Below are 57671 nucleotides of genomic sequence, written 5' to 3' on the forward strand. Positions count from 1 at the left end.
TACCAAGGAAAAGCGATGGAAATTGAAAATCGCACGCAGCAAAAGAATATGCTGCTCTTTGACAAAGAGCGTGGCAATCGCTACCCGATTTATGAAGATTTGAACGGTACGCATATCTTCTCACCGAACGATATGTGCATTATTGATGAATTAGAAGAGTTGTTGGAAGCGGATATCGATGCATTTCGCATTGAAGGGTTACTGCAGACGGAAGAGTACACGGTAGCAGTCACTAAACTTTATCGACAAGCATTAGATGCATATGCAAATTCTCCAAAAGAGTATCGTGCGATAAAACAACAACTACTTTCTGAGATAGAGAACAGGCAACAAACACATCGACCAATAGATACAGGTTTCTTTTTTAAAGAATCGGTTTATTAAGGAGAGAGAGCAGATGACTGTAGTAGCTGATTCAATCAGTCAACTTATAGATGGCAAACGCGTCATTGTAAAAAAGCCTGAGCTACTTGCACCCGCTGGAAATTTAGAAAAACTGAAAATTGCTGTGGAATACGGGGCAGATGCGGTCTTTATCGGCGGACAAGAGTACGGACTTCGGTCTAACGCTGGTAACTTTACGATTGATGAGATGCGTGAAGGTGTCGAGTTTGCAAATAAGTATGGAGCTAAAATTTATGTGACGACTAATATTTTCGCTCATAACGAAAATATCGACGGCCTGATTGATTATCTGCAAGCCGTAGAAGGTACGGGAGTCACAGGAATCATCGTCGCAGATCCTTTGATTATTGAAACGTGTAGGAAGCATGCACCAAAGCTTGAGCTTCACCTAAGTACTCAACAGTCGTTATCTAACTGGAAAGCCGTTCAGTACTGGAAAGAAGAAGGCCTTGACCGCGTCGTGCTAGCTCGTGAAACAACTGCAGACGAAATCGCTTTGATGAAAGAGAAAGTAGACATTGAAATCGAGACGTTTATTCACGGTGCTATGTGTATTGCGTACAGTGGGCGTTGCACGCTTTCAAATCACATGACGGCTCGTGACTCCAATCGGGGAGGTTGTTGTCAATCTTGTCGTTGGGATTACATACTGTTCGAAAACACAGAAGACGGTCAAGTGGCTGTTGCTGATGAGGGAACCGCAGCATTTGCAATGAGTCCCAAAGACTTAAAATTGATTGAATCCATTCCTCGCATGATTGAGATGGGTATCGACTCACTTAAAGTCGAGGGACGCATGAAATCGATTCATTACGTCGCAACGGTCGTTCAAGTGTATCGTAAAGTGATTGATGCCTATTGTGCAGACCCAGACAATTTTACAATGGATCCTGAATGGCTGATCGAGCTCGATAAATGTGCAAATCGTGAATCTGCTCCTGCCTTTTTTGAAGGAGAGCCAGGCTATGAGCAACAGATGTTCGGAGAACATAGTCGAAAAGTGTCTCACGACTTTGTTGGTCTTGTGGTAGACTATAACGAGACCACTCAGACGGTGACGCTCGAACAACGAAATTATTTTAAGCCGGGCGATGAAATCGAATTCTTCGGTCCGCAAATCGACAATGTACGGCTCGTCGTACCTGAGATTTATGACACCAAAGGCAAGACTCTCGATGCTGCGCGTCATCCGTTGCAGATCGTCCAGTTTCATTGCCCTGTCAAGCTGTACCCGAACAATATGATGCGGAAGAGGTTAGTATAGTGAAAAGACCATTAGTTATCGGAATCGCGGGCGGTTCTGGTTCTGGAAAGACAAGTGTTACCAATGCCATTTATGAAGCTTTTAAAGATCACTCAGTCGTCGTGATCCAACAAGACTTCTATTATAAAGACCAATCTCATTTAGAGATGGAAGAGCGATTGATGACAAACTACGATCATCCGCTTGCTTTTGACAACGATCTTTTGATTGATCACGTCAATCATTTGTTGCAGCGCCAAGGAATTGAAAAACCTGTTTATGATTATGCAGCGCATACTCGTTCAAACGAAACAGTCCTTATCGAGCCAAAGGATGTCATCATCTTAGAAGGTATTCTAGTACTAGAAGACGAGCGTCTTCGCGATTTAATGAACATTAAATTATACGTGGATACGGATGCCGATCTGCGAATCATTCGACGTATCCTCCGTGATATCTCTGAACGTGGTCGGACCGTGGAATCCGTTGTAGAACAGTACTTAAATGTTGTCCGACCAATGCATAACCAGTTCATTGAACCAACAAAACGCTATGCCGATGTCATCATTCCTGAAGGCGGCCAGAACGAAGTAGCCATTGATTTAATGGTTACGAAAATTAAGGCTATTCTTGAAAGTAATGGAATTGTATAATATGATGATACGAGTGGCTAAAGATTAAAGGAGTGTATGGGAGTGTCAAATGAAAAAACATATCCGATGACGCTTGCAGGTAAGCAAAAGTTAGAGGAAGAATTAGATCTTTTAAAAAATGTAAAACGTAAAGAAGTCGTTGAGCGTATCAAAGTTGCTCGTGACTTCGGAGATCTCTCTGAGAACTCGGAATACGATTCTGCTAAAGAAGACCAAGCGTTCGTAGAAGGACGTATCAGTTTACTTGAATCCATGATCCGCAATGCGGTCATCATTGAAGAAGATGCAAACGATGATACAGTTTCACTCGGGAAAACGGTTACATTTATCGAAATTCCGGATGGAGAAGAAGAGACTTATACGATTGTTGGTTCTGCAGAAGCAGATCCACTTGAAGGATTGATTTCAAACGACTCACCGATTGCAAAAGGTCTACTCGGCCGTTCTATTGGTGAAAACGTCAAAATCATGACGCCTGGTGGCGAAATGGACGTTAAAATCGTTTCGATTTCCTAATAGGTTAGAGGAAGCGTATTGCCTGACAGGTCAAACTGTCAGGCAGTTTTCATTTTCATGACAAACAATGGCGTTCAGTTGCTTGCCGCTCCGTTTCCTAGTAAGATGAAGTGAGGTTTTACGAACACTAAGGAGTGAGTACTATGCCACAAGAGACATCGCGTAGACAGCAATTGCAAAAGAAAAAACGTGCGAATCTGCTAATCAATTCGCTACTTGGAATTGTAGGATTGCTCATCATCATTACATTAGTCAATCTGCTGTCTTCAAATGACCAGGAGACGGCATCTGATACAGAAGCAGAGCAAACAGAACAGCAACAACCCGCTGAAGACGAAGGACAACAAGAAGTCGAGTCTGAAGACTTAGCAGGAGCCGATGCTGCTGAAGACCAGGCAGAAGAAACTGAAGCTGAAGATAGTGAGGCTTCCGACACAGAGGCATCTGAGGATGCCGATAAAGAACAAACGGCAGAAATCACGACACAGCCTTCCGATGATCCGAAGGTAAAAGAAACGATTGTGAACAGTGCGTGGCAGCCGATTGGCACAAGTCAGACGGGAAATCACGTATCCAGCTATGAAAAAGGCACGACAGACTGGAATGAAAAGTTACAAGCGTTACAATATGCTACAGGACTTTCACCAGACAATATGATCACCATTTTCTTAGGGAACGGTGGGTCTCCTCAAAAAGCTATTGGGACCGTCACATCAAACGATCAATCAGAGAAATACCGTGTTTATCTGGAGTGGGTGGACGGCGAAGGTTGGAAGCCAACTAAGATGGACGTATTGAACGAATTGCCATAATGGAGGAATGACGATGAAACTTGCAATTATCGGTGCAATGGAACAAGAAGTGGAGCATCTTCGTGCTGCTCTTACTGATGCAAAAACAGAAACGATTGGGAACAGTGAGTTCACTTCTGGCCAGTACGGTTCACATGAGTTGATTCTTGTGAAAAGCGGGATCGGAAAAGTAAATGCAGCAATGACGACCACAATCGTTTTAGAAAAATACAAGCCGCATTATGTAATCAACACAGGTTCAGCTGGTGGATACGATCCGAACCTAACAATGGGTGATATTGTTGTATCTACTGAAGTACGTCATCACGATGTGGACGTTCGTGCATTTGGTTACGAGATGGGCCAAGTACCTGGACTACCTGCAGCGTTCAAAGCAGATGATGTGCTGATTGAAAAAGCGCAACAAGCGATTGAAGCTATTGGTGCAAATGCAGCAACAGGTCTGATTGCAACAGGTGATTCGTTCATGCACATCCCGGAACGCATTCAAGAGACGCGTGAGCACTTCCCTACTATGGCTGCTTGTGAGATGGAAGCAGCTGCTGTAGCCCAAGTATGTCATCAATTCGAGACACCGTTTGTAGTTATTCGAGCACTTTCGGACATCGCAGGGCAAGAGTCTCCAATGAGCTTTGATGAGTTTTTACCGATTGCGGCTAAAAACTCTACTCAAGTCGTCTTGCACGTAGTAGATCATTTATAGAGGTTCGATGAGAAAAAGCTAGTATAATTACTAGTAAAGGCAGCTTCTCACTAAAGAGAAGTTGCCTTTTATGCTTGTTATCAAGTGCAAGAGAAATGTTTCGCTGACTGAGAGCGCTTGGAATAGAAACGCTTATCTGTGGGAGCGGCCATCAGAATCCTATCTTTGTGTTGCTAGTTTCACCTGTGAAGCCCCTCTCCAAGGGAAGAACCTCGAAGCCTCCTCGTCGTGACCAAAGCTTCGCTTTACTCCTGCGTACATTTGTTGAAAAAGTTGCTGCTCTTTTTCAGGGGGAAGGGGATGCTCAAATGCTTGACTACGTATATAGCCGAGCACAAGAAGAATGTGGGCTAGGGTGCTTGCAAGAATCGACAGCCACTGAATAGACGTACCTCCTTAAAAAAGTGTATGTGTACAATCAGGAGGCTATAACAAAACCCGCTCACAGTGAGCGGGTTAGATTTTGCGCAATGAAAATGTAGAGATCATCAAAAACGACAATGAGATCATGAAAAACAAGTAGAATACTGCAGGTACATACGGAACTGCAAAATAGCTGAGTGTGAGTACTACTCCAGCCGCAGTGATTGGCAGACCTGTAAAGAAGCCGTTTGATTCAGAGATGTTAAAGCGAGCCAAGCGGAAAGCTCCTGATGCGATATACATGACTGTAACGACCATAGCAAGTGTACCGAGTTCATGCGTTGCATAGGCATACATAAGTAGTGCGGGCGCAATGCCGAATGAAATGATATCACTCATGGAATCCAATTGTTTTCCTAATTCGGATTCAATTCCAAGTTTGCGAGCAGTCATGCCATCAAAGCGATCTAAAAGTCCAGCAATAAATATGAAAAGGACGGCAAGTGCAAACTTATCATTCATCGTAACCAATATGGCAGCGCCACCAAAGGCCAGGTTCATGATGGTAAGGAGGTTGGCCGCGTGAGTCTTCAAGCGCGACAGACGCTCCATTGTAGATTCTAAAAATATCAAAATGGTTTCCCCTCACGTATAGTTTATCCTATAAGTATACTCCGAAATGATGGGAAATCATAGGGTGAAAGGAACGAATTTAGTGAAAAGACATTTCTATCAACGCTTCATCGAACTAACCAATCGACCTAGCACATCCAGTCTCTTAAAAACGTTTACTAAGTCGAAGGCAAGTAAATGGATCATTCCGTCGTATATCAAAACGTTTCGCATCGATGCAACACTTGCAAAAAAATCGGTTGACGAGTTTGAATCACTGCATGACTTTTTTACACGGCAACTACAGCCTCAAGTTCGTCCAATCGAACAGACCCCGACAACTTTTGTAAGTCCGGTAGATGCCAAGATTGAATCGTTTGGTGAAATTACAACGAATGGATCGTTTTTTGTAAAAGGGCAAGACTATTCGGTTGGCCGACTCTTGGCTAGACCGGAACTAGCTGCTTCCTACATTGGTGGACAGTACATAGTCCTTTATTTAAGTCCAGCGGATTACCATCGTATTCATGCGCCCGTTTCAGGACAAGTAAAAGAACAATATAAGTCTGGTGGCTTTTCCTATCCGGTAAATCAGCTTGGTCTAAAATACGGGAAGAATCCAATCAGCGACAACTTCCGTATTGTATCGATTATTGAAACAGTAACTCATGATTTCGCTGTGATCAAAGTAGGTGCTATGTTCGTCAATTCTATCGAATTGCTATCTTCTCAAGACGAATGGAGGAAAGGGGAGGAAATAGGCTACTTTGCATTTGGCTCTACTGTAGTCGTCCTCTCACCGAAAGATGCTCTCAAATGGAGACCATCGGTGCAAGCAGGGAACAAAGTACAAGTAGGAGAGGCACTTGCGGATATGCTATAATGGCGAAAGAGTATGTAATAGAGTGGAGTGTAGCACGTGGTAAACAATTTTATACCTTCTCAATTCGTGAAGAGCGTATTTCAAATAACCCCAGAAGAGTTAACAGCTAAAGGTATCAGAGGTATTATTACCGATTTAGACAATACTCTTGTCGAGTGGGACCGTCCAGACGCAACACCGCAGCTGGTAAAGTGGTTCTCGTCCATGCAGCAAGCGGGCATTCAAGTGACGATTGTATCGAATAATAATGAAATGCGGGTGAAGGCCTTCGCAGACCCGATGCAGATTCCGTTTATTTATAAAGCGAGAAAACCGTTCCGCAAAGCGTTCTTATCAGCTCTTCGCTTGATGGGACTAAAAAGAGAACAAGTTGTTGTGATCGGTGATCAATTGTTGACGGACGTCTTAGGTGGCAACCGCTTGAAACTGCATACGATACTTGTGATTCCTGTCGCGAAATCAGACGGGTTCTTTACTCGTTTCAACCGCCTTGTAGAACGTCGTATCTTTAGTTATTTAAAACGTCAAGGTCATATCATGTGGGGAGATGAATCTTAATGGAACAACTACAATGTATCGGCTGTGGTGTGGCCATTCAAACAGAAGACCCTACAAAACTAGGGTATGCACCTGCATCGAGTCTAGAAAAAGAAGAAGTGATCTGTCAGCGCTGCTTCAGACTGAAAAACTACAATGAAATTCAGCCGGTCGAGTTAACAGATGATGACTTTTTAAAGATATTAAATGGTCTAGGAAGTCAAAAAGGGTTGATCGTTAAAATTGTCGACATCTTCGATTTTAATGGTAGCTGGTTACCAGGTCTTCACCGGTTCGTTGGCAACAACCCCGTCTTGTTGATTGCAAACAAAGCGGATCTGTTACCGAAATCAGTAAAGAAAAACAAAGTAATCAATTGGTTGAAACGTGAAGCGAAATCATTAGGCTTACAAACGACAGATATTCTGCTAGTCAGTGCTGCCAAAGGACAAGGTATGGTAGAGGCTATGGAAGCAATTGAGCACTTGCGCCGTGGTGAGAATGTTTATGTAGTAGGTTCTACAAACGTAGGGAAATCTACTTTTATCAACCGTATCATCAAGCAAGCTACTGGAGAAGACCAAGTCATCACGACTTCTCAGTTCCCAGGAACGACGCTTGATATGATTCAAATTCCAATGGATGACGGCAAATATATTTGCGACACTCCAGGAATCATCAATCATCATCAGATTGCACATTATGTGGCACCATCGGAATTGAAATTAATTTTACCTAAAAATGAAATCAAACCAAAGGTCTATCAGCTTAATCCAGAGCAAACATTATTTATCGGTGGCCTTGCTCGATTTGATTTCGTTAAAGGGGAACGATCAGCCTTTACTGCACATTTGTCTAACCAATTGACGATTCACCGTACAAAGCTATCGAACGCAGATGCTCTCTATGCGGAACATAAAGGGGACCTGTTGTCACCACCAGGCAAAGATGTAGCAGCAGAGTATCCAGAGCTCGTACGTCATGAGTTTTCGATCAAAGCTCCGAAGACGGATATCGTGTTCTCTGGACTCGGTTGGATCACATGTCAAACAGCGAATGTTGTTGTGGCCGCTCATGTTCCAAAAGGAGTTGCAGTGATGGTCCGTCCATCACTCATTTAATACTATGAAAAAGTGGTATGCCGTGCTTGGGAATCCCATCCATCATTCTATCTCACCAAAGATGCATGACCTTTGGTTTCAGCAAAATGCCATCGACGCATCTTACATTCCTATCTTTGTTGAACGAGACAAACTGCAAGAAACAGTGGTATCGTTAGCTCTTTTAGGATGCAGTGGCTTTAACGTCACGGTTCCATTTAAGGAAGAAATCATCGCATATCTGGATGAGCTAGATGCTTCAGCAGCACTTGCAGGAGCCGTGAATACAGTCGTCAGGCGAGATGGGAAATGGGTTGGCTACAATACGGATGGTTTAGGACTGCTTGCAAACATTCCAAATCTCAGTCATGATAGCCGAGTTTTACTAGTAGGTGCCGGAGGGGCAGCTAGAGGTATAGTGGCTGCACTTTCACAAAAAGGCATCAAAGATGTGACCATTACCAATCGTACTTCGGAAAAAGCTTCTCGTCTAGCACAGGAATTTGAAGTGAATGAAATGAATCTTAGTGAAGTCTCAGCTATCTTTTCTACATTTGATGTGGTCATCCAGACGACTTCTGTCGGAATGGACAGTTTGGAGACGCCGCTTTCTAATCCGAACTGGACAAGTTCTATGCTAGCAGTCGATATCATCTATTCACCACCGGAAACGGTATTTTTAAAACAAGCAAGACAGCAAGGAGCCACCACCATGAACGGATTATCCATGTTGATTGGGCAAGGAGCGCTTGCATTTGAATTATGGACGGGCATTCAGCCGGACCAACAAGAAATACGAAAGACGATATTTCGTCATGAAGGAGAACAACCATGTTAACAGGGAAACAAAAACGATTTTTACGCAGCGAAGCACACCATGTAGCACCCATCTTTCAAGTAGGTAAAGGTGGCGTCAATGAACAAATGATCAAACAAATCCAAGAAGCGCTTGAAGTGCGTGAGTTGATCAAAATCTCTATCTTGCAAAACTGTGAAGAGGATAAACACGTAGTGGCGGAAGAGTTAGCTTCAAAAACCGGTGCTGAGCTTGTTCAGTTGATCGGTCTCACAGTCGTGCTTTATAAAGAGTCTGTGAACAAGAAAAAGATTTTATTGCCACGCGCATAATTATGAAAAAGATAGGTCTTGTAGGGGGTACCTTTAATCCGCCACATTATGGGCACCTGCTGATTGCAAGTGAAGTGAAAGAAGCGTTAGGTTTGGATGAGATGCACTTCCTACCTGCTGCTCAGTCTCCGTTTAAAGAGAAAAATAGACGAGTGACAGATGCTCATCGACTAAACATGCTGACGTTAGCTCTTCAGGAGCTGCCGGACAGTTCAGTTGAAACGATTGAACTTGAACGTGGAGGTGTGTCTTATACATTTGATACGGTAACGGCACTTGTTGAGTCCAATCCAGATACTCACTATTATTTTTTAATTGGGGCGGACCAAGTAGAGAAGCTTGGAGACTGGTACAAGATTGAGGAGCTCGTGAAGCTAGTTACTATTGTGGCGGTCCCACGTCCTGGCTATTCCCTACAAACGGACTATCCGGTACAGTTTGTGACGATTCCAGAGCTTAACGTTTCTTCAACAGAGCTGCGTCGTCGTCTTCAACAAGGAATCTCGACACGCTTCTTAATGCCACGAACTGTGGCAGCTTATTGTGACAAGGAGGGTCTTTATGTGGACACGAAGTGACTTGTTACCGATTATCCGGTCTCGTATGACTGAAAAACGCTACATCCATACAATAGGAGTAGCCGATACAGCCATGGTTCTTGCTACACAAGAGGGTGTCGATCCTCAAAAAGCAGAACTTGCCGGGTTGTTGCACGATATCTGCAAGTATGCAGACATGGAATGGATGGCCCAGCAAATAAAAGAACATGACTTGAACCAACAGCTACTCGAGTTTCATCACGAGCTGTGGCATGGTCCGGTAGGCAGTATTGTGGCTAAACAAGAATTCGGGATACACGATGAAGACATCTTGAATGCAATCTATTACCACACTTCTGGGAGAGCCGGAATGTCAAAGTTAGAAAAAATTATCTATGTGGCTGATATGATTGAACCTTCGAGAAACTTCCCGAAAGTAGAGAAGCTGCGGGAGTTTGCTGCTCAAGATCTAGAGCTTGCAATGAAGTACGGCGTACGTCATACGTTACAACATTTACTCAAACAAAAACAAACGGTATATCCGGATTCACTTTTGTGTTATAACAATTGTTGGAAATAAGAAAGGGAAGATCGAATGAACTCTGAAACATTAATGAAACTCGCAGCACAAGCTGCAGATGATAAAAAAGCACAAGATATCGTAGTCCTAAACATGCAAGGGGTCTCTCCGATTGCAGATTACTTCGTGATCTGTCATGCCAATTCTGATCGCCAAGTTCAAGCGATTGCGAAAGAGATCAAAGACAAAGCGGAGGAGCAACAGATCCATGTAAAACGCATGGAAGGGTATGATGAAGGCCGTTGGGTACTAATTGACCTTGGCGATGTTGTAGCACATGTTTTCCACCGAGATGAGCGCGATTATTATAATCTAGAACGCCTTTGGGGAGACGCTCCGATCGAGTTCATCGAGCTAGCAGCAGACTAATGATGTACGAGCGTTTTGCACATGTATACGATGAATTGATGGCAGACATCCCGTACGAAAACTATTTGGCTTGGATGGTTCATGAAGTCGGTGAATTGCGCGGAAAAACTGTAGTAGATTTAGGCTGTGGAACGGGAACACTATCGATACCTTTAGCTCATATGGGGGCGGATGTCATCGGTATCGACCTTTCCCAACAAATGATCGACCAAGCGACTTCTAAAGCTTTAGAAGAAGAGGCGCAAGTTGATTTTCATTGTGCATCGATGACAGAGTTTTCGGTCGCGACTCCGGTAGATGTGGTGGTCATCGCAATCGATTCGTTGAATTATCTGGTCGATGAAACGCAAGTGAAGCAGACGTTTGAGAAGGTCTTTCAAGCCCTGAAGCCAGGCGGCAAATTGTTTTTCGATGTGCATTCGATTGACAAGATCGCAGCCTACCTAGATGGTCCTTTTATTTATGAAGATGAAGATGTGGCCTATATGTGGAGTACAGAACCAGGTGAAGTACCTCATTCTGTTTATCATGATATAACGTTTTTTGTAAAAACAGATGAAGACTTATATGAACGCTTTGAAGAGCATCATTACCAGCGAACTTTTGAGATTGATTCCTATAAAAAATGGCTCCAAGAGACTGGCTTCTCGTCTAGTTTAGAAGCTTCCGGGATCTTCGGGAACGAACACGTCAATCTGCGTCATTTTATTCTAGCAACAAAATAACACTTCCTGTTTTGGGGCAATTGCAGTATAGTGAGACTATCTCCTGCGATTCCCCCAAATTGGGAGGTTTTTCTATTTATCCAAAGCCATTCTACAAAACTACCACATTTTATGTCTCCGTAACCATCGCAACCCTCGTCATCTTAAGTGTCCTTTGGATGATGACCCGCAGCCCTCAACCTGAACTGACACCGTTAGCAGCTACTTCCATTAGTGAGCAACCACCAGCTATTGAATCAGACCCTGACTTTATTGTTGTGGAAATTAAAGGTGCTATAAGCCAGCCAGGTGTCTATGAAATGCCGTTTGGTAGTCGATTGATTGCACTGATAGACAAAGCTGGCGGGCTACTAGAATTGAGTGATAGCAACCAGATCAATCAAGCCGCTCTACTAGTCGATGAAGAATCGATCTATATCCCCACAATAGGCGAGGTCACGACTACAACTGAAAGCGAATCAGAGCTAATCGATATCAATTCTGCAGATGCGACACTGCTTCAAACACTCCCAGGAATCGGCCCCGCAAAAGCCGATGCCATCATTGCATATAGAGAAGCAACTCCATTTCAGACAGTGGACGATTTGTCACAAGTAGATGGAATAGGCGACAAGACACTTGAACAACTGCGTCCTTTGATTCGTGTAAAGTAGGTTGACGGTATCGATTTTTAATAGGTACACTTGTAAAAAAGGGGGAATCGTCGTGGAGAGAATAACGTGGGATCAATTTTTTCTTGCCCAGTGCCATTTGCTAGCACTGCGTAGCACCTGTACTCGACTGGCTGTTGGAGCTGTAATTGTTAGGGACCGCAGAATTATCGCTGGTGGTTACAATGGTTCAATTTCAGGAGGCGATCATTGTATCGATCAAGGCTGTTATGTGGTCGATAATCACTGTGTCCGTACGATTCATGCAGAGATGAATGCCTTATTGCAATGCGCCAAATATGGTGTGTCTGTTAGTGGAGCAGATTTGTATGTCACGCATTTTCCGTGCTTGCCATGCACGAAGTCCATTATACAGTCAGGTATCAAGCGCCTCTATTATGCGATGGACTATAAGAACAATACATATGCAATCGAGCTATTAGAGCAAGCGGGTATTGAAGTGTTGCACGTACCATTTGATCCTCGGAAAGTTGATTTCTTAGCTCCTGAAAAAGAAGATTTGGTCCGAGAATTGTTACATGAGCTAGCAGCAAAGACTGGAGAGCAAGACAAGATTGAGGCTTACACGGAAAAGGTGGATGCCTTATTTGGTCATAGCGAAAAAGTTACAAAATAACTGGATTTATTTAGCTGGAGCAGCCATATTCGGCTGCTTCAGTGCATGGAATTCGCTGTTTTATTTTCTTGGCGTCATTGGGATTTCGCTGTTTTGTAACTGGCGTGTTTCTAAGACAGTCGCACTTTTAACATTTGCTATCGGCGTTGGTTTTTATAGCTATTCGCTGTTTCGAGTGCCTGAGCCTTTAGAAGATGTATCGCGAATACAAGCAACGATGACGGAACATATGAAACTAGATGGCGACCGTTTGACAGCTTTTGTTTTAACCGAAACAGGTGCGCGAGCGTTCATTTCATACAAAATCGAAAGTGAGCAACAAGTTAAGGAATTTGCTGAACAGAACTGGACTGGAAGAAAACTCGAGTTAGAAGTTGCTTTACCAGAACCACGACAATCCAGCCATCCGTTTGAATTTTCTTTTAAAACGTATTTGTTTTCTAAAGGCGCAGGGGGAAGTTATGAAGTAAGTTCAGTTCGTGTCGAGGGAGAAGCAGGTGGCCCATTATGGACACTACGCAAGTGGATGTCTTCGCTTCGTCAACATATCCATGAACAAGTTGTTCAAAAAGTGCCTCTTTCACTGCAAGACGAATTCTTAGCTCTAACTATCGGAGATCGCACGCTTGCGGATGACGATTCCCAAAGACTTTATCAGAAGCTTGGCATATCACATTTGTTTGCCATCTCGGGGTTACATGTGGCCTTATTAACGGGAGTTATCTATAAAATTTTGTTGCTACTATCGTTTAGAAGACTCCATATTTATGTCTCCGTACTTGCACTTGTCCCTTTTTATATGTTTTTAGCAGGAGGAGCACCTTCGATTGTAAGAGCTTCCTTATTAATTTTCGTTGCCACTCTCCTAGTTATTTTTAAAATCAAGATTCCACCGTCTGACTTATTAGCAGGTGTTTTTCTTCTAACATTGCTTTATTTTCCTTTTTATTTACTGCAACCAGGTTATCAGTTGTCATTTTTAGCAGTAACCAGTTTTGTTTTTTCGACAAAACTTCTTCGTCACAATTCCTTTTGGCTCTCCGCTTTTTTTACTACCGTTGTCTGTCAGTTGGCAGTTCTTCCCGTTATTCTTTATCACTTCCAGCAACTTTCTATCATATCTCTTCCACTCAATGTAGTGGCCATTCCTTTATTTACATTTGTTATTATGCCCTTTAGCTTTTTTTATACAGGACTCGCCTTATTGCCTTTTGAACAACTACCACTCATCTCCAACTATGGATCGTTTCGAGGACTGATTCAATTCCTTTTCGAGCTCAGTGCAAATCTTCCTTTCGCAGTCTGGACCCCACCATCGACGCGCTCCATCTTCCTTATTACCGTTGTTTTTGTGTGCGTTATTTTTTACGTCGCAGAAAAAAGAGTCTTTCTTGCTCTTGCACTCTTTTTAGTTGGATGTGCGTTATGGCAGCTACTCCCACAACTGAATGAACAGGCAAAGATCTCGTTTCTATATGTAGGGCAAGGTGACAGCACAGTAATTGAATTTCCATATAAAGAACAAGTAGTTGTAATCGATACAGGAGGTGTCGCAACTTTTTCTAAAGAACCCTGGCAAAAAAGAAATGGCTACGAGGTGGGGAGGTCGATTGTGACACCTTATCTGCGTTCTAAGGGCATCTCTACAATAGACGTATTAATGCTCACCCATGCGGATGCAGACCATACAGAGGGGGCAGAGGAGGTTTTAGAAGAATTTGAAGTGCGTCAGCTAATCATTCCACAAGGAATACTTAAACTTGAAGAATTGCAAGATGTCATTGAAGTGGCTAAGAAAAAAGAAATCCCAGTTCATGAACTGATTGCTCCTCTAGAGCTCTCATCAACTTCCATGCGAGTTGTTCTGTTACCAGTTCCAGGTGTCTATCAGGGGAATGACAGCTCAATTGTAACGGTGGCAGAAGTCTACGGAACAAAAGTGGTGTTGTCTGGAGATTTAGAGATGGAAGGGGAAGGGAAGATGCTTCGGCAATACGGGGGCTATTTGAAAACTAGTGACGTAATCAAATTAGGACATCATGGAAGCAAGACATCGTCAACTGAACAATGGCTCGACACAATAAATCCTGAAGTAGCTATTGGGAGTGCGGGAGAAAACAATCGCTACGGTCATCCGCACACAATTATTTTAGAACGCTTAAAAGCAAAGGATATTCCGTATCTCGGCACGCATGAGTTAGGCACTATTGAACTATTAATAGATTCTTCAGGAACACGTACATTTAAGACATTGGAATAAAAAAAAGACACCCAGTTGGGTGCCCGTGTGGCGCTTCTTAAGAAGCAACATATTGAATGACTACAGCTACAAAGAACATAATTGTGAAGAATGCAAAAGAGGCCACAAAACCTATTCCTGAGTCAATAGCGTCATTACGCTTTGACTGTACATTTTGCTCAAATTCGTTCATCTAAACCCCTCCTATGTCTTTTTAAGTATAAACAATCCAATTAAAAAAATCTACACACAATGATGTGAACAATTTTTGTATAATAAGAGAGAAAGAGAGGTGTCTCTCATGATCACCAAGCAGTGGCAAGCTATCTTGAACAATCCGCTTGCACCATTTTATGTGATTGTCGGCAGTGAAGCGTATTTGCGAGATGAAACATTGAAGCGAATCCAGTCTCGAATCGATCCGGAGGAATGGTTTTCGATGGACATGGACCAGCAATCAATTGACGATGTCATGTTGGAGACAGACACAATGCCATTTTTCTCTGAAAAAAAGGCGATTGTTGTTCACAATCCCACATTCTTAAGAGCTGCAGTGAAAGACAAAGAAAAAGAAAAGAAAGATACATTCCCACAAAAGGAATTTCTTTATTGGCTCCAGCATCCTACAGATACGGCTACTGTGATATTTGTTGCTCCGTATGACAAATTGGACGACCGAAAGAAACTAGTCAAAGAATTAAAACAAGTGGCCGTTGTTATTGAAGCGAATCCTCTATCTGAGAATGATCAGAAGAGCTGGATTGTCTCTCAGTTCCGATCGCACGGCAAACAACCGACCGATGAACTTGTAGACTGGATAGCTGCGACACCATTATCACTTTCGTTCAAGCGAAATGAAATAAATAAAGCCGCTATCTTTGCAAAACAAGAGGAAGTGTCGCTTGCGGACTACCAAGAAGTGGCATCACCGATTCTCGAAGAAAATGTATTCGCATTAACAGAAGCCTATTTGTTGAACCACAGGCAAAAAGCCGTATCCATCTACAATGAGCTTCTAAAGCAAAAAGAAGAGCCGTTGAAGCTTGTTGCTCTACTAGCGGGGCAATTGCGGCTGCTTATCCAAGTAGGTTACTACAAAAAGATGGGCTACCACAATCAACAGATTGCTGGACAGATTAAAGCGCATCCCTACCGAGTCAAGCTGATGATGGAGCACCCGCTTGTTGACCGAGAAGAGTTGCTTGTAGAAAAGCTTAAAAAATTAGCCGAAGTCGACATGCAATTGAAATCTTCCTACATGAAGAAAGAACGGATATTAGAACTCTATCTGCTCGCGAATTAAATACCTTAGACAAACAGAAAGAGCTGTCCCCGAATTGGGGACAGCTCTATTTCTGTAGGTGAACAATTGATGCAAAAACTTACGCTTTTTTCATCAACTGAGATTTTTTGCGCGCAGCCGCGTTTTTGTGGATCAAGCCTTTTGAAGCAGCTTTTTCTACAGCTTTGATAGCAGCTTTGATTGAATCATTTTTGTTTTCATCATTATTAGTTACAGCAGTTTCAGCGCGCTTTACAGCAGTACGCATAGCTGATTTTGTTTGTGAGTTTTGTGCATTTGCAGCAGCATTAGTCTTCACACGTTTAATAGCTGATTTAATGTTTGGCATTCCTTTCACCTCCTACTAAGGATGAGATGATACTTGTTAATTGATTTCAGTTCAATTACAACAAGAATCATTTTAACAAACCTTTTGCGTGATTGCAATATTTAAATGCAAAGAATATTTACTTGACAGCAGTACAAACTATGTTGAGGTGAACAGGATGAGAAATAATGAACTGGAGCTTGAACGAATCGAGTCGTTTGCAGACATCGAAACAAAAGTGGAGACCTTGGATCAAGCGTTATTCAAAAGCTACATCAGAAGTATGTTTTCTTGCAGTAAGAAAAGGTCTTCCTTATTTAGCCTGGGGTACGAGTGCAATCTGGAATGGAAACTGCAGAGTTCATTGAATTTATTGTCCGCGACATGCGCCCAGCGGGGTTACTAGTAATTGATGCTCTGAGAGCCAGCAACCAAAATCGGATGTGTCGATTTCTTCAACTTTCATTAGTGACATATGCAGATGCAACGACTGTCACAGGCTTGAAGCAAAAGCCGATTCAGGTAAATGCGGATACGAAACAGGTCCCTGGTCTGTCTTGTGGTGTATTGGTGAAATAAGCACGAGGTGTGGACGGGGTCTATAATCAAGATTTGCACGCGGCCACACTTCTTATTGAACAAAGCTGAATCGAAAATTCACCCGAAGAAGTGGATTCAACGATTCATCAAATTGCCACTGCTTAAAGTGCCATCTTCTAATCGCATGCGATTTACGTATCACTTCGCGCCTGATTCTGCTATAATTTGTTGTAGCTTAATTAGGAGTGGACGAAAATGAATAACGTAGATCGTTTAAATAGACAAAAGAAAATCCGTAACTTTTCCATCATCGCTCATATTGATCATGGAAAATCAACACTTGCTGACCGTATCTTAGAAAAGACACAGACCGTAACCAGCCGGGAAATGAAAAGCCAACTCTTGGATTCAATGGATCTAGAGCGCGAGCGTGGAATTACAATCAAATTAAATGCCGTACAACTGCAGTACACTGCAAAAGACGGTGAGTCGTATATCTTCCATTTGATCGACACACCAGGGCACGTCGATTTTACCTATGAAGTATCACGAAGCCTAGCAGCATGTGAAGGTGCCATCCTTGTTGTTGATGCAGCACAAGGGATTGAAGCGCAAACACTTGCAAACGTGTATCTAGCACTTGATAACGACTTGGAAATCTTGCCAGTCATCAATAAAATCGACCTTCCTGCAGCCGATCCAGAGCGCGTTCGTGGTGAAGTAGAAGAAGTCATTGGTCTCGATGCTTCAGAAGCCGTGCTTGCGTCAGCAAAAGCGGGGATTGGAATCGAAGAAATCCTTGAACAGATCGTAGAAAAAGTGCCGGCACCAGCCGGTGACCCAGAAGCACCGCTAAAAGCGTTGATCTTCGATTCATTATTTGACCCATACCGAGGCGTTATCTGTTATATCCGTATCGTTGAAGGAACTGTAAAGCCAGGAGACCGTATTCGCATGATGTCTACAGGAAAAGAGTTTGACGTTGTAGAGACGGGTGTATTTACACCAAAAGCTGCACAGCGCGAAGAACTGACTGTCGGAGATGTTGGGTTCCTAACAGCATCTATGAAAGATGTTGGAGATTCGAATGTAGGGGACACGATCACACTCGCATCGCATCCAGCGACAGAAGCACTGCCTGGATACCGTAAAATGAATCCAATGGTGTTCTGTGGTCTTTATCCGATTGATAACTCGAAGTACAACGATCTCCGCGAAGCACTTGAAAAGCTTCAATTGAACGATGCGGCTCTTGAGTTTGAACCGGAGAGCTCCCAAGCTTTAGGGTTTGGTTACCGCTGTGGATTCCTTGGGCTGTTGCACATGGAAATCATTCAGGAACGTATTGAGCGTGAATTTAAAATTGATTTGATTACAACGGCACCATCCGTTATCTATAATGTCGTCATGACGAATGGAGAGATGCTTCGTGTCGACAATCCGTCGATGATGCCAGATCCACAAAAACTTGACAAGATGGAAGAGCCTTATGTAAAGGCTTCTATCATGGTCCCTGAAGATTATGTCGGCGCTGTTATGGAACTATGCCAGAGAAAACGCGGAAACTTCTTGACGATGGACTATCTGTCATCTGCTCGTGTCAACATTTTGTACGAGATTCCTCTATCTGAGATTGTTTACGACTTCTTCGATTCACTAAAATCAAGCACTAAAGGCTACGCATCGTTTGATTATGAATTGATTGGTTATAAAGAATCGAAGCTTCAGAAGATGGATATCCTACTAAACGGAGAAAAAGTGGATGCACTGAGCTTTATCGTGCACAAAGACTTTGCTTACGAGCGTGGGAAGCTGATCGTTGAAAAGCTGAAGAGCCTCATTCCAAGACAACAATTTGAAGTGCCTGTCCAGGCGGCAGTTGGACAAAAGATTATTGCCCGTTCTACGATCAAATCCATGGGGAAAAACGTTCTTGCGAAGTGTTACGGTGGAGATATCTCTCGTAAGCGAAAACTTCTTGAGAAACAAAAAGAGGGGAAAAAGCGCATGAAGCAGGTCGGGTCTGTAGAAGTCCCACAAGAAGCATTCATGGCGGTCCTCAAGATGGACGACGATCAAAAATAACTGAACATCAGGGGAGGAGCAGCTTGCTGTCCTCCTTTTTGTTTGATAGAAAGTTGGAAGATGATGATACAAGGAATTTATATTCATATCCCATTCTGCCACCAGATTTGTAGTTACTGCGATTTTAATAAATTTTATTTTCATAACCAACCGGTTGATGAGTACCTCACTCGTCTCGACCGTGAGATGGAGATCTGGGCTCGTAAGACAGATCTAGACGAAGTACACACCATCTTTTTAGGCGGAGGGACACCTACGTCGTTAAGCCTGCGCCAACTGAGTCGGTTGTTTGATTCAATTGCCAAACATTTTCCGATGCACCAAATCAAAGAGTTCACTTCAGAAGCGAATCCCGATGAGCTGACCAATGACAAGATGGAGCTGATGGCTGCTCGCGGAGTCAATCGCTTCAGTATTGGAGTCCAGACATTCGATGCCACTTTATTAAAAGTTCTGGGTCGAACTCATACGAACGAGCATGTGGAACGAGTCATCCGTCATGCAGACCAATTGAAGTTCCCGTCTATTAGCATGGACCTGATGTATGGCCTTCCGAACCAAACGATGGAGCAGTGGAACGAGGCGCTCACTCGTGCTTTTGAAATGCCCATTACACATATCTCGGCATACTCACTTCTTGTTGAACCGAAAACGATTTTTTACAATTTGCTCGCGAAAGGAAAACTCTCACTCCCGTCACAAGATCTAGAGGCGCAGATGTACGATGTGTTGATGACCCGTACAAAGGAACATGGGTTTGAACAATATGAGATCAGCAACTTTGCGAAAAATGGGTTGTATTCCGAACACAACTCAATCTACTGGAGAAATGAAGAGTACTTAGGTCTTGGAGCAGGGGCGCATGGGTATGTAAATGGGATGCGGTATTCAAACCATGGACCATTAAAAAAATACATGCAGTCATTAGAAGACCATCAACTGCCGATTCTCCATCAAAATCAAGTAACCTCAAAAGAGGAAATGGAAGAGCAGATGTTTTTAGGTCTTCGAATGAATCAAGGTGTATCATTTGCAACATTCCGGGAGCGATTCGGTAAAGAATTACCCGATGTATACGGGGATAAAATGGCGCCGCATATAGCGAACGGATTGTTAGAGTCAACTCCAAATGGAGTCCGTCTCACTCGAAAAGGCCGATTCGTCGGCAACGAAATTTTCCAGGACTTTTTACTCGACTAAATTCGTTGACAGGAATTTCAACCTTTGATAACTTTATAGATGAGTATTAGCACTCTCACAAGACGAGTGCTAACAGGAGTGATCAACATGTTAACGGAAAGACAATTGTTAATCTTGCAAGTTACTGTCGATGACTTTATCCAAACTGCTCAACCTGTAGGGTCAAGGCAACTCTCGAAAAAAGAAGAGATGCCCTATAGTCCGGCAACCATTCGAAATGAAATGGCCGATCTAGAAGAAATGGGGTATCTCGAAAAAACCCATACGTCTTCAGGTCGGGTACCTTCTCAAAAAGGGTACCGCTATTATGTCGATCATATGCTTTCACCGAACCAGTTGACCAAGACAGAAATCACGAAATTGAAATCTATTTTCGCTGAACGACGTGTAGAGTCTGAACAGTTGATCAGACAGTCTGCTGAAATTTTAGCTGAACTGACAAACTACACGACAATTCTTCTTGGGGAAGACGTCCAACGACACCGCGTTCGGAAGTTTTCAATGGTACCACTATCCTCTGAGAATGCAGTGGCGATTATCGTCACGGACAACGGCCATGTGCAAAATAAGCTAGTTTCCATTCCACAAGATGTGAAATTAGACGAACTTGAGCGCATGGTAGAAGAGCTGAATGCCCGTATTGTAGGTTCGTATCTATACGAACTTCCAGGCATTTTGAAACGAGTGATGACACAGTTGATCCATCAGTCGAATTCACGACTTGTTGAAGTGTTTGAAGCGTTGACTGCGGATGTCAGTAAAGGGTCAGAGGAAAAGGTGGTATATGGCGGCAAAATGCAGCTGTTCAATCAACCGGAGTTCAATGACTGGCAAAAAGCACGAAATCTGTTAGAGTTCATGCAACAGTTAGAAGACCACCCACGTTTGATTGTTCCAAGCTCCAGTGGGTTGTCCATTCGTATTGGTTCTGAAAACCAAATGGATTCTATGGAAGCATGTAGTATTGTCACCGCAACGTATTCATTTGGTGAACAGCAGCGGGGTCAGATTGCTATCATAGGACCAACTCGAATGGATTATCGACGTGTCATATCTTTACTAGACTATGTGACAGGAGACATGTCTAAAGAGCTCGCTAAGATTTTTAATTCCAAATAGAAAGGCTTTGTGATCATGACTGAAGAAAACAAACAACCTGTAGAACAACCGGAAGAAGTGGAAGCTGAACTAGAAGGTTTAGACGCAGAGCAAGCTGAAGCTACCGAAGAAGTAGCTGAACCTTCTGAAGTTGAAGTGCTGCAAGCTAAGCTTGACGAACAAGAAAACAGCTATTTACGTCTTCGTGCAGACTTTGACAATTACCGTCGTCGTGTGCAAAAAGATGCGGAAGCCGCTTCAAAGTTCCGTGCTCAATCATTAGTTACGGACCTGTTACCGGTTCTAGATAACTTTGAGCGTGCATTAGAGTCGAAGCCTCAGTCGGAAGATGCACAAACTCTTCTTACTGGAGTTGAAATGGTCTACCGTACTTTGAAACAAGCACTTGCTACAGAAGGCGTTGTAGAAATTGCTCCAACTGGAGAAGCATTCGATCCGAACTTCCATCAAGCTGTGATGCAAGAGCCATCTGAAGAGTTTGACTCTGGTATTGTGATTCAAACCCTTCAAAAAGGGTATCAGTTGAAGGACCGAGTGATTCGACCAGCCATGGTGAAAGTTAGCGAATAAACCACTTTATTAATAGTAAACAATGTCTAGGAGGAACAACGAATATGTCTAAAATTATTGGTATTGACTTAGGAACAACAAACTCATGTGTCGCTGTACTTGAAGGCGGCGAACCAAAAGTAATTCCAAACCCAGAAGGGAACCGCACAACTCCATCAGTTGTTGCATTTAAAAACGGCGAGCGCCAAGTTGGGGAAGTAGCAAAGCGTCAAGCAATCACAAACCCAAACACAATTGCTTCTGTAAAACGTTTAATGGGGACGTCTGAAAAAGTATCTGCTGAAGGAAATGACTACACACCACAAGAAGTATCTGCTATGATCCTTCAATATTTGAAATCATACGCTGAAGAATACTTAGGTGAAAAAGTTGAAAAAGCAGTTATCACAGTTCCTGCTTACTTTAACGATGCTGAGCGTCAAGCAACAAAAGATGCTGGTAAAATTGCAGGTCTTGAAGTAGAGCGTATCATCAACGAACCAACAGCTGCTGCTCTAGCGTATGGTCTTGATAAAATGGATCACGAAGAAAAAATCTTAGTGTACGATCTAGGTGGCGGTACATTTGACGTATCGATCCTTGAACTAGGTGACGGCGTATTTGAAGTACTCGCTACTGCTGGTGATAACCGCCTTGGTGGAGATGACTTTGACCAAGTGATTATCGACTATCTAGTACAAGAGTTCAAAAAAGAAAACGGCATCGATCTTTCTAAAGACAAAATGGCTATGCAGCGTCTAAAAGATGCAGCTGAAAAAGCGAAAAAAGACCTTTCTGGTGTAACTTCTACTCAGATTTCATTACCATTCATTACAGCAGGAGAAGCTGGACCACTTCACTTAGAAGTATCACTATCTCGTGCGAAATTTGATGATTTGAGTGCTTCTCTAGTAGAACGTACGATGGAACCAACGCGTCAAGCATTGCGTGATGCGGGTCTATCTTCAAATGATATCGATAAAGTTATCTTAGTTGGCGGATCGACTCGTATCCCTGCTGTACAAGATGCGATTAAAAAAGAAACTGGTAAAGAACCACACCGTGGTGTAAACCCAGATGAAGTTGTAGCAATGGGTGCTGCAGTTCAAGGTGGCGTACTTACTGGTGATGTAAAAGACGTCGTTCTTCTAGACGTAACTCCATTGTCACTTGGTATTGAAACGATGGGTGGCGTGTTCACGAAACTTATCGAGCGCAACACGACAATCCCAACTTCAAAATCTCAAACATTCTCTACTGCAGCTGACAACCAACCAGCAGTAGATATTCACGTACTTCAAGGTGAGCGTCCAATGTCAGCAGATAACAAAACATTAGGCCGTTTCCAACTTACGGACATTCCACCAGCACCACGTGGTGTGCCACAAATCGAAGTGACATTCGATATCGATAAGAATGGTATCGTAAGCGTTAAAGCAAAAGACCTTGGTACACAAAAAGAACAAACGATCACAATTCAATCGAACACTTCATTATCAGATGAAGAAATCGAGCGTATGGTAAAAGAAGCAGAAGCAAATGCTGAAGCGGATGCAAAGCGCAAAGAAGAAGCGGACTTGAAAAACGACGCAGATCAACTAGTCTTCATGACGGAGAAGACTTTGAAAGATCTTGAAGATAAAGTATCTGAAGAAGAGAAACAAGAGGCTGAAACTGCTAAAGATGAATTAAAAGCAGCAATTGAAGCTAACAACTTTGAAGATATGAAGACAAAACGTGATGCTCTTCAAGAAGTCGTTCAAAAACTTACTATGAAACTCTATGAGCAAGCGGCAGCGGATCAACAAGCAGCAGGAGAGAATCCAGCGGATGACGGAGTTGTCGATGCAGACTTTGAAGAAGTAGACGACAACAAAGACAAGTAAGGTTTGCAATGTGAAAAGTCAAAGGCACCATTGTCTTTGGCTTTTTCCATGTCGTGAAAACATGGTACAATAGTAAAGTTGTGAGGAGAGTGAATCATGGAGAAACGAGATTATTATGAGGTGCTCGGCGTTTCGAAGACCGCCTCTCAAGATGAAATTAAAAAAGCTTACCGGAAACTATCAAAACAATACCATCCGGATATTAATAAAGAATCTGGCGCTGCCGACAAGTTCAAAGAAATCTCAGAAGCCTATGAAGTGTTGAGTGATCAAGAGAAACGTGCTCAATATGATCAGTTTGGTCATGCGGGTCCACAAGGGTTTGGTGGATTCGGTGGAGGTTTCTCAGGTGGAGACGGCTTTGGCTTCGAAGACATCTTCAGCTCATTCTTTGGTGGAGGCGGTGGTCGCCGACGTGATCCTAACGCTCCGCGTAAAGGAAATGACCTGCAGTACTCTATGACGATTGAATTTGAAGAAGCTGTATTTGGAAAAGAAAAAGAGATTGAAGTCTCTAAAGATGAGATCTGTGACACATGTGATGGCAGCGGAGCAAAACCAGGAACATCTCCTGTAAAATGTTCGCAGTGTCAAGGTCATGGCCAGGTCAACATCACTCAAGACACGCCTTTTGGTCGTGTACAAACAAAGCGTACGTGCCCAGTGTGTGAAGGGACAGGGAAAGAGATCAAAGAAAAATGTTCGACTTGTTCTGGACGGGGTCGCGTGACAAAGCGTAAAAAAATCAAGATTACGATTCCGGCAGGTGTGGATGATGGTCAACAACTTCGCGTATCTGGACAAGGAGAACCAGGTGTCAATGGTGGGCCTCCAGGAGACCTATACGTTGTGTTCCGAGTGAAGCCGGATTCTCGTTTTGAACGTGACGGAGACGACATCTATTTCACATTGCCGCTTACATTTGCACAAGCTGCTCTTGGGGATGAAGTTGAAATTCCGACAGTACAAGGAAAAGTGAAACTGAAAATTCCTGCTGGAACTCAGTCTGCTACAAAGTTCCGTCTTAAAGGGAAGGGTGTCAAAAACGTTCACGGATACGGTGTTGGAGACCAACACGTTATTGTGAAAGTGATCACTCCGAAAAAATTAACAGAGAAACAAAAACAATTGCTTCGTGAATTCGCAGAAATCAGTGGCGATATTCCAGAAGAGCAAGGCAGTTCATTGTTTGATAAACTACGTAATAAGATAAAAGGTGACTAAAGGAGTGATTCGCAAGTGAAATGGATGGAATTGTCTGTATTGACAACGAATGAAGCGGTAGAACCGATCAGCAATATTTTGCATGAAGCGGGGGCGAGTGGAGTAGTCATTGAAGATTCTCTTGAGCTAGATAAAGAACGTGAGGATCAGTTTGGTGAACTATACGAATTGAACCCTCTTGACTTCCCAACATCGGGTGTCCGTGTAAAAGCGTATCTCGCGGCTACTAGTTTCATCTATGAGACAGTCGAAGAAATTAAGCTTGCGATTGAAAATCTCCGAAACTTTGATATTTCCATTGGAGAAGGAACCGTCACACTTCATGAAGTAGATGAAGAAGACTGGGCCACTGCTTGGAAACAGTATTATCATCCTGTGAAAATTTCAAACCGCTTTACAATCGTTCCAACTTGGGAAGATTACACTCCCGTACAAACGGATGAATTGATCATCGAACTAGATCCAGGGATGGCTTTTGGAACAGGCACACATCCAACTACAGTCATGTGTCTGCAGGCACTTGAGAAGCATGTGAAGTTGGGTGACTCGGTCATCGATGTAGGTACAGGTTCAGGCGTTCTCGCTATTGGAGCTGCACTGCTTGGCGCAGAACATGTCCATGCACTCGACTTAGATGAAGTGGCAGTGACCGCTGCTACTGCTAATGTGGCGCTAAACAAAGTCCAAGACCGTGTTCGAACTGTTCATGGGAATTTGCTGGATTCTGTGGAAGCACCAGCAGACGTAGTAGTGGCGAACATCTTAGCCGATATTATTTTGTCGTTTACTTCGGATGCTTTTCAAATGGTGAAGCCAGGGGGTGTCTACATCACATCGGGTATTATCGGTGCGAGAAAAGACGATGTCCGAAACGGCTTAGAAGCTGCGGGGTTTGTCATTGAAGAAGTGATGATGATGGAAGATTGGGTCGCTATCATCTCTCGTAAGAACTAGGAGGATGTCTGATGCAGCGTTATTTCGTACAGCAATCTACAGACAATAGAGCGATTATTGAAGGTGAAGATGCGCATCATATCCAACGGGTTATGCGGATGAAAGAGGCGGATGAACTGCTAGTCGTGGTTGAGCAGCAGGCTTTCAAAGCTGAAATCGTAAATTTGCAGAAAGATTCCGTAGAAGTGCTCTTACTAGCCCCACTAGAACGTTCTGTTGAATTGCCCGTACATGTCACAATAGCGTGCGGTCTTCCAAAAGGAGATAAACTAGACCTGGTCATTCAGAAAGCCACGGAGCTTGGAATGACTGGGTTTATTCCTTTTGAAGCAGAGCGCTCGGTAGTGAGGTGGGATGCGAAAAAATGGACGAAGAAACAAGAGCGTTTTGAAAAAATTGCAAAAGAGGCTGCAGAGCAGAGTCACCGAACCGTCATTCCGACGATTCATTCGATACATATTCTCAAACAGCTTTGTGAAGCGGCAAAATCCTTTGATCATGTGTGGATCTGTGATGAGGAAGAAGCAAAAAAAGACACACGAATTCGATTTGCAGACCATGTAAAAAAGGTGTATGATAATAAGTCGATACTTATTGTGTTCGGACCTGAAGGCGGCTTGGCACGGCACGAGGTAGACGCACTTGTAGAAGTAGGCGCAAGTGGTGTCACGCTCGGACCTCGCATTCTACGTGCAGAGACCGCTCCTCTCTATGCATTAAGTGCCCTGTCTTATGAATTTGAATGAAAGAAGAGGTGGCTAGTATGGCTTCAGTAGCTTTTCATACGTTGGGATGTAAAGTGAACCATTATGAGACCGAAGCGATTTGGCAACTATTTAAAGAACAAAATTACGAACGGACAGATTTTGAAAAAAAGTCGGACGTTTATGTGATCAATACATGTACAGTAACGAACACAGGGGATAAGAAGAGCCGTCAAGTGATCCGCCGTGCTATCCGTCAAAATCCAGATGCCGTCATCTGTGTGACAGGTTGTTATGCGCAGACCTCTCCTGCTGAAATTATGGCGATTCCTGGAGTAGACATAGTCGTCGGTACTCAAGATCGTCGCAAGATGCTTGATTATATCGAACAATACAAAGTAGAGCGGCAGCCAATCAATGCTGTCGGCAATATCATGAAGAACCGTGTTTACGAAGAGTTGGATGTTCCTAATTTCACAGACCGCACGCGTGCATCACTTAAAATCCAAGAGGGATGCAACAACTTCTGTACATTCTGTATCATCCCTTGGGCTCGCGGTTTGATGCGTTCTCGTGACCCACAAGAAGTCGTCCATCAAGCACAACAGCTCGTAGCTGCGGGCTACAAAGAAATCGTGTTGACTGGAATTCATACAGGTGGGTATGGTGAAGATTTGAAAGATTACAATCTTGCACAACTACTTCGCGATTTAGAATCTCAAGTCACTGGATTGAAACGGCTTCGTATCAGCTCGATTGAAGCAAGTCAATTGACGGATGAAGTGATTGACGTATTGAAGCAATCGAATATTGTTGTCCGTCACTTGCACATTCCGATTCAGTCGGGATCGGATACGGTATTGAAGCGTATGAGACGCAAATACACGATGGCATTCTTTGCCGATCGTTTAGTGCAGTTGCGTAAAGCTTTGCCAGACCTAGCCATTACATCGGATGTCATCGTAGGCTTCCCAGGTGAGACGGAAGAAGAGTTCATGGAGACGTACGAATTCATTCGCACACATCGCTTCTCAGAGCTTCACGTATTCCCTTATTCAAAACGGACAGGTACACCAGCCGCTCGTATGGATGATCAAGTGGATGAAGAAGTGAAGAATGAGCGTGTACACCGCCTCATTACATTGAATGACCAATTGGCAAAAGAGTATGCGTCAAGTTACGAAGATGAGGTTCTTGAAATCATCCCAGAAGAGAAGTTTGATAACGGAACTTCACAAGATTTGGTCGTCGGCTATACAGACAACTACTTGAAAGTCATTATTCCAGGTACTGAAGAATTGATCGGGCAACTTGTCAAAGTCAAAATCACAAAAGCGGGCTATCCATACAACGAAGGTCAATTTGTTCGTGTCTTAGAAGAAAACTTTGTAGTCAACGCTTAAAACCTAACGCTTCTTGCATCTTGCAGGAAGCGTTTTCCTTTACTTGCTTTTCCCAGTTTATTTGATTATGATGAAGAGGTACGTACATCTCAACTCAAAAGGAGACGAATAACCATGACAAAATCAATCGCATCTTATATTGATCATACATTATTGAAACCAGAAGCTACAAAATCACAAGTTGAAGTCCTCTGCCAAGAAGCAGCGAAATATGAATTCGCATCTGTTTGTGTAAACCCTACTTGGGTAGCATTTGCTGCTGAGCAATTAAAAGATAGCCCGGTAAAAGTGTGTACGGTAATTGGCTTCCCACTTGGAGCTTCTACTGCGGACACGAAAGCATTCGAAACAAAAGACGCTATCGCAAAAGGCGCAACTGAAATCGATATGGTCTTAAACGTAGGCGCATTGAAATCAGGTTTAACAGAAGACGTAAAAGCTGACATTGAAGCTGTTGTACAAGCAGCTAAAGGAAAAGCAATCGTCAAAGTGATTCTTGAGACTTGCCTTCTTACAAAAGATGAAATCGTTCTGGCTTCCCAGTTATCAAAAGAAGCTGGAGCTGATTTCGTGAAGACTTCTACAGGATTCTCTACTGGTGGAGCAACTGCTGAAGACGTAAAATTAATGAAAGAAACTGTAGGAGCAGACCTTGAAGTGAAAGCTTCAGGAGGCATTCGCAGCCTTGAAGATTTCAACAAAATGGTTGAAGCAGGAGCCACTCGTATTGGAGCTAGCTCAGGCGTATTGATCATGGAAGGTCAGAAGAGCGATTCTGACTACTAAATTTTCATCGCAGTAGTTGACGTTTCCTAGCGAATACGCTATAATTTTTAGGTAACATAACTTTACTGTTATGTGCTTTGATGTGTGTTCGGAGGGAGGGAAAGAGAGATGTCAAAAACTGTCGTTCGCAAAAACGAATCGCTTGAGGATGCTCTTCGACGCTTCAAACGTACTGTTTCTAAAAGCGGTACTATTCAAGAGGTACGAAAGCGCGAGTTTTATGAAAAACCAAGCGTAAAACGTAAAAAGAAATCAGAAGCTGCGCGTAAACGTAAGTGGTAATCTTCCCGATGCATCCCTGCGTTACTAACACTTGATGATTAAATCGAACACAAACCCTTATAGCCATATGGCTATGAGGGTTTTTTGTATAGTTAAAAAACCTTTTCTATGGCTTGCATGTTCTCCCCTTGGAAATGGTGTCTCAGGTAAAAAGTTAGTCATTCTGTAAGTCAAAAAACATGCGAAAAGATGAAACTTTTCGGTAAGATGAACGTAGAATCAGTAGACAGAACATGAAAGTGGGGTGAAAAGGTGAAAAAACTACGAATCGTTTGGGTTTGTATGCTCCTCTTAGGACTTCTTCTTCCCTTGTTCTCTGTAAGTGCGAATACTGAAACCGTCTACCGTGTCCCTCTTAATGAGGCAGTAGAAAAAGGGCTTTATACATTTTTGAATCAGTCATTGTCAGAAGCTGAAGATCAAAATGCAGACGCTGTAATTATCGAGATGAACACACCTGGTGGCGCAGTAGATGCAGCTGAAAATATTGCGAAGCTGATGGCAGATAGTCCTTTGGATATTTACGTCTATGTAAATGACAGAGCACTCTCAGCAGGTGCGTTTCTAGCGCTCTATGCAGATGAAATCTATATGTCTCCAGACGCGACAATGGGAGCGGCAGCAGTGATTGATCAAACAGGAAATGCTGCAGATGAAAAAGCTCGAAGTGCATGGGCAGCCTCTATGCAAAATGCGGCGGAACACTCAAATCGAAATCCTGAAATTGCGCTTGCAATGATTGATCCTTCTTATGATTTTCCTCAGTACCGAGCTGGAGAAGGTAAGCTCCTTACTTTAACAGCTGAAGAAGCGGTAGAGGTAGACTACGCTGAAGGTATAGCAGAAACTTTTGAAGACGTACTCACTGCGATTGGATTCCCAGACGCAGAAGTGATTAGCGTGGAAGAGTCGTTTCTCGTTAAACTTGCGCGTTTTCTCACTCATCCGATTATTGTGCCCATCTTATTATCTATCGGTAGCCTAGGTTTAGTTGTGGAATTGTATTCACCTGGTTTTGGATTACCAGGCCTTATGGGATTAACAGCTATTTTGTTATTCTTCTATGGTCATATGATTGCCGGACTTGCAGGCTATGAAGCAGTCCTATTATTTGGTGTTGGAATCATCTTGCTTCTTGCGGAGCTCTTCCTCCCCTTTGGTATTAGTGGAATAGCAGGGGGACTTGCTATAATTGGCAGTTTGTATCTTGCAGGAGCAGATATGACGCAAATCAGTATCTCAATTTTAATTGCACTAGCAGTTGCGATTACAGGAATGGTGATTATCATGAAGTTCTTTGGGAAGAAATTAAAATTGTTCAACAAAATCATTTTGAGCGACTCGACTTCAACTGAAAAGGGCTATGTCTCAGCAGTAGAAAGAAGAGAATTAGTTGGGCAACACGCAATCACCTTAACACCGCTACGTCCTTCTGGTACGATAGTTATAGGTGATGAGCGCCTTGATGCTGTCTCAGAAGGAAACTTTATTGACCGCAATAAAACTGTCATCATTCGAAAAGTAGAAGGTTCACGGATTGTGGTTCGTGAAACCCTAGAGGAGGAAATGTAATGCTAGAAGGACTAGGTCTATTTGGTCTTGTAGGAACGATTGTTGTCATATTCCTACTATTGGCCGTATTTTTCACCTTTGTACCCGTTACGCTATGGATTTCTGCATTAGCAGCAGGTGTACGAATCAGTATTTTCACATTGATCGGAATGCGCTTACGTCGTGTTATTCCAAATCGTATCGTGAATCCGTTAATCAAAGCACATAAAGCGGGTCTAGACGTGCAAATCAACCAGCTTGAAAGTCACTATTTGGCTGGTGGTAACGTAGACCGCGTCGTCAATGCCTTGATTGCCGCACACCGTGCGAATATCGATCTTTCGTTTGAACGTGCAGCAGCTATCGACTTGGCAGGACGTGACGTTCTAGAAGCGGTACAGATGTCTGTAAATCCGAAAGTCATTGAAACACCATTTATTGCTGGTGTGGCGATGGATGGTATTGAAGTGAAAGCAAAAGCACGTATTACAGTTCGTGCCAACATTGACCGACTTGTCGGGGGTGCTGGTGAAGAGACAATCGTAGCACGTGTCGGTGAAGGGATTGTAAGTACAATCGGTTCATCCGAGAACCATAAAAAAGTATTAGAAAATCCAGATATGATTTCTCAGACCGTATTATCAAAAGGACTAGATTCTGGTACAGCATTTGAAATTCTGTCGATCGATATTGCGGATGTTGATATCGGTAAGAACATTGGTGCCGAACTTCAAACAGAGCAAGCCGAAGCAGACAAGAAAATTGCTCAAGCAAAAGCTGAAGAACGTCGTGCAATGGCCGTTGCAACTGAGCAAGAGATGAAGGCTCGCGTTGAAGAAATGCGTGCTAAGGTAGTCGAAGCCGAGTCACAAGTGCCACTAGCTATGGCAGACGCTCTTAAAGATGGCAACATCGGTGTTATGGATTACATGAACTACAAAAATGTTCAAGCAGACACTTCGATGCGTGATTCCATCAGCAAAGTAGGCAAAAAGGATTCGTCTACAGACCGTCCTACTAATTCCTAATACGAACAGAAGGGAGGAATGAGTATGGAAGGAATTTTGCTCATCATCTTATCGCTCATCATCAGTTCTTTTTTTGGAGATAAGAAAAAAGCGAGCCAAAAAACTCCACCTCCAGTAAGCCAAAAATCGGAGACTCGTCCTCGTTCATTAAAGGAGTTAGAGGACTGGACTCGTCAAATGCTTGATCAATCCGATCAAAAAGTACCTCCGAAGGCAAGACAAGTGGCAGAAAGGGTAGAACGTGAAGTCCGCTCAAGACTTCCTCAATCTACACCGACAGCTCCTGTTAAAGAGATTCAAGAAAGAGTGCCAGTAACTATAGAACGGGAAATCGCAGAAAGACGCCCAGGTCGTTTATCCGTTCATCAAAAAACAGAACCTACGGTACAAAAAGAATTACCTGTAGCAGAATTGATTGATTCTACAGACGATCTGGCTCGTGCTATCGTGTTATCCGAAATTCTAGCACCACCAGTTTCAAAAAGACGTTAGTCTAGACACCTCTTTTCTCACATACCATTGTGAGAGAGAGGTGTTTTTATGTGGAAAACTCCTTATATAGAAACTGACTTATTTAGCTATCTAGTAATAAAAGGGCCAGCGAGACTACAGTCGTTCGGTGAGAGAACACTAAGTATCAGACTTACAGAGATGAAAATTGAAGTGGGTGCAGATCAGCTGATGCTACCGACTTATTCTAAAGATTTGCTCGTAATCCGATTTAAAGGACTGAATTTATTTGAAGTGGTTCGTTTCTAACCTCCACGTGTCTGTAAAAGGTACGCCTGAGCGACTACGAAATTTTTTAACATCTGTGACATTTTGTCAACCTAATATTGGATTAACCAAACTCAAATTTTCTCAAGATATTGAAACAGCATGATTCCATTGCGCGGGTGATGATCAGTCGAGAGCACTCCGTTGTAGAAGTAACGCTAGTGCCTTCTCCCAAGCCGGTATTGCCAAAAGATTGGCCGGAAGCCGAGAAGTTCGTTGCTGCTTACGATGGACAAATCGATCGGGTGCAGCTCGTAGAAGGAACGAGTTTGGTCAAAAGAAAAGACATTGTGTAAAAAGGAAATGTGTTAGCGGTCGGTAATGACGGAAAAGCAGCAAAAGGAGAAATTACAGGCATTTACTTTCGAGAGCTTGGATTTCAATTGGACTCGCCCTCTGCAGATTTTGACTACTCTTCAAGTCACGCAGATGCCATCATCAGACAATTTATAGAGCAACAACAACAAGAAACAAAGATTAAAGGCATAAAGGTTTTACAGGTACAAAATGTTAATGGTAAAGTAAGAGGGAAGGTACTAGTCAAAATCCAAGGCATCCTTGCTAAACCAGAGTACCTTAAGGAGACGTTGAATGACTGAGGAAAAACTCGAAATCAAAGTGAATGACCCGAATGAAGCCGTCCAGCTTCATGGAAATGGGGATAAAAACTTTGCGCTTATTGAAGAAAATTTTTCAGTTCAGCTAATTGCAAGAGGGGATACTTTCCTGATTGTCGGAGAAGAAGGACAAGTTAAAAAAGCACAGAGCGTGATCAATGCCCTTCTTGAATTGATTCGCAAAGGAATACAAGTGAATGAACGGGACGTGGTCGCTTCTTTAGAAATGGCTAACTCCGGAACCATTGACTATTTTGTTCGGTTATATGAAGAGGAAATCGCCCGTACTGTCAAAGGGAAAGTGATTCGTGCCAAATCTATCGGACAAAGAGCCTATGTCAAAGGAATTAAAAGCTTTGATTTGACATTTGGGATTGGTCCTGCAGGAACAGGTAAGACGTATTTAGCGGTGGTCATGGCTTCTCAGGCATTGAAAAACGGTCATGTCAAACGGATCATTTTAACGCGTCCAGCCGTCGAAGCTGGAGAAAGCTTAGGGTTCTTACCTGGTGATTTGAAAGAGAAAGTAGATCCGTACTTACGTCCACTTTATGATGCTCTTCATGATGTCATTGGTGCAGAGCAGACGGAACGCTTGATTGAGCGCGGAGTGATTGAGATTGCACCATTAGCATACATGCGCGGACGCACTCTAGATGATGCATTTGTCATTTTAGATGAAGCGCAAAATACGACCCCTGCACAAATGAAAATGTTTTTAACTCGTCTTGGATTTGGTTCAAAGATGGTGATCACTGGAGACAAAACTCAAATTGATTTACCGAAAAATACACAATCAGGTTTAATGGTTGCTGAGTCGATGTTGAAAAACGTCAAAGGAATTGAATTTCATTACTTAGAACAAGGCGATGTGGTGCGTCATCCACTAGTTGCGAAAATTATACAAGCATATGAAGAAGGGCAGTAGTCGGTTTCGACTACTGCTTTTTACGTGGTATACTGTAAAGAGATGGAGGGATGCTCGTGAACCGGTTTGTTGAATTCATTACGTCAATTCATGAAAAGAAAGGTGTCCTTGCTTCTATTTCCTTAGCAGGCGCCGTTTTACTTTATATCATGCTCTCTTTCGTGACGAACGAAACTACATACACTATTGAACGCTTTCAACTGTCACCTGAAACCATACGTTCTTCTAAAACCATTGAAGACCCTTTAAAAACGGAACAAGACCGTGTGGCAGCCAAAGAGGCAGTAGACCCTGTCTATGTGTTCCAAGAAGAAGCTAGTGACAATCAGTCAGCTTGGATAGCCTCTGTCTTTGAATCGATCCTTGTAATTAAAGAGCAGGCACTCTCTGAAGAACAAGATGCTACGCCTATTCAGCAACTTCGGAATGAATTAGAAGAGTTGTCACCTGATCTTTCAGAACGATTAACAGATGAAGAGCTAGAAGTCATTTACTCACAGCCTTTATCTACACTAGAGACGACGACTGAGGTGGCGGTCTCTGAGGTTACGGAATTACTAGCAGAGCCTATCCGAGGCAATCAAGTCTCAGCAATTCGAGAGCAGGGAATTACACAATTAAAAGAACGGTTACCTTTCCCTACGAATTACGAGAATGCCGTCGGAAAAATCCTTTCCACAGCCATAATAGAAACAGAGCTGATTGACCAAGAGCTCACAGATCAACGCATCGAAGAAGCTGTGAACGCTGTGGAACCGACTCGTATCCTTCAAGGACAATTGCTTGTTCAAGAAGGTCAATATGTAGATAGAGAAATCTATAGACAGCTGGAGCTTACTGGCATGGTCGAAAATGATGTCCAGTACCGGTCGTATGCAGGGTTAGCAGTGCTGATCTTACTCACAGTTGGAATGGTGTATAGTGCCATACACCTAACTGAGGGAAGTCGTAAAGTCCGTGTCAAGTGGCTCAGTGTGTCCTTGCTGGTACTTGCATTGTCTGCGCTATTAATGGTGTTAACGGCTCTAATTGACGCCAACTTTACATTTACTATCGCTTTCTTATTTCCTACAGCATTCGTTTCGATGACGGTTTATCTATTAACGAATGAACGCTTGGCCTATATCAGTTTAATCGCCAATGCGTTATTAGCAGGTTATATCTTCCGAGAAGGGTTTACATCATTTTTGCAAACAGATATAGCTCTCTATACATTGATTGGAGGATTGTCTGGCATCTTCGCATTCAAATTCTTTTCAGGACGTTCTCCGATTATGAAAACGAGCGGTGTTGTAGCCCTGACGAATACTTTGTTTATGGGAACTTATTTATTGTTATCAACGACTACATCTACGATGCAAGATACTCTTTTACTGATTGGAATCGGTATGTTATCCGGAATGATCTCAGGAGCATTTACCTTTGGAACGTTACCATTTTTTGAATCCGCTTTTGGGATCTTATCCACAATGAAACTTTTTGAACTGGCAAATCCCGGTCATCCGTTGCTCAAAAAGTTACTCATGGAGACACCCGGCACTTATCACCATAGTGTCATGGTTGCCAATTTGTCTGAAGCTGCATGTGAATCAATTGGTGCCAATGGCTTGTTCGCTCGAGTTGCGTGCTACTATCACGATATTGGAAAGACAAGACGTCCCGGGTTCTTCATTGAAAATCAGACGAACGGCTACAACCCTCATGATCATCTGCCTCCTGAAACGAGCGCAGGCATCATTAAAGATCATACGACAGACGGAGCGGCCATCTTGATTCAAAATCGGATTCCACGAGCCATCGTTGATGTGGCACTTCAACATCACGGGACGACCTGTATTAAATACTTCTATCACAAAGCGAAACAAGACGGTGACTGTGATGAGGAGCTGTTTCGTTATGACGGTCCAAAACCACAATCACGTGAAGCGGCAGTGATTTCAATTGCTGATAGTGTGGAGGCAGCTGTTCGTTCGATGAAGCAACCAAGCAGCTCCAAGATCAAAGAACTTGTAGATGCCATAGTTAAGGATAGAGTCAATGACGGCCAATTCGACGAATGTGATATTTCGATGAAAGATTTGACCATAGTTAAAGAAAGCATTTGTTCAACCCTCAAAGGATTTTATCATGAACGAATCCAGTACCCGGAGGAGGAAAAAAAGTGATTATCGATTTTTTAAATGAAACAAATTCAGCTACACCAGAGGCGCTGGATCTTGTTGAGAAAGTCCTTCAATTTGTTGCACAAAAAGAAGACGTCTCAGATGCCGCGGAGCTTTCCGTATCCTTTGTCACAAATGAAGAAATTCAAGAGATCAATCGGACATACAGAAATAAAGATGCAGTTACGGATGTCATCTCGTTTGCCATGCAAGAACAAGGTGAAGGAGAAGTTGCAATTGTCGGAGATGAAACCTTGCTACTTGGGGATATCATCATTTCAGTCGACCGTGCACAAGAGCAGGCAGCGGATTACGGTCACTCATTTGAACGTGAATTAGCATTTCTAGCTACACATGGACTTTTGCATTTACTAGGATATGACCACATGACGGAACAACAAGAAAAAGAAATGTTTAGCAAACAAGATGCGTATCTTTCTGAATTTGGTCTGCCACGTCTATCAGGTTCTGAAAGTCATGAATGAACTGCGTTCATTTCAAGTAGCCTTGCGAGGAATACTAGCTGCCACTCGCAGTGAAAAACATATGAAGTTTCACTTAGTAGCGGCAGTATTTACACTTGCAGCTGCTTTATTGCTAAAGTTCTCACAAATTGAATGGATCATTTTGATAGTCGTCATCACAGGGATGCTCGCATTAGAAATGATCAATACAGCACTGGAGACACTTGTGGATCTTGTAGAGCCGAACTGGAATGAGAAAGCAGGGAAAGTAAAAGATATAGCAGCAGGAGCTTGCTTAGTTTATGCGTGCGGTGCAGCTGTAATTGGGTGTATACTATATATTCCTAAATTACTTGCTTTGTTCGGGTAACAGGAGACAGAACGGAGGAAATTTGAATGCAACAGCCAAAGAAATTCAAATCGGGATTTATTTCCATCATCGGACGTCCGAATGTGGGAAAATCTACATTTTTAAATCGGGTCATCGGTCAAAAGATCGCCATCATGAGCGACAAGCCTCAAACGACTCGTAATAAAGTACAAGGTGTTTTCACTCAAGATACGAGTCAGATGATTTTTATTGATACACCAGGTATTCATAAGCCAAAACATAAATTAGGCGATTTCATGATGAAAGTAGCGAAAAACACCTTGAAAGAGGTAGATGCGATCTTATTCATGGTCAATGCATCGGAACCAATTGGTGCAGGGGATAAAATGATCATTGAGATGCTTCAAGGGAATGAAACGCCTGTATTTTTAGTAATTAATAAAATTGATGAAATTCATCCAGATGAGATCCTTGCCATCATCGATTCGTATAAAGAACAGTATGACTTCGCTGAAATTGTTCCGATTTCTGCACTTCAAGGAAATAATGTAGAGAGACTTCTTGCTACCTTAGAATCGTATTTGCCGGAAGGGCCGATGTACTATCCAGCAGATCAAGTAACGGATCATCCGGAGCGATTTATCATTTCTGAATTGATTCGTGAGAAAGTATTGCATGTGACACGCGAGGAAATCCCTCATTCAATTGCTGTTGTCATTGAGCAGATTCGGAAAGAAGAAGGCAAAGAGTTGATCAACGTATCGGCTACAATCGTCGTTGAACGAGACTCTCAAAAAGGAATCGTTATTGGAAAGCGTGGAGCGCTTCTTAAAGATATCGGTACTAAAGCACGTCACGATATCGAGATGCTGCTCGGTTCTAAAGTATTTCTTGAACTATGGGTCAAAGTTCAAAAAGACTGGAGAAACAAGGCGAACCAGCTTCGTGACTACGGCTTCCGTGACGACGAATATTAAGAAGGAGGGCCAGCCGTGCTGTCTAAAGTAGAAGGGTACGTGTTACGCGCCATTCCGTACGGAGAGAACAATAAGATTGTCACGATTTTAACAGAAGAGATGGGAAAGCGCACCGCGATGGCTCGAGGTGCCAAAAAACCCGCTAGTCGTTTCTCAGCTGTCACGCAACAGTTCACGCATGGCTACTTCTTACTCCAACAAGGGAGAGGGATGGGGACACTCCAGCAAGCGGAAATCATTCAATCAATGCGCCACATTCGAGAAGATTTTTTGAAGACGGCTTATGCTAGTGTCATTACGGAATTAATCGATAAATTAACGGATGACGACACTGCTTCAAGTGGTGTTTACCAACTGCTCCATCAAGCCTTACAGGCTATAGAAGAAGACCAGGACCCGGAAGCCATTTTATTATTTGTAGAATGGAAAATGCTGCTTCGCGCAGGAATTCGACCTCATTTAGATGGCTGCGCGAACTGCGGAGCGAAAGAAGGCGAGTTTGCGTTTTCATTCCAGCAGATAGGGTTTCTTTGTCACCGGTGCTTCTCGATTGATCCGTATATCATCCGGTTATCACCTGTACAGGTGCGTTTGATTCGCACATTTATGTTTACACCGCTTGAAGAAGTCGGCTCGATTCAATTAAAAAAAGAGACGAAACAATTCATGCGCAAAATTGTTACGACAATTTATGAAGAGCAAGTAGGGATTCAATTAAAATCTCGAAAGTTTCTCAATCAAATTGAACGCAATCCACTTCTGTTTGAACCTACAGATACGAAAAAGGATGCTCCCGAGTAACTAGGGAACATCCTTTTTTGTTTTTAAAATTCTAAGTGTTTTTCAATATATGCTTTGACGTCTGCAATCGGCATACGAGTCTGTTCCATAGAGTCACGGTGACGTACTGTCACTTGACCATCCTCTGCGGAGTCAAAGTCATATGTGATACAGAATGGTGTGCCAATTTCATCCTGACGACGGTAGCGTTTCCCGATGGACTGGGACTCATCGTAATCGACCATGAAGTGCTTGCTCAGTTCAGCGAATAACTCACCTGCAGGCTCTGAGAGCTTTTTAGACAATGGAAGAATCGCTGCTTTGAATGGAGCTAGCGCAGGATGGAAACGCATCACATTGCGAGTGTCGTCGCCTTCAAGCTGTTCTTCTTCGTAAGCATTGATCAAGAATGCAAGAGTCACGCGGTCAGCACCTAGTGAAGGTTCGATTACGTAAGGAACGTAACGTTCGTTCGTCAACGGATCGATATACGTGAAGTCTTCATTTGAATGCTCCATATGTTGTTTCAAATCGAAGTCCGTACGATCTGCGATACCCCAAAGCTCACCCCAACCGAATGGGAATTTGTATTCGATGTCGACTGTAGCGTTTGAGTAATGAGACAGTTCGTCTTGATCGTGTTCACGGAGACGAATCGTGTCTTCTTTCATCCCTAGATTCAGTAACCAGTCTTTGCAGAAATCGCGCCAGTAAGCGTACCATTCTAAATCTTCACCTGGTTTGCAGAAGAACTCAAGCTCCATTTGTTCAAACTCACGTGTGCGGAATGTGAAGTTTCCTGGAGTGATTTCGTTACGGAAACTTTTCCCGATTTGTCCGATACCAAAAGGTACTTTTTTACGCATCGACCGCTGAACATTTTTAAAGTTCACGAAAATCCCTTGTGCCGTCTCAGGACGAAGGAAGATTTCGTTCGTCGAGCTTTCTGTAACACCTTGGAACGTTTTGAACATCAAGTTGAACTGGCGAATGTCCGTGTAATCGAACTTGCCACAAGTCGGGCAGACGATGTGGTGCTCATCGATCAGCTTTTTCATGTCATCGAAAGAAAGGCCATCAACGACCATTTCAATGCCTTTAGCGTCTAGGGCATCTTCAATGATTTTGTCTGCACGGTGGCGAGATTTACACGCTTTACAATCAATCATCGGATCATTGAAGTTTCCAATATGACCAGATGCCACCCACGTTTTCGGGTTCATCAAAATTGCCGCATCAATCCCGACATTCGTTGGGGATTCCTGAATAAATTTTTTCCACCATGCTTTTTTAATATTGTTTTTCAATTCGATTCCAAGTGGACCGTAATCCCAAGTGTTCGCTAATCCACCATAGATTTCAGAACCAGGAAATACGAAACCACGCTGCTTGGCAATACTTACGATTGTTTCCATGTTCATAGATTGTTCCTCCTTTTTGATGTTCACGAACAAAAAAAGACTCGCCCACGGGCAGTAGTGCCCGAGGACGAGTCTCAAGACCCGCGGTTCCACCTCGATTGACTGGAATCCTCCAGTCCTCTTTGTTCGTGTGAGACTCCCGGGTGCCGTTTCGTACAAGTGCAGGCTTTCACCATCTCCTGCTCGCTCTATGCGTACTACTTATTGTCCGTTCATTGCCTCTATTTGAATAAAAATAGTATAGCATGAGCAGGAATACTTAGCAATCGGCCCTTAGGTGCGCTATAATTAGACTGAATTTTGTAGAACTTTGAGGCGGTGGAACCAATCGAACTCAATAAACGGCAAGTAGAAATATTAGATATAGTAAAAGAGAACGGACCGATCACCGGAGAACAAATCGCGGACCGACTGCATTTAACTAGGTCCACTTTGCGACCGGACCTTGCCATTCTAACAATGGCAGGATATCTGGATGCACGTCCTCGTGTCGGCTATTTTTATTCTGGCAAAAAGACGGGCCAAGCCATTTCGGATACGATGACCAAATGGAAAGTCAAAGATTTTCAATCGGTGCCAGTCGTCATTCAAGAACATATCTCGGTGTATGATGCGATTTGTCAGTTGTTTCTTGAAGATGTCGGCTCGATGTTTGTCGTAAACAAGACAGGGATTTTGACTGGCGTCGTCTCGAGAAAAGATTTACTTCGCATTTCTATCGGCAATCAAGATTTGAATAAGATGCCGGTTCACATGATGATGACTCGTATGCCAAACATCACAGTTTGCCATAAAGACGATTCATTGCTAAGTGCTGCTCAGTTATTGATGGACCGTCAAATTGACTCGTTGCCTGTAGTCAAACGCACAGATGATGGACTAGAAGTCGTTGGCCGTGTAACAAAGACGACAATCACGCGTGCTTTTCTAGCGCTAGCAGATGAGCATGATATTTAAGGAGAGTGACCTAGTGCATATTTTTATTATTTCGGACTCTATTGGAGAGACGGGAGAGTTGGTCGCAAAGGCCGCTCTTAGTCAATTTGAAGATGTGTATCACAAAGCACGGATCAAACGATTCACGCACATCGATTCATTAGATCATATTCAAGAAATCGTGGATCTTGCAAAATCGCATCAAGCCATCATCATTTATACATTGGTGCGAGACGACATGAAACAGCAAGTAGCGAACCTTTCTGAGAAGGCGGGAGTAGAGGCCATCGATTTAATGGGACCTGTCATTGAAAAATTCGAAAAAGTGATTGGAATCCATGCCATGCAAGAGCCGGGCCTTGTGCGACGTCTTGATGAAGATTACTTTGCTAAAATTGAAGCAGTGGAATTTGCAGTGAAATACGACGATGGAAGGGACCCTCGAGGATTGTTACAAGCGGATATCGTATTAGTAGGAGTTTCACGTACTTCTAAAACACCTCTGTCACAATACTTGGCGAACAAGCGCTGGAAAGTTGCAAACGTACCCCTCGTTCCGGAGGTGGACCCACCAGAAGAGCTGTTTCACATTGATCCAGCCAAATGTTTCGGGCTCGTCATCAATCCGGAGAAATTGAACTCTATCCGGCGCGAGCGTCTCAAGGCGATTGGCTTGAGTGATGAAGCAAACTACGCTAAAATAGAGAGAATTCAAGAAGAATTGAAACACTTCCATTCGGTTGTTGACCGCATTGGCTGTGAAGTCATTGACGTTACAAACCGTGCTGTTGAAGAAACGGCCAATATCATCATTTCTAAACGACAAGAATCTACAAAGCACTAATAAGATGTTCTCTAGAAATCCGGGCAGCGAAGGCGCCCGGATTTTGTCGCGATTCTTTTGCTATTTTTTCACGAGATGTCATAGCGATTCTATAGGATTTAGTTTATAATTATGGTTTGTGATTAGTAGTTTTTTATTTTTTTCAGAAGAAGTGTCGATTTATGCAGGATAATCGACGCGTGATGTAGAATCAGTTAAGTATGCAAAGAGTAGGTGAGCTAATGGCGAAGCATGTAGATGATGAAGTGATTGAACAAGTTCGCTCTTCCGTTGACATTGTAGACGTCGTTGGGGACTACGTACAGCTCACAAAACGAGGACGAAACTATTTCGGTCTCTGTCCATTTCATGGGGAACAAACACCGTCCTTCTCTGTCGCACAAGAAAAACAAATCTTTCATTGCTTTGGCTGTGGTGCTGGCGGAAATGTCATCACATTTTTAATGGATATAGAAGGGTTTACTTTTCAACAGACCATCAATCGACTTGCAGAACGAACAGGTATGGATCTGCAGCTAGATGAAGGAACTGCCACAAAAGAAAATGCTAAAAATCCTCTTCATGACAAATGGAAAGCCGCCCATACCTTTGCAGCCTCGTACTATCACCATCTCCTGTTACACACAGTAGAAGGGGAGCAAGCTCTCGCTTACTTGAAAAATCGAGGTATTGATGAAGATACTATAAAAAAATTCCAACTGGGATACAGCATGCCGGGATGGGACAATCTAACAGCATTACTCGAGCAACGAGGGTATGAGCCAGCTGAAATGGAAGCATGCGGACTTCTCGTGAAGCAAGAAGACAAAGAACGTTACTTTGACCGCTTCCGAAACCGCATCATGTTTCCAATCTTTGATGATAAAGGACAGGCCATCGCGTTCTCAGGTCGCATTCTAGATTCAACTGCAGATGAGGCCAAATATTTGAACAGCCCTGAGAGCGAGTTGTTTCAAAAAAACGATGTCCTTTATAACATGCATCTAGCGCGCATGGCAATCCGAATGAAGAAACAAGTAATCATCTCGGAAGGATTTTTAGACGTCATCGCGTTCTCAAGAGCAGGTGTGGAGAATGTCGTAGGTACTATGGGGACAGCCCTTACCCAAAATCATATTACACGTCTGAAACGCCTGACGAGTGACATCGTTTTTTGTTTCGATGGAGACAAAGCAGGTCTAGAGGCAACGAAAAAAGCATTTCAAGCGACCGATGGAAAAGCATTGAAACGGACCGCACTTCTCCTTCCAAACAATTCGGATCCAGATGAGTTCAGTAAAGAAAACGGATTAGAGGCATTAGCAAAGCTGTCCGCTGAAAAAGGCTTAACAGAAATGGCGTTCTCTATGGTCTACTACCGCAAGGGGCTGAACCTTCAGAACGATTCCGACGTCTTACAGTATACAGACACCATCATTTCTGAAATTGCAAAATCAGCTTCGCCTATTGAACAGTCCTATTACGTAAAACAATTGGCCGAAGAAGTGGGGATTTCTCAAGATGTTATCGAGCAGCAACTACGAAAGCATCTTGCGAAACGTGCGAAGACGGAGCAGACGGAGCGCCCTCTTGTTGAACGGCAACCTGTGGTGAAAAATTCAACTCAGAAATTAGATGCTACAAGTCGTGCCGAATATTTACTACTTGCTCACTTGTTGGATGACCCGACGGTTTTTCGCTCAAAAGGAATTCAAGAAGATATGGAACTGTTTGTCCACGATGAGTTGGTAGAGGCATTTCTGCATTTGTTAGCATTTTATGAAAGGTATCCTACAGGTGATTTTCAAAGACTACTTGAAGTGACGGAAAATCCCTCATTAAAAAAGGTCTATATGTTTGCCACAATGATGGATAAAGACCCAGAAAGCAGCACTAAAGAAATTGAAGATAGCATGCGTCAACTACGCAAATATCGGGTAGAGAAACGTATTGAAGCATTAATGCACGAATCTAAAGTAGCTGAAAAATTGTCAGATTATACGAAAGCACTTGAACTGGCCAAACAGGCCATTGAACTCAAGCGCACACTTCACACAATCTGATTTCATTTAGGCACGTAAAGGAGGAATTCTTATGGCAGAAAAATCAGATCAGGTGAAAGAAGATTTGGAGTTGTCATTAGATGAAGCAAAAAAGCAATTAATCGAGTTAGGTAAGAAAAATGGTGAACTGACATATGGAGACATCGCTGAAAAATTAGCGACGTTTGAACTGGAGTCAGATCAAATCGAAGAATTCATCGACCAATTAGAAGGCAAAGGCATTGAGCTTGGCCGAAAAGATGGAGATGAAGAAGAACTCGATCAGTTGATGAACAAAAAAACAACGGAAACCTTTGATCTTAATGATCTGAGCGTTCCTCCTGGTGTGAAAATCAATGATCCAGTCCGCATGTATCTTAAAGAAATCGGTCGTGTGGAACTGTTAAGTGCGAAACAAGAGATTGAGCTCGCAGAGCGCATTGAACAAGGTGATGAGGAAGCGCGCAAACGTCTAGCTGAAGCAAACTTACGACTTGTTGTCAGTATTGCAAAGCGTTATGTCGGACGCGGTATGCTATTCCTTGACTTGATTCAAGAAGGAAATATGGGTCTCATCAAAGCGGTTGAAAAATTCGATCACCGCAAAGGATTCAAATTCAGTACGTATGCAACTTGGTGGATTCGTCAAGCGATCACACGAGCGATAGCTGACCAAGCGCGTACTATTCGTATTCCGGTGCACATGGTGGAGACGATCAACAAGTTGATTCGTGTTCAGCGTCAATTGTTACAAGATCTAGGCCGTGAGCCTTCTCCAGAAGAAATTGGAGAAGAAATGGACCTTCCAGCAGAAAAAGTGCGTGAAATTCTAAAGATTGCACAAGAACCTGTATCACTTGAAACTCCGATTGGGGAAGAAGATGATTCGCATCTCGGAGACTTCATTGAAGATGCAGATGCCCAGTCTCCATCAGACCACGCAGCCTACGAGCTTCTTAAAGAACAACTAGAAGACGTTTTAGATACTTTAACGGATCGTGAAGAAAACGTGTTGCGTCTGCGTTTCGGTCTAGACGATGGTCGCACACGTACACTTGAAGAAGTAGGGAAAGTGTTCGGTGTAACTCGTGAGCGTATTCGACAAATTGAAGCAAAAGCACTTCGCAAATTGCGTCATCCGTCTCGTAGCAAACGATTAAAAGATTTCTTAGATTGATCTTCAGCCACTTCTCTTTATGAGGAGTGGTTTTTTTGATTTCTAGAGCGAACGCCTTTCACATTTATGAGTAATCGAGTTACGAACGCCAGAAATCCCCGCGAAAACCGGTCGCATCCATAGAGGCAAAGAGCGCCTCTACGGACACGCCCAGTTTTCACACGATTTCTAGAGCGGCGTTCTTCACATCTAGGAGTACGTGTTTAAATTCACATTCATTTTTATGCCATTTTATCAAAGAGTTCTGTATAATCAAACATGTAAGCGTTTACTAAGGGTATAAAAGGGGATGTAGAAATGAATTTTGATTTAACTCAAGAACATCAGATGTTAAAAAATATGATGCGGGATTTTGCTAATGAAAAGGTCGCTCCAGGGGCAATCGAGCGCGATAAGACGAAACAATTTCCGACAGAAATTTTCAAAGAGTTAAGTGATATGGGAATGATGGGTCTTCCATTTGATGAGGATTACGGTGGTGCTGGTGCGGATACTATAAGCTTTGCAATTGTAACTGAAGAACTGAGTCGTGCATGTGCTTCCACTGGGATCACGTATTCTGCACATATTTCACTAGGTGGTGCGCCACTTCACTTATTTGGAACAGAAGAGCAAAAGAAAAAGTATTTAACACCAATTTGTACAGGCGAGTCATTCGGTGCATTTGGATTAACAGAACCAAATGCTGGCTCTGATGCTGGTGGTACACAAACTACAGCAAAATTAGAAGGCGATGAGTGGGTCATCAATGGAAGCAAAGTGTATATCACGAATGCTAGCCATGCAAAGCATCTTGCCATCACTGCAATCACGGGTACAGATAATGGAAAGAAAGAAATCTCTGCTATCATTGTTCCAACAGATGCAGAAGGTTTCACAATTATCGACAATTATGAAAAAATGGGTCTGAATGCTTCCAATACAACAGAGCTAGTTTTTGAAAACGTTCGTGTTCCAAAAGAGAACTTGCTTGGTGTTCAAGGAAACGGATTCAAACAATTCTTAACCACACTTGACGGGGGGCGAATCGGAATTGGGGCGATGGCAGTTGGAATCGCGCAAGCAGCATTCGATAAAGCCTTACGCTATTCCAAAGAGCGAAAGCAATTTGGAAAATCCTTATCTGAATTCCAAATCACTCAGTTCAAACTTGCGGACATGGCATTAAAGATTGAATTGGCTCGAACTATGGTCTACAAGGCTGCTTGGCTAAAAGATCAGGGTCGTGCATTTGGGAAAGAGGCAGCAATGTGTAAACTCTATGCTTCTGAAATTGCCATGGAAGTGGCAGATGAAGCCATTCAGATTCATGGAGGCTACGGCTATATGAAAGAATACGAAGTGGAACGCTTTATGCGAGATGCGAAACTTCTTGAGATTGGAGAAGGAACTTCAGAAGTGCAACGCATGGTGATTGCACGTCATGTAGGTTGCTGATAGATTTGTCGATTTTGTCACAATGCATCAAAACTTGCCTCATTTCTCTTTTCGTTTTTTCTTGAATGGAGTACAATAATGATGTTGACTAATGTTATTAGTGATAGTGTGACCAAGAGGGAGGGTTATTGATGACAAAGAATCCTATTATTCCGTACATTTTAATCATGCTTTTCGGGATCGGACTTATTTTCTTCCTTTCTGTTGAAGGCGTTAAGAATTCAGAAGAAATCGCTGCAACAGAAGAAAACGGTGAGGGTGGCGCTGAAGGCGGAGAAGAGGCATCTGCTGGTGAATTTGACCCAGAAGCACTTGCTCAGCAAAAGTGTATCAGCTGTCACGGAAGTAGCTACGAAGGACAAGGTGCATTCCCTTCATTAGTAGGAACTGAGCTTTCTGAAGAAGAAATTGCTGAAGTGCTTGCAAATGGTAAAGGCGCAATGCCAGGTGGATTGGTCCCTGCAGAAAACATCGAAGCGATGGCTGCTTGGGTTAAATCTCTCGAATAGTACATGAAAAAGTCTCGCTCCTTGGAGTGAGGCTTTTTTCTCTAGAAATGAGGTAATTTGAATGAATAGTGAACAGTTGTCACAACGCTTGAAGACAGTAGGTTCTTATGTATCGTCAGGAGCGAGGCTCGCCGATATTGGAAGTGATCATGCGTATCTCCCTTGCTATTTAGCTAAGAAACAACATATCGATTTCGCTATAGCAGGTGAGGTCGTAAAAGGACCTTTTCAATCAGCGGAACGCCAAGTTCGTTCGGAAGGTCTGACGGATGTTATTGAAGTACGTATGGGCGATGGTCTGGATGTAGTGCGAGCCGAGGACGGGATTACCGATATCACAATTGCCGGCATGGGGGGTCCCTTGATTGCTAAGATTCTCGAACGTGGAAAAATCAAGGCAGATCTTGCAACTCGTCTGATTTTGCAACCAAATGTGCATGCACTGGCCATCCGAGAATGGGCAGTTACTAATGACTGGAAACTAGTTGCAGAGGAGATTCTTGAAGAAAACCAAAAGCTCTACGAAGTTCTCGTGCTTGAAAAAGGAGCTATGGAGCTGAACTCGGCAGACCTGTTACTTGGTCCAATTCTTAGACAGGCTCGCTCAGAAGTTTTTGTCAAGAAATGGGAGCGTGAATTGGCAGAATGGGAACGCATTCTTCAAAAACTTCCTGATGACGATAGACAAGAAGTGAAAGACAAACGATGGGAGCTTAAGACGAAGATACAACTCGTGAAGGAGGCACTTTCATGAATGGACATCGTGTCATCGAACTGTTTGAACAATGGGCAAAGCCTGCACTGGCTATGGAAGGGGATCCGATTGGACTCCATATTGGGACACTAAATAAGACGGTATCTCGGGTCCTTGTAACATTGGATGTAACTAAGGAAGTTGTACAAGAAGCTATCGAGGAAGAGTGTGAACTTATTTTAGCTCATCATCCTCCTATATACAGAAAGCTGAGTGCTATAGACACCTCCACTCCGCTAGGTCGATTGATTGAACTGTGTATCAAACATAATATTGCCGTCTATGCGGCACACACCAATTTGGATATTGCCCAAGGTGGTGTCAATGATATGCTCAGCCATAAGCTGCAATTGAACGATGTGAAGGTATTGACGCAGACCTACTCTGAACCGATGATGAAGCTTGCGGTCTTTACCCCAGAAAGTCATGCAGAGGCGATGCGTAAGTCTTTAGCGGCTGCAGGAGCTGGACAACTTGGCGACTATAAGCACTGCTCGTATTCGTTAAAAGGTACCGGTCGCTTTCGACCAACGTCTGAAGCAGATCCTTATATTGGAGAAGCTGGCAAGCTTGAAGTCGTTGAGGAAGAGAAGATTGAAGTGGTGTTTCCAAAGTCCACTACTTCGCGAGTAGTGAAAGCGATGTTGAAAGCACATCCCTATGAAGAAGTAGCATATGATTTGTATGCGCTGGACCTTCAAGCGAATGAACATGGTTTAGGGCGAATTGGGAAAGTGCAACCGATGACGTTAAAAGAGTTCGCTCAGCATGTAAAGACGCAACTTGATGTACCTTTTGTGAGAGTCACAGGAGATCTTCATGCATCTATAGAAAAAGTGGCAGTAATTGGTGGAGACGGAAACAAATATATTCGCGATGCCAAGCGCGCTGGGGCGGATGTATTGGTCACTGGCGATATGTATTTCCATACAGCACAAGATGCCGAAACAATGGGGCTCATGATAGTCGATCCGGGTCATCATGTGGAGTCTGTGATGAAGGAAGGAACGGTCCGCTATATGACGAACTTGATGCAAGGAGAGAAAAAAGCACCTCAGTTCATTCCCTCTAAGATTTCTACGGAGCCATTTAAATTGATATAAAAAAAGGTCTGCCTCAGGCTCGAGGCAGACTTTTTTCATTGAGCGTACGGCTCAATACGCACTACAGGTTTAGGCACTTTGATTTTCGGCAAAATTTTGTCGTTTGTGACACGTTTTGTTGTATCATGAGTTTCCGGATCTTGTGGATCGTATTTCTCTAAGAACTGAATCACTTCTTTGACAATAGGAGTAGGTGTAGAGGCTCCAGCTGTGACAGATACTGTATCCACATTTTCTAACCATTCCAATTTCAACTCCGAAATATCTCCAATGCGATAAGACGGCGTGGAAGCAATCTCTTCGGATACTTGAGTCAGGCGGTTTGAGTTGTTGCTCATTGGATCGCCCACAACGATTAATAGCTCTGTGTCACCAGCTTGTTCGGCGACAGCTTCTTGACGAACCTGAGTAGCTAAACAGATTTCTTTATGAACTTCAATTGTAGGGAACTTCGCTTTAAGAGCGTCCATTAATTTCACAACATCCCACTGGGACATAGTTGTTTGATTCGTCACGAGAAGTTTCTCATTCGCTAGTTCAAGCATATCGACGTCTTCAATCTTTTCAATCAAATGAACATGGTCTGGAGCTACTCCGATAGCGCCTTCTGGCTCAGGGTGCCCTTTCTTTCCGATATAAAGAATGTCGTAGCCTTCAGCTGTCTTTTCTGCAATTAAATCATGTGTCACCGTAACGTCAGGGCAAGTGGCATCAATAGATACCAAGCCTTTTTGTTTCGCAAGCTCGCGTACCTGTGGAGACACGCCATGCGCAGTGAAGATTACGGTCCCTGTTTCTACTTTCTCTAAAATTTCAAGTCGGTTAGGACCATCTAATGTAATGATGCCATCTTCTTCAAATGCGTCTGTCACATGTTTATTATGGACGATCATCCCTAATATATAAATCGGGCGAGGTAGACTTGTATCCAGTGCGGCATTACGCGCAATGACCATAGCGTCAACGACACCATAACAATACCCGCGAGGTGAGATTTTTTTAACTTTCATGGAGAAACTCCTTTCACAACACATACTACGATTATTATAACGAACGAAAGCGCATGGAGCAAAGTATAGCTATTTTGGGATAAATACTGTAGAATCACGAGAGTGTGTATTTTTTCGTTGTTGCTCCACTGGACCGGAAATCCCGTGAAGCAGACTTGCCAACATTGAGAACTGTTGAAGTAGCGGACTAACCTGCTTGATGAGAGGGGCCAACTCATGTGCCACTTGTAGCCATTGAAGCAGGTTATCTGTTTTTTTTAGTAGCGGGAGTTAATTCAAATGGATAAAATTTTTTATATTTCACATATTCACTCCTTTTATAATCAGTATATGAATGATAGGGAAAGACGTTAAAGACATGGTACAATAGAACAAGGTATTTATGTGATAGGAGGGACAGTCATGTCCAAATTTAGTGATTACAACTTTCAACCGTTTTTGATGGAAGCGATTGAAGAGTTAAAGTTTGATAAACCAACACCCATCCAACAAAAAATGATTCCGCTCATCATGAAAGGCAAGAGCGCTATCGGTCAATCCCATACAGGTACGGGGAAGACGCATAGCTTCTTATTGCCAATCGTAGAACAAATTCAAGCGGACAAACAAGAAGTGCAAGCCATTATCACATCCCCAACTCGTGAGCTTGCTACTCAAATCCACAAGACATTGCAGCAATTAATCGAGAACTCCCCAATTCAATCAAAATTGTTTATTGGTGGTACAGATAAAGCGCGTGCTATTTCAAAGCTCGGAACACAACCGCATATTGTCGTGGGAACTCCTGGGCGAATTAAAGACCTGATGCTTGAAGGGGCCCTTCACGTTCATACGGCTTCTACTTTAGTTATTGATGAAGCAGATCTAGCATTTGATCTAGGTTTCATCACAGACATTGATCAGTTTGCAGGTAAGATGCCGGAAGACTTAAAGATGTATGTCTTCTCCGCAACGATTCCAGAAAAGTTGCAACCTTTCTTGAAGAAATATATGTCATCTCCAGAACATATTAAAATTGGGGACAAGAAACCCGTAGCTGAAGGAATTGAATTCTTAGCAGTTCCGGTTCGAGGGAAATCTAAAAAGAATCGCTTAGTCGAAGTTTTAGAAGTGATAAATCCTTATCTTGCCATTATTTTCGTGAATACCAAGAAGTACGCAGATAAAGTAGCAAGTCATTTAAATGAAAATGGCTACAAAGTGGGCTTGATTCACGGGAATCTGACGCCACGAGACCGCAAGAAAATGATGCAAAGTATTCATGATTTAGAGTATCAATATATCGTGGCAACTGATTTAGCTGCTCGTGGAATCGATATTCCAGGTGTCAGTCATGTCATCAATCTAGAGATTCCAGATGATCTTGAATTCTTTGTTCACCGCGTAGGAAGAACGGCTCGTGCAGGATTAGAAGGCCAAGCGATTCTTTTATACCAACCGGAAGATGAAGATGCCTTGAACCGCATTGAAAAAATGAGCATCACGTTCCAACACGTCGATATTAAAGACGGGGAATGGACAGATCTCAAAGATCGCCATGCTCGTAAGAATCGTCCGAAACAAGAAAATGAAATTGACGCAAAAGCGAAAGCATTAGTGCGGAAACCGAAAAAAGTAAAACCTGGATACAAGCGTCATATGAAATGGGAAATGGAAAAAGTGAAAAAGAGAGAGCGTAAAATTCGCAATCGTAAACGGTAAGGGGGAACTCTTTTGTTAATCGGGTCTCACGTTTCAATGAATGGGAAAAAAATGTTGCTTGGTGCTAGTGAAGAAGCAGCGAGCTACGGCTCAACTACATTTATGATTTATACGGGTGCACCGCAAAACACGCGTCGGAAGCCAATTGAAGAATTGAATATTGAAGCAGGGCTTGCTCATATGAAGGAGCATGGCATGAGTAACATTGTGGTCCATGCCCCATATATCATTAATCTAGGAAACACTACAAAGCCAGAGACGTTCGCATTAGGCGTTGATTTTCTACAAAAAGAAATCGAACGCACCTATGCATTAGGTTCTAAGCAGATCGTATTACATCCAGGGGCGCATGTCGGGGCTGGAAGTGAAGCTGGTATAGCTCGTATTGTGGAAGGTCTGAATCTTGTGCTAGAAAACAAGAGTGACGTTCAAATTGCGTTAGAGACGATGGCAGGTAAAGGTTCAGAAGTGGGACGCAGCTTCGAGGAGCTTGCTATGATCATCGAAGGTGTCACTCATAATGAGAGACTTTCTGTTTGTATGGATACCTGTCACGTTCATGATGCAGGATACAATATTAAAGAAGATTTTGATGGGGTATTAAATGAATTTGATCAGATCATTGGTCTTGATCGTTTGAAGGTAGTCCACGTCAATGATTCTAAGAACATTCAAGGTGCTCGCAAAGACCGCCATGCCAATATAGGTCACGGGGAAATTGGATTTGAAGCGCTGTCTTATATTGTGCACCATCCACAATTAGTGACGTTACCAAAGATTTTGGAAACACCATTTGTTGGTGCGGATGCGAAATCAAAACAAGCTCCCTATAAAATTGAAATCGATATGCTAAAACGGAATGATTTCTCACCTTCCGCTTTAGATGGTTTACTTTAAAGACTGCCATATGGCGGTCTTTTTTTAATCAAAAAGATTTACATCATCATGGTGTTCCAGTATACTGAATCAAGTGTAAATCGGAATGATTATTAATTAGGAAGAAGTGGCAACCATGGAGAAGTATATAGAAATGAACCACGTCAGCTTTTACTATGACAAAACCGAAGCTTTACAAGATGTCTCTTTGACCGTCAATGAAGGCGATTTTTTGGCTATTATCGGCCCAAATGGCTCTGGGAAATCAACCTTGATGAAAATTATATTAGGTCTTCTTAAACCGATGAAAGGTGATGTCCGTCTCTTCGGTAAACCTGTTGAGGAGTTCAGAGACCGAGCGTGTATTGGGTACGTCTCACAGAAATCCAATAGTTTTAACAGCGGATTTCCTGCTACCGTCTATGAAGTGGTAAGGAGTGGTCTAGCGAAAAAAACAGGTCTGTTCGCAAAGTATCCAAGTGATGCTTCGGATCAAGTGAAAGAAGCGTTAATCTCAGTTGGAATGCAAGCATACAGCGATCGCCCGATTAGTGCATTATCTGGTGGTCAACAGCAGCGAGTCTTCATCGCACGTGCACTGATCAGTAAACCAAAGATTTTACTGCTCGATGAGCCGACAGTAGGGATTGACCAACAAAATATGCAGTCGTTCTATCGCATGTTGACGCATCTCAACAAACATCACGGAATTACCATTATATTAATCACACATGATGTGGATGCGGTCTCTAAAAGTATTTCACATGTTGCTTGTTTAAATCGCACCATTCATTTTCATGGCTATCAAAAAGAAATGGAATCGTTGTCAGATGAGCAGCTGGAAGCTTGGTATGGCCATCCGGTTCGGCGCGTGAAACACGAGGGAGGTCATGTACATGATTGAAGCTATCTTTACCTATGATTTTCTTCGTCAGGCATTTATTTCAGGAATTTTGATCGGACTAATGGCGCCTCTTCTAGGAGTCTTTATCGTCGTCAGACGGTTATCCCTAATAGCGGATGCATTAAGTCATGTGACGCTCGCAGGTATCGCGGGAAGTCTATTTTTAAGTCAGTCCGTTCCAGCACTGGCGCTTCTAAATCCACTGTATTTGGGGATGGCTTCAGCAGTTGCAGGATCGACTCTCATCGAAAAGCTTCGAACGCTTTACAAACACTATCAAGAACTGGCGATTCCAATCATTATGTCAGGTGGACTTGGACTTGCGGCACTGTTCATCTCACTTGCAGATGGCTTTCGGACAGATCTCTTTTCTTATTTGTTCGGTTCCGTTTCAGCTGTAAGTTATCAAGATATGTGGATTGTGATTGGTGTAACCGTTATCGTCCTAGTATTTTTGATTGGCTTCTTTAAAGAACTGTTTGTTTTGTCGTTTGATGAAGAATATGCACATGCCTCAGGGCTTCCAGCGAAATGGATTCATTTTTTGTTTATGGTCGTGACAGCTCTTGTAATTGCGGCTTCTATGCGTATTGTGGGCATCTTACTGGTTTCTTCTTTAATGACACTACCTGTTGCAGCGGCCATGCGACTAGCAAAGAGTTTTAAGGGAGCTATTTTGTGGTCCTTGTTATTTGGCCAGACTTCTGTACTATTCGGCCTTGTCAGTGCGTTTTATTTGGATTTAGCTCCTGGTGCTACAATTGTATTGACTTCGATTTTGATACTCTTGATTGTAATCGCGATCATGGGACGAAAGGGGAGACGGGTATGAACGAAACAAAGGCATGGAAGATTTTAAAAAACAACGGGTTTAAGCGAACGGATAAAAGAGAACGTTTGGTGGAATTGTTAACAGATTCGGATAAATATGTTACTGCGAAGCAGCTGGCCACTTCTCTCCGTGAAGACTACCCATCTATGAGTTTTGATACCATCTACAGAAACTTGCATACTTTTGTGGAACTTGGAATTCTTGAGGAGACAGAACTGTCTGGAGAGAAGCATTTCCGTATGCATTGCGATGTCGATCATCACCACCATCACTTTATTTGCATGGATTGCGGAGACACAAAGCAAATTGCTATTTGCCCAATTGACTCGATTCGTAACGAGATTCCAGGGTACCAGATTGAAAATCATAAACTGGAAGTTTACGGGAAATGTCCGGATTGCCAGTAAATGTGAAGAACGCATAGTTTATATAGCCATACGAAAAGGGAGGTTCTCGTTATTTGAGAACCTCCCTTATTTGAATAGGATTCTGAAAGTAATTTATTTGATTGGGAAGTGATGACGGATAATGGCATCAGCTTCTTGCCAATCATAAACTCGGATAACCTGTTTTGGAACAGCTAGGCGATTGTAAGGTGTATCGAACAACAGGACTGGAATATCCAACTCCTCCGCAATCTCCACCGCATTATCATGCTTGTCTTCAAAAAACGCATCTACTTGATGGATTTTAGCTGTTGCTACTTTATTGTGTGAACCGATGAGCTCGATATGATCATAATGGAGCTCTTGTTCTTTAAACCAGTTCATCGTGATGTCTGAGACATTGTTTCCTCGAGCAGAGATAAAATACAATTCGTAATGTTTCTTCCACTCATCAAGCACTTGCTTGGCATGCTGTTGGATGGGAGAAGAAGCATAAATTGCTGGTTCGGCTTCTTTGAACCAGGTATAGAATTTTTGTTGATCCACTGGAAACGCAGCAGTCAAATCGTATTCTTTGATGTCATCCAGCACAAGATTTGTTTGAAACGCTTCGTTAATATGAGGAAGAAGAGACGTAGGGCATGTCACTGTCCCGTCAATGTCAATTCCAAATCGAGCCATGGTTACACTTCCTGACGATCGGCGTTTTGCTTTTCAAGCTCTTGTTGCGCGAAGTATTCAGCTGCAATCTTATCAATTTCAATCTTCAGTTCTTCTACCATCGTTTCTTCTGGAACCTTCCGAACTGTTTTTCCTTTACGGAAAAGAAGTCCTTCTCCGCGTGCTCCAGCGATACCAATATCCGCTTCACGCGCTTCACCTGGTCCATTCACCGCACAACCTAGTACAGCTACTTTGATTGGTGCTTTGATAGTAGAAATGTATTCTTCCACTTCGTTCGCAATAGAAATCAAGTCGATTTCAATACGACCACAGGTAGGACATGAAATCAATGTTGCGGCATTTGAAGAAAGTCCGAATACTTTTAGTAATTCACGTGCTACTTTTACTTCTTCAACTGGGTCAGCAGATAAAGACACACGAAGAGTGTTTCCGATACCCATACTTAAGAGTGTCCCAAGACCAGCTGCACTTTTGATTGAACCAGCAAACAATGTGCCTGATTCTGTAATACCTAAGTGAAGTGGATAATCAAATGCTTGTGAAGCTAGACGGTACGCTTCAATGGCAAGGTTGACGTCAGAAGCTTTCATAGACACGATAATGTCGTGGAAATCTAGGTCTTCTAAAATTTTAATATGGTGTAAGGCACTTTCCACCATACCTTCAGCAGTTGGGTAGCCATATTTTTCAAGGATTTTGCGCTCTAAAGAACCTGCATTGACTCCAATACGAATGGGAATGCCTTTAGCTTTTGCTGCATTTACGACAGCTTCTACTTTTTCGCGACGGCCGATATTCCCTGGATTGATACGAATCTTGTCGGCACCTTGCTCAATAGCGATTAACGCTAACTTATAATCAAAATGAATATCCACAACAAGTGGAATGTTGATGCGTTCTTTAATTGCTCCGATTGCATATGCAGCACGCTCATCTGGGCAAGCTACACGGACAACTTGACAACCGGCTTCTTCTAAGCGAAGAATCTCGGCTACAGTTGCTTCCACATCGTGAGTTTTTGTAGTCGTCATACTTTGAATAAATAATTCGTTACTTCCACCAATGGTGATATCTCCAACACGAACTGGGCGTGTGTTTGAACGATGGATCATTTCTGGCATTGTATTCGCTCCTTTTGTTGTTGCGCTTCACTTCATTCTACCAATGTACTAGAGAGAAAGACAAGAAGGAAGCTTAATTCGTGCAGGGTTTCCAATAGGGATAAACGAATGAGTGATTCGAAAAGTTGCGTTCGTTTGGATTCAATTGGTTCAAAAGATGTGGCCACTCTATAAAACTGATGGGTGCGTTGCTAGTTGCAAACACCTCTTCAAGTGAAGCGGTTGGGGAAGCAATCTCAAGCTTGTAGTCAGAAAGCGGTTCACACAAAGTCGTGCTTGATTTTTTTGAAAGATCCACTTGGACGGCATAGCAAAGTAGACAAATGGTTAGAGAAGCGAGAATGTAGCGCATAAAAAATCCCTCCCAGAGTACAATCTATGCGGGAGGGGAGTGTCTATGCTTTTTTTACGAGTTTCGGATAATACTTCAAAGCTGCAAACACAAATCCTAGCGTCAGGGCATAACTGAACCATTGAACATAGGGGGTTTCAGAAAGAAACGGGTAAGCCGCAAGCAATAATAGAAAAGACCATGTATTGGCAAACAAAGTAGTTCTCCAAAGAAATCGATATTCTGCACGGCGTTTCAGCAGGGGAGCGATGACTAGAGCAATTCCAGATAAAATGCTGATCCGCGCAAAAATTAATAAAGTTTGAACAACAAATAATAGAATAAAAGCAAATGGATACAGGAGCCAGCTTATTTCATTGAAATAATCTACTAACCCGTCAAGTTGTTGTGTTGTTTCACCGATCCCTAAAATGAATTGAGAAAAGGCAAGAAGCGAGAACAACAGGATAAAGAAGAAAATATATTGCATGGTCTTTCCCATAGGTACTAAACGAAATGCAGCCAGTTTTTTAGGTGATAGGAGACTGGACTTAAATAGGGTTATCAACGACATGAAACACGCTTCCTTTCGGTTCATATTGTATCATGTCGAAATTTCAAACTCCAATTATTAAGAATTTGTAAATTTGGTGTGCTTTCTCTTTACAATACCTTTATACTTTAAGCATAATAGGTGGCGTGTCAAAAAATAGTATGGGAGTTGACCTTTACGTGGAATTAAATTGGCAAGAAATGCTGTTCACGTTTTTTGGTGGATTGGGTATTTTCTTATTCTCGATTAAATACATGGGTGATGGACTTCAAAAGTCAGCCGGTGACAAGCTTCGAGACATATTAGATCGCTTTACAACAAACCCGTTCATGGGTGTTTTAGTCGGGATCATTGTAACGATTCTGATTCAATCATCCTCAGGAACTACTGTATTAGTTGTAGGACTTGTGAGTGCCGGAT

Annotated in this window: 66 protein-coding genes (2 of these 66 running past the window's edge); 57 read left to right on the top strand and 9 right to left on the bottom strand. The window is 42.9% G+C overall.

What is annotated here, in order from left to right:
* From CQS04_RS01160 to mtnN, 6 genes are all read left to right on the top strand, one after another.
* Positions 1–384, top strand: partial view of a peptidase U32 family protein gene (locus tag CQS04_RS01160; RefSeq protein WP_100352388.1) — the final stretch only. It extends 540 nt beyond the left edge of the window; only the last 384 of its 924 coding nucleotides appear in the window; the start codon falls outside the window, past its left edge; the stop codon is at positions 382–384.
* 13 nt (positions 385–397) lie between these two features.
* On the top strand, positions 398–1669 hold the full coding sequence (locus CQS04_RS01165; protein ID WP_100352389.1) for a peptidase U32 family protein: 1272 nt from the start codon (positions 398–400) through the stop codon (positions 1667–1669).
* On the top strand, positions 1666–2301 hold the full coding sequence (gene udk, locus CQS04_RS01170; RefSeq protein ID WP_100352976.1) for a uridine kinase: 636 nt from the start codon (positions 1666–1668) through the stop codon (positions 2299–2301). Before CQS04_RS01165 ends, udk begins: the two co-directional genes overlap by 4 nt.
* A 42-nt stretch (positions 2302–2343) precedes the next feature.
* The gene (greA, locus tag CQS04_RS01175; protein ID WP_100352390.1) at positions 2344–2817 is read left to right on the top strand and encodes a transcription elongation factor GreA; all 474 of its coding nucleotides are present in this window, start codon (positions 2344–2346) and stop codon (positions 2815–2817) included.
* A 143-nt stretch (positions 2818–2960) separates the two neighbouring features.
* Entirely contained in the window at positions 2961–3629 is a 669-nt protein-coding gene (locus CQS04_RS01180) for a YrrS family protein (protein WP_100352391.1), read from the top strand.
* Between the two features lie 13 nt (positions 3630–3642).
* Complete coding sequence (mtnN, locus tag CQS04_RS01185; RefSeq protein WP_100352392.1) at positions 3643–4332, top strand: 5'-methylthioadenosine/S-adenosylhomocysteine nucleosidase; 690 nt, start codon at positions 3643–3645, stop codon at positions 4330–4332.
* 456 nt (positions 4333–4788) lie between these two features.
* Here the strand turns inward: mtnN and pssA are convergent, their stop codons facing one another.
* Entirely contained in the window at positions 4789–5325 is a 537-nt protein-coding gene (gene pssA, locus CQS04_RS01190) for a CDP-diacylglycerol--serine O-phosphatidyltransferase (RefSeq protein ID WP_100352977.1), read from the bottom strand.
* Positions 5326–5410: 85 nt separating this feature from the next.
* Between pssA and CQS04_RS01195 the strand changes: the two genes are divergently transcribed.
* Genes CQS04_RS01195 through CQS04_RS01250 form a run of 12 tightly spaced genes read left to right on the top strand, consistent with a single transcriptional unit; the run spans position 5411 to position 14715 of the window.
* On the top strand, positions 5411–6190 hold the full coding sequence (locus tag CQS04_RS01195; RefSeq protein WP_100352978.1) for a phosphatidylserine decarboxylase: 780 nt from the start codon (positions 5411–5413) through the stop codon (positions 6188–6190).
* A 36-nt stretch (positions 6191–6226) separates the two neighbouring features.
* Positions 6227–6748: a YqeG family HAD IIIA-type phosphatase gene (locus CQS04_RS01200; RefSeq protein WP_100352393.1), complete on the top strand. Its 522-nt coding sequence runs from the start codon at positions 6227–6229 to the stop codon at positions 6746–6748.
* Entirely contained in the window at positions 6748–7848 is a 1101-nt protein-coding gene (gene yqeH, locus CQS04_RS01205) for a ribosome biogenesis GTPase YqeH (RefSeq protein ID WP_100352394.1), read from the top strand. The genes CQS04_RS01200 and yqeH overlap by 1 nt, the downstream gene beginning before the upstream one ends.
* A gap of 4 nt (positions 7849–7852) precedes the next feature.
* A complete protein-coding gene (gene aroE, locus CQS04_RS01210) occupies positions 7853–8665 on the top strand; it encodes a shikimate dehydrogenase (protein WP_100352395.1) in 813 nt (270 codons plus the stop codon).
* Positions 8659–8955, top strand: coding sequence for a ribosome assembly RNA-binding protein YhbY (yhbY, locus tag CQS04_RS01215; protein ID WP_100352396.1), 297 nt, complete (start codon positions 8659–8661; stop codon positions 8953–8955). Before aroE ends, yhbY begins: the two co-directional genes overlap by 7 nt.
* A gap of 2 nt (positions 8956–8957) precedes the next feature.
* Positions 8958–9533 carry a nicotinate-nucleotide adenylyltransferase gene (locus CQS04_RS01220; RefSeq protein WP_100352397.1) on the top strand — a complete coding sequence of 192 codons (576 nt, stop codon included), beginning with the start codon at positions 8958–8960 and terminating at the stop codon, positions 9531–9533.
* Complete coding sequence (yqeK, locus tag CQS04_RS01225) at positions 9517–10074, top strand: bis(5'-nucleosyl)-tetraphosphatase (symmetrical) YqeK (protein ID WP_245858719.1); 558 nt, start codon at positions 9517–9519, stop codon at positions 10072–10074. The genes CQS04_RS01220 and yqeK overlap by 17 nt, the downstream gene beginning before the upstream one ends.
* 15 nt (positions 10075–10089) lie before the next feature.
* Positions 10090–10443: a ribosome silencing factor gene (rsfS, locus tag CQS04_RS01230; protein WP_100352398.1), complete on the top strand. Its 354-nt coding sequence runs from the start codon at positions 10090–10092 to the stop codon at positions 10441–10443.
* Positions 10443–11168 carry a class I SAM-dependent DNA methyltransferase gene (locus CQS04_RS01235; RefSeq protein ID WP_100352399.1) on the top strand — a complete coding sequence of 242 codons (726 nt, stop codon included), beginning with the start codon at positions 10443–10445 and terminating at the stop codon, positions 11166–11168. The genes rsfS and CQS04_RS01235 overlap by 1 nt, the downstream gene beginning before the upstream one ends.
* A 59-nt stretch (positions 11169–11227) precedes the next feature.
* Entirely contained in the window at positions 11228–11821 is a 594-nt protein-coding gene (locus CQS04_RS01240; protein ID WP_165775424.1) for a ComEA family DNA-binding protein, read from the top strand.
* Between the two features lie 52 nt (positions 11822–11873).
* Positions 11874–12455, top strand: a complete 582-nt coding sequence (locus CQS04_RS01245; protein WP_100352401.1) for a ComE operon protein 2 — start codon at positions 11874–11876, stop codon at positions 12453–12455.
* The gene (locus tag CQS04_RS01250; protein ID WP_165775425.1) at positions 12427–14715 is read left to right on the top strand and encodes a DNA internalization-related competence protein ComEC/Rec2; all 2289 of its coding nucleotides are present in this window, start codon (positions 12427–12429) and stop codon (positions 14713–14715) included. The genes CQS04_RS01245 and CQS04_RS01250 overlap by 29 nt, the downstream gene beginning before the upstream one ends.
* Before the next feature lie 37 nt (positions 14716–14752).
* Here the strand turns inward: CQS04_RS01250 and CQS04_RS01255 are convergent, their stop codons facing one another.
* A complete protein-coding gene (locus tag CQS04_RS01255; protein ID WP_100352403.1) occupies positions 14753–14887 on the bottom strand; it encodes a YqzM family protein in 135 nt (44 codons plus the stop codon).
* A 108-nt stretch (positions 14888–14995) separates the two neighbouring features.
* Here CQS04_RS01255 and holA point away from each other — a divergent pair, with 108 nt between their 5' ends.
* Complete coding sequence (holA, locus tag CQS04_RS01260; protein ID WP_100352404.1) at positions 14996–15997, top strand: DNA polymerase III subunit delta; 1002 nt, start codon at positions 14996–14998, stop codon at positions 15995–15997.
* 79 nt (positions 15998–16076) lie between these two features.
* On the opposite strand, the gene rpsT is transcribed toward holA, so the two are convergent.
* On the bottom strand, positions 16077–16325 hold the full coding sequence (rpsT, locus tag CQS04_RS01265) for a 30S ribosomal protein S20 (RefSeq protein ID WP_094944291.1): 249 nt from the start codon (positions 16323–16325) through the stop codon (positions 16077–16079).
* Positions 16326–16637: 312 nt separating this feature from the next.
* Here rpsT and CQS04_RS01270 point away from each other — a divergent pair, with 312 nt between their 5' ends.
* From CQS04_RS01270 to recO, 24 genes are all read left to right on the top strand, one after another.
* Positions 16638–16883, top strand: a complete 246-nt coding sequence (locus CQS04_RS01270; RefSeq protein WP_165775426.1) for a hypothetical protein — start codon at positions 16638–16640, stop codon at positions 16881–16883.
* Between the two features lie 216 nt (positions 16884–17099).
* Complete coding sequence (gene lepA, locus CQS04_RS01275) at positions 17100–18929, top strand: translation elongation factor 4 (RefSeq protein WP_100352406.1); 1830 nt, start codon at positions 17100–17102, stop codon at positions 18927–18929.
* Between the two features lie 63 nt (positions 18930–18992).
* Complete coding sequence (gene hemW, locus CQS04_RS01280) at positions 18993–20129, top strand: radical SAM family heme chaperone HemW (RefSeq protein ID WP_100352980.1); 1137 nt, start codon at positions 18993–18995, stop codon at positions 20127–20129.
* A gap of 87 nt (positions 20130–20216) precedes the next feature.
* Positions 20217–21248, top strand: coding sequence for a heat-inducible transcriptional repressor HrcA (hrcA, locus tag CQS04_RS01285; RefSeq protein ID WP_100352407.1), 1032 nt, complete (start codon positions 20217–20219; stop codon positions 21246–21248).
* Positions 21249–21263: 15 nt separating this feature from the next.
* Positions 21264–21818, top strand: coding sequence for a nucleotide exchange factor GrpE (grpE, locus tag CQS04_RS01290; RefSeq protein WP_100352408.1), 555 nt, complete (start codon positions 21264–21266; stop codon positions 21816–21818).
* A 44-nt stretch (positions 21819–21862) separates the two neighbouring features.
* Entirely contained in the window at positions 21863–23683 is a 1821-nt protein-coding gene (dnaK, locus tag CQS04_RS01295) for a molecular chaperone DnaK (RefSeq protein WP_100352409.1), read from the top strand.
* Positions 23684–23779: 96 nt separating this feature from the next.
* The gene (dnaJ, locus tag CQS04_RS01300) at positions 23780–24907 is read left to right on the top strand and encodes a molecular chaperone DnaJ (protein ID WP_100352410.1); all 1128 of its coding nucleotides are present in this window, start codon (positions 23780–23782) and stop codon (positions 24905–24907) included.
* 15 nt (positions 24908–24922) lie between these two features.
* Positions 24923–25861: a 50S ribosomal protein L11 methyltransferase gene (prmA, locus tag CQS04_RS01305; protein ID WP_100352411.1), complete on the top strand. Its 939-nt coding sequence runs from the start codon at positions 24923–24925 to the stop codon at positions 25859–25861.
* 11 nt (positions 25862–25872) lie between these two features.
* The gene (locus CQS04_RS01310; RefSeq protein WP_100352412.1) at positions 25873–26607 is read left to right on the top strand and encodes a 16S rRNA (uracil(1498)-N(3))-methyltransferase; all 735 of its coding nucleotides are present in this window, start codon (positions 25873–25875) and stop codon (positions 26605–26607) included.
* A 17-nt stretch (positions 26608–26624) separates the two neighbouring features.
* Positions 26625–27968, top strand: a complete 1344-nt coding sequence (mtaB, locus tag CQS04_RS01315; RefSeq protein WP_100352413.1) for a tRNA (N(6)-L-threonylcarbamoyladenosine(37)-C(2))-methylthiotransferase MtaB — start codon at positions 26625–26627, stop codon at positions 27966–27968.
* A 114-nt stretch (positions 27969–28082) separates the two neighbouring features.
* On the top strand, positions 28083–28754 hold the full coding sequence (gene deoC / locus CQS04_RS01320) for a deoxyribose-phosphate aldolase (RefSeq protein ID WP_100352414.1): 672 nt from the start codon (positions 28083–28085) through the stop codon (positions 28752–28754).
* A gap of 108 nt (positions 28755–28862) precedes the next feature.
* Positions 28863–29036 (top strand): 30S ribosomal protein S21, encoded by a 174-nt coding sequence (rpsU, locus tag CQS04_RS01325; protein ID WP_004227078.1) that lies wholly within the window; start codon positions 28863–28865, stop codon positions 29034–29036.
* Positions 29037–29318: 282 nt separating this feature from the next.
* The gene (locus tag CQS04_RS01330) at positions 29319–30608 is read left to right on the top strand and encodes an NfeD family protein (RefSeq protein WP_100352415.1); all 1290 of its coding nucleotides are present in this window, start codon (positions 29319–29321) and stop codon (positions 30606–30608) included.
* Entirely contained in the window at positions 30608–31615 is a 1008-nt protein-coding gene (floA, locus tag CQS04_RS01335) for a flotillin-like protein FloA (RefSeq protein ID WP_094942096.1), read from the top strand. The genes CQS04_RS01330 and floA overlap by 1 nt, the downstream gene beginning before the upstream one ends.
* A gap of 24 nt (positions 31616–31639) precedes the next feature.
* A complete protein-coding gene (locus CQS04_RS01340) occupies positions 31640–32107 on the top strand; it encodes a hypothetical protein (protein WP_100352416.1) in 468 nt (155 codons plus the stop codon).
* 48 nt (positions 32108–32155) lie between these two features.
* Positions 32156–32374 carry a hypothetical protein gene (locus CQS04_RS01345; RefSeq protein ID WP_100352417.1) on the top strand — a complete coding sequence of 73 codons (219 nt, stop codon included), beginning with the start codon at positions 32156–32158 and terminating at the stop codon, positions 32372–32374.
* A 110-nt stretch (positions 32375–32484) separates the two neighbouring features.
* A complete protein-coding gene (locus CQS04_RS13655; RefSeq protein WP_133118801.1) occupies positions 32485–32688 on the top strand; it encodes a hypothetical protein in 204 nt (67 codons plus the stop codon).
* 9 nt (positions 32689–32697) lie between these two features.
* Complete coding sequence (locus tag CQS04_RS01350; RefSeq protein ID WP_100352418.1) at positions 32698–32991, top strand: hypothetical protein; 294 nt, start codon at positions 32698–32700, stop codon at positions 32989–32991.
* Positions 32984–33937 carry a PhoH family protein gene (locus tag CQS04_RS01355; RefSeq protein WP_100352419.1) on the top strand — a complete coding sequence of 318 codons (954 nt, stop codon included), beginning with the start codon at positions 32984–32986 and terminating at the stop codon, positions 33935–33937. Before CQS04_RS01350 ends, CQS04_RS01355 begins: the two co-directional genes overlap by 8 nt.
* Before the next feature lie 56 nt (positions 33938–33993).
* Complete coding sequence (locus tag CQS04_RS01360) at positions 33994–36102, top strand: HD family phosphohydrolase (RefSeq protein WP_165775427.1); 2109 nt, start codon at positions 33994–33996, stop codon at positions 36100–36102.
* Positions 36099–36584, top strand: coding sequence for an rRNA maturation RNase YbeY (gene ybeY, locus CQS04_RS01365; RefSeq protein ID WP_100352421.1), 486 nt, complete (start codon positions 36099–36101; stop codon positions 36582–36584). The genes CQS04_RS01360 and ybeY overlap by 4 nt, the downstream gene beginning before the upstream one ends.
* Entirely contained in the window at positions 36577–36933 is a 357-nt protein-coding gene (locus CQS04_RS01370) for a diacylglycerol kinase family protein (protein ID WP_165775428.1), read from the top strand. The genes ybeY and CQS04_RS01370 overlap by 8 nt, the downstream gene beginning before the upstream one ends.
* Before the next feature lie 26 nt (positions 36934–36959).
* A complete protein-coding gene (era, locus tag CQS04_RS01375; RefSeq protein ID WP_100352423.1) occupies positions 36960–37871 on the top strand; it encodes a GTPase Era in 912 nt (303 codons plus the stop codon).
* A gap of 15 nt (positions 37872–37886) precedes the next feature.
* Positions 37887–38672 (top strand): DNA repair protein RecO, encoded by a 786-nt coding sequence (gene recO / locus CQS04_RS01380; RefSeq protein WP_100352424.1) that lies wholly within the window; start codon positions 37887–37889, stop codon positions 38670–38672.
* Between the two features lie 23 nt (positions 38673–38695).
* On the opposite strand, the gene CQS04_RS01385 is transcribed toward recO, so the two are convergent.
* A complete protein-coding gene (locus CQS04_RS01385) occupies positions 38696–40066 on the bottom strand; it encodes a glycine--tRNA ligase (protein ID WP_425430231.1) in 1371 nt (456 codons plus the stop codon).
* 324 nt (positions 40067–40390) lie between these two features.
* On the opposite strand from CQS04_RS01385, the gene ccpN reads away from it, so the two are divergent.
* From ccpN to CQS04_RS01425, 8 genes are all read left to right on the top strand, one after another.
* Complete coding sequence (gene ccpN, locus CQS04_RS01390) at positions 40391–41029, top strand: transcriptional regulator CcpN (RefSeq protein ID WP_100352426.1); 639 nt, start codon at positions 40391–40393, stop codon at positions 41027–41029.
* Between the two features lie 13 nt (positions 41030–41042).
* Entirely contained in the window at positions 41043–41852 is an 810-nt protein-coding gene (locus CQS04_RS01395) for a pyruvate, water dikinase regulatory protein (RefSeq protein ID WP_425430226.1), read from the top strand.
* 221 nt (positions 41853–42073) lie between these two features.
* The gene (gene dnaG / locus CQS04_RS01400) at positions 42074–43894 is read left to right on the top strand and encodes a DNA primase (RefSeq protein WP_165775429.1); all 1821 of its coding nucleotides are present in this window, start codon (positions 42074–42076) and stop codon (positions 43892–43894) included.
* A 31-nt stretch (positions 43895–43925) separates the two neighbouring features.
* Positions 43926–45050, top strand: coding sequence for an RNA polymerase sigma factor RpoD (rpoD, locus tag CQS04_RS01405; protein WP_094942084.1), 1125 nt, complete (start codon positions 43926–43928; stop codon positions 45048–45050).
* 297 nt (positions 45051–45347) lie between these two features.
* Entirely contained in the window at positions 45348–46487 is a 1140-nt protein-coding gene (locus CQS04_RS01410; protein WP_100352429.1) for an acyl-CoA dehydrogenase, read from the top strand.
* Positions 46488–46618: 131 nt separating this feature from the next.
* Positions 46619–46996 carry a cytochrome c550 gene (gene cccA / locus CQS04_RS01415; protein ID WP_100352430.1) on the top strand — a complete coding sequence of 126 codons (378 nt, stop codon included), beginning with the start codon at positions 46619–46621 and terminating at the stop codon, positions 46994–46996.
* Positions 46997–47057: 61 nt separating this feature from the next.
* On the top strand, positions 47058–47750 hold the full coding sequence (locus CQS04_RS01420) for a tRNA (adenine(22)-N(1))-methyltransferase (RefSeq protein ID WP_100352431.1): 693 nt from the start codon (positions 47058–47060) through the stop codon (positions 47748–47750).
* A complete protein-coding gene (locus CQS04_RS01425; RefSeq protein WP_100352432.1) occupies positions 47747–48853 on the top strand; it encodes a Nif3-like dinuclear metal center hexameric protein in 1107 nt (368 codons plus the stop codon). The genes CQS04_RS01420 and CQS04_RS01425 overlap by 4 nt, the downstream gene beginning before the upstream one ends.
* A 35-nt stretch (positions 48854–48888) precedes the next feature.
* Here the strand turns inward: CQS04_RS01425 and CQS04_RS01430 are convergent, their stop codons facing one another.
* The gene (locus tag CQS04_RS01430) at positions 48889–49863 is read right to left on the bottom strand and encodes a 4-hydroxy-3-methylbut-2-enyl diphosphate reductase (protein WP_100352433.1); all 975 of its coding nucleotides are present in this window, start codon (positions 49861–49863) and stop codon (positions 48889–48891) included.
* Positions 49864–50265: 402 nt separating this feature from the next.
* Between CQS04_RS01430 and CQS04_RS01435 the strand changes: the two genes are divergently transcribed.
* The 5 genes from CQS04_RS01435 (at position 50266) to CQS04_RS01455 (ending at position 54583) form a co-directional block, all read left to right on the top strand.
* A complete protein-coding gene (locus CQS04_RS01435; protein ID WP_100352434.1) occupies positions 50266–51564 on the top strand; it encodes a DEAD/DEAH box helicase in 1299 nt (432 codons plus the stop codon).
* Between the two features lie 12 nt (positions 51565–51576).
* Entirely contained in the window at positions 51577–52461 is an 885-nt protein-coding gene (locus CQS04_RS01440; RefSeq protein WP_100352435.1) for a deoxyribonuclease IV, read from the top strand.
* A gap of 115 nt (positions 52462–52576) precedes the next feature.
* Positions 52577–53344 (top strand): metal ABC transporter ATP-binding protein, encoded by a 768-nt coding sequence (locus CQS04_RS01445; RefSeq protein ID WP_100352436.1) that lies wholly within the window; start codon positions 52577–52579, stop codon positions 53342–53344.
* On the top strand, positions 53337–54176 hold the full coding sequence (locus CQS04_RS01450) for a metal ABC transporter permease (protein WP_100352437.1): 840 nt from the start codon (positions 53337–53339) through the stop codon (positions 54174–54176). The genes CQS04_RS01445 and CQS04_RS01450 overlap by 8 nt, the downstream gene beginning before the upstream one ends.
* Positions 54173–54583 (top strand): Fur family transcriptional regulator, encoded by a 411-nt coding sequence (locus CQS04_RS01455; RefSeq protein ID WP_100352438.1) that lies wholly within the window; start codon positions 54173–54175, stop codon positions 54581–54583. Before CQS04_RS01450 ends, CQS04_RS01455 begins: the two co-directional genes overlap by 4 nt.
* A gap of 93 nt (positions 54584–54676) precedes the next feature.
* Here the strand turns inward: CQS04_RS01455 and CQS04_RS01460 are convergent, their stop codons facing one another.
* The 4 genes from CQS04_RS01460 to CQS04_RS01470 form a co-directional block, all read right to left on the bottom strand.
* Positions 54677–55243 carry a hypothetical protein gene (locus tag CQS04_RS01460; protein WP_100352439.1) on the bottom strand — a complete coding sequence of 189 codons (567 nt, stop codon included), beginning with the start codon at positions 55241–55243 and terminating at the stop codon, positions 54677–54679.
* Between the two features lie 2 nt (positions 55244–55245).
* Positions 55246–56367, bottom strand: a complete 1122-nt coding sequence (gene ispG / locus CQS04_RS01465; RefSeq protein WP_100352440.1) for a flavodoxin-dependent (E)-4-hydroxy-3-methylbut-2-enyl-diphosphate synthase — start codon at positions 56365–56367, stop codon at positions 55246–55248.
* 73 nt (positions 56368–56440) lie between these two features.
* Positions 56441–56719 carry a hypothetical protein gene (locus CQS04_RS13660; RefSeq protein WP_133118802.1) on the bottom strand — a complete coding sequence of 93 codons (279 nt, stop codon included), beginning with the start codon at positions 56717–56719 and terminating at the stop codon, positions 56441–56443.
* Between the two features lie 43 nt (positions 56720–56762).
* A complete protein-coding gene (locus tag CQS04_RS01470; protein ID WP_165775430.1) occupies positions 56763–57272 on the bottom strand; it encodes a DUF1189 family protein in 510 nt (169 codons plus the stop codon).
* 158 nt (positions 57273–57430) lie between these two features.
* Here CQS04_RS01470 and CQS04_RS01475 point away from each other — a divergent pair, with 158 nt between their 5' ends.
* Positions 57431–57671 carry the beginning of a Na/Pi cotransporter family protein gene (locus tag CQS04_RS01475; RefSeq protein ID WP_100352981.1) on the top strand. The gene runs 1391 nt beyond the window's last position, so only the first 241 of its 1632 coding nucleotides appear in the window; it begins with the start codon at positions 57431–57433; the stop codon falls past the right edge of the window.

The sequence above is a fragment of the Chryseomicrobium excrementi genome (assembly GCF_002798305.1).
Taxonomy (GTDB): Bacteria; Bacillota; Bacilli; order Bacillales_A; family Planococcaceae; genus Chryseomicrobium; species Chryseomicrobium excrementi.

Coding starts and splice junctions, on each gene's coding strand:
- CQS04_RS01165 (WP_100352389.1), top strand. CDS start 398: ATGACTGTAGTAGCTGATTCAATCAGTCAACTTATAGATGGCAAACGC.
- CQS04_RS01180 (WP_100352391.1), top strand. CDS start 2,961: ATGCCACAAGAGACATCGCGTAGACAGCAATTGCAAAAGAAAAAACGT.
- mtnN (WP_100352392.1), top strand. CDS start 3,643: ATGAAACTTGCAATTATCGGTGCAATGGAACAAGAAGTGGAGCATCTT.
- yqeH (WP_100352394.1), top strand. CDS start 6,748: ATGGAACAACTACAATGTATCGGCTGTGGTGTGGCCATTCAAACAGAA.
- aroE (WP_100352395.1), top strand. CDS start 7,853: ATGAAAAAGTGGTATGCCGTGCTTGGGAATCCCATCCATCATTCTATC.
- yhbY (WP_100352396.1), top strand. CDS start 8,659: ATGTTAACAGGGAAACAAAAACGATTTTTACGCAGCGAAGCACACCAT.
- CQS04_RS01220 (WP_100352397.1), top strand. CDS start 8,958: ATGAAAAAGATAGGTCTTGTAGGGGGTACCTTTAATCCGCCACATTAT.
- yqeK (WP_245858719.1), top strand. CDS start 9,517: ATGTGGACACGAAGTGACTTGTTACCGATTATCCGGTCTCGTATGACT.
- rsfS (WP_100352398.1), top strand. CDS start 10,090: ATGAACTCTGAAACATTAATGAAACTCGCAGCACAAGCTGCAGATGAT.
- CQS04_RS01235 (WP_100352399.1), top strand. CDS start 10,443: ATGATGTACGAGCGTTTTGCACATGTATACGATGAATTGATGGCAGAC.
- CQS04_RS01255 (WP_100352403.1), bottom strand. CDS start 14,887: ATGAACGAATTTGAGCAAAATGTACAGTCAAAGCGTAATGACGCTATT.
- holA (WP_100352404.1), top strand. CDS start 14,996: ATGATCACCAAGCAGTGGCAAGCTATCTTGAACAATCCGCTTGCACCA.
- rpsT (WP_094944291.1), bottom strand. CDS start 16,325: ATGCCAAACATTAAATCAGCTATTAAACGTGTGAAGACTAATGCTGCT.
- lepA (WP_100352406.1), top strand. CDS start 17,100: ATGAATAACGTAGATCGTTTAAATAGACAAAAGAAAATCCGTAACTTT.
- hemW (WP_100352980.1), top strand. CDS start 18,993: ATGATACAAGGAATTTATATTCATATCCCATTCTGCCACCAGATTTGT.
- hrcA (WP_100352407.1), top strand. CDS start 20,217: ATGTTAACGGAAAGACAATTGTTAATCTTGCAAGTTACTGTCGATGAC.
- grpE (WP_100352408.1), top strand. CDS start 21,264: ATGACTGAAGAAAACAAACAACCTGTAGAACAACCGGAAGAAGTGGAA.
- dnaK (WP_100352409.1), top strand. CDS start 21,863: ATGTCTAAAATTATTGGTATTGACTTAGGAACAACAAACTCATGTGTC.
- dnaJ (WP_100352410.1), top strand. CDS start 23,780: ATGGAGAAACGAGATTATTATGAGGTGCTCGGCGTTTCGAAGACCGCC.
- CQS04_RS01310 (WP_100352412.1), top strand. CDS start 25,873: ATGCAGCGTTATTTCGTACAGCAATCTACAGACAATAGAGCGATTATT.
- mtaB (WP_100352413.1), top strand. CDS start 26,625: ATGGCTTCAGTAGCTTTTCATACGTTGGGATGTAAAGTGAACCATTAT.
- deoC (WP_100352414.1), top strand. CDS start 28,083: ATGACAAAATCAATCGCATCTTATATTGATCATACATTATTGAAACCA.
- rpsU (WP_004227078.1), top strand. CDS start 28,863: ATGTCAAAAACTGTCGTTCGCAAAAACGAATCGCTTGAGGATGCTCTT.
- CQS04_RS01330 (WP_100352415.1), top strand. CDS start 29,319: ATGCTCCTCTTAGGACTTCTTCTTCCCTTGTTCTCTGTAAGTGCGAAT.
- floA (WP_094942096.1), top strand. CDS start 30,608: ATGCTAGAAGGACTAGGTCTATTTGGTCTTGTAGGAACGATTGTTGTC.
- CQS04_RS01340 (WP_100352416.1), top strand. CDS start 31,640: ATGGAAGGAATTTTGCTCATCATCTTATCGCTCATCATCAGTTCTTTT.
- CQS04_RS01345 (WP_100352417.1), top strand. CDS start 32,156: ATGTGGAAAACTCCTTATATAGAAACTGACTTATTTAGCTATCTAGTA.
- CQS04_RS01355 (WP_100352419.1), top strand. CDS start 32,984: ATGACTGAGGAAAAACTCGAAATCAAAGTGAATGACCCGAATGAAGCC.
- CQS04_RS01370 (WP_165775428.1), top strand. CDS start 36,577: ATGAATGAACTGCGTTCATTTCAAGTAGCCTTGCGAGGAATACTAGCT.
- era (WP_100352423.1), top strand. CDS start 36,960: ATGCAACAGCCAAAGAAATTCAAATCGGGATTTATTTCCATCATCGGA.
- CQS04_RS01385 (WP_425430231.1), bottom strand. CDS start 40,066: ATGGAAACAATCGTAAGTATTGCCAAGCAGCGTGGTTTCGTATTTCCT.
- dnaG (WP_165775429.1), top strand. CDS start 42,074: ATGGCGAAGCATGTAGATGATGAAGTGATTGAACAAGTTCGCTCTTCC.
- rpoD (WP_094942084.1), top strand. CDS start 43,926: ATGGCAGAAAAATCAGATCAGGTGAAAGAAGATTTGGAGTTGTCATTA.
- CQS04_RS01410 (WP_100352429.1), top strand. CDS start 45,348: ATGAATTTTGATTTAACTCAAGAACATCAGATGTTAAAAAATATGATG.
- cccA (WP_100352430.1), top strand. CDS start 46,619: ATGACAAAGAATCCTATTATTCCGTACATTTTAATCATGCTTTTCGGG.
- CQS04_RS01420 (WP_100352431.1), top strand. CDS start 47,058: ATGAATAGTGAACAGTTGTCACAACGCTTGAAGACAGTAGGTTCTTAT.
- CQS04_RS01425 (WP_100352432.1), top strand. CDS start 47,747: ATGAATGGACATCGTGTCATCGAACTGTTTGAACAATGGGCAAAGCCT.
- CQS04_RS01430 (WP_100352433.1), bottom strand. CDS start 49,863: ATGAAAGTTAAAAAAATCTCACCTCGCGGGTATTGTTATGGTGTCGTT.
- CQS04_RS01435 (WP_100352434.1), top strand. CDS start 50,266: ATGTCCAAATTTAGTGATTACAACTTTCAACCGTTTTTGATGGAAGCG.
- CQS04_RS01445 (WP_100352436.1), top strand. CDS start 52,577: ATGGAGAAGTATATAGAAATGAACCACGTCAGCTTTTACTATGACAAA.
- CQS04_RS01450 (WP_100352437.1), top strand. CDS start 53,337: ATGATTGAAGCTATCTTTACCTATGATTTTCTTCGTCAGGCATTTATT.
- CQS04_RS01455 (WP_100352438.1), top strand. CDS start 54,173: ATGAACGAAACAAAGGCATGGAAGATTTTAAAAAACAACGGGTTTAAG.
- CQS04_RS01460 (WP_100352439.1), bottom strand. CDS start 55,243: ATGGCTCGATTTGGAATTGACATTGACGGGACAGTGACATGCCCTACG.
- ispG (WP_100352440.1), bottom strand. CDS start 56,367: ATGCCAGAAATGATCCATCGTTCAAACACACGCCCAGTTCGTGTTGGA.
- CQS04_RS13660 (WP_133118802.1), bottom strand. CDS start 56,719: ATGCGCTACATTCTCGCTTCTCTAACCATTTGTCTACTTTGCTATGCC.
- CQS04_RS01470 (WP_165775430.1), bottom strand. CDS start 57,272: ATGTCGTTGATAACCCTATTTAAGTCCAGTCTCCTATCACCTAAAAAA.